The organism is Alkalinema sp. FACHB-956 (assembly GCF_014697025.1).
GTDB lineage: Bacteria > Cyanobacteriota > Cyanobacteriia > Leptolyngbyales > Leptolyngbyaceae > Alkalinema.
Genome location: NZ_JACJRC010000025.1, coordinates 1 through 57,671, shown reverse-complemented (window position 1 = coordinate 57,671; position 57,671 = coordinate 1). Strand labels below are relative to the sequence as shown.

General features: G+C 47.9%; 37 protein-coding genes and 1 pseudogene (1 of these 38 running past the window's edge). 26 read left to right on the top strand and 12 right to left on the bottom strand.

Going from position 1 to position 57,671, the window contains the following annotated elements; genetic code table 11:
• Positions 1-1,085, top strand: the 3' end of a protein-coding gene (locus tag H6G21_RS20330) for a cation-transporting P-type ATPase (protein ID WP_190575327.1). Its footprint begins 1,735 nt before the window's first position; 1,085 of the gene's 2,820 nt are visible here — the last part of the coding sequence; the start codon falls outside the window, past its left edge; the stop codon is at positions 1,083-1,085.
• Position 1,086: 1 nt separating this feature from the next.
• On the opposite strand, the gene H6G21_RS20325 is transcribed toward H6G21_RS20330, so the two are convergent.
• Both H6G21_RS20325 and H6G21_RS20320 read right to left on the bottom strand, forming a co-directional pair.
• Positions 1,087-2,631: an ATP-binding protein gene (locus tag H6G21_RS20325; RefSeq protein ID WP_190575325.1), complete on the bottom strand. Its 1,545-nt coding sequence runs from the start codon at positions 2,629-2,631 to the stop codon at positions 1,087-1,089.
• Positions 2,628-3,347 (bottom strand): winged helix-turn-helix domain-containing protein, encoded by a 720-nt coding sequence (locus tag H6G21_RS20320; RefSeq protein ID WP_190575323.1) that lies wholly within the window; start codon positions 3,345-3,347, stop codon positions 2,628-2,630. The genes H6G21_RS20325 and H6G21_RS20320 overlap by 4 nt, the downstream gene beginning before the upstream one ends.
• A gap of 217 nt (positions 3,348-3,564) precedes the next feature.
• Here H6G21_RS20320 and H6G21_RS20315 point away from each other — a divergent pair, with 217 nt between their 5' ends.
• Both H6G21_RS20315 and H6G21_RS20310 read left to right on the top strand, forming a co-directional pair.
• Positions 3,565-4,317, top strand: a complete 753-nt coding sequence (locus tag H6G21_RS20315) for a hypothetical protein (protein WP_190575321.1) — start codon at positions 3,565-3,567, stop codon at positions 4,315-4,317.
• A gap of 288 nt (positions 4,318-4,605) precedes the next feature.
• On the top strand, positions 4,606-5,382 hold the full coding sequence (locus H6G21_RS20310) for an intradiol ring-cleavage dioxygenase (protein WP_190575319.1): 777 nt from the start codon (positions 4,606-4,608) through the stop codon (positions 5,380-5,382).
• A 19-nt stretch (positions 5,383-5,401) separates the two neighbouring features.
• Here H6G21_RS20310 and H6G21_RS20305 read toward each other — a convergent pair whose 3' ends face one another.
• Positions 5,402-6,628: a PQQ-dependent sugar dehydrogenase gene (locus H6G21_RS20305; protein ID WP_242041962.1), complete on the bottom strand. Its 1,227-nt coding sequence runs from the start codon at positions 6,626-6,628 to the stop codon at positions 5,402-5,404.
• A 114-nt stretch (positions 6,629-6,742) separates the two neighbouring features.
• A complete protein-coding gene (locus H6G21_RS20300) occupies positions 6,743-9,403 on the bottom strand; it encodes a CBS domain-containing protein (RefSeq protein ID WP_190575317.1) in 2,661 nt (886 codons plus the stop codon).
• Positions 9,404-9,736: 333 nt separating this feature from the next.
• Between H6G21_RS20300 and H6G21_RS20295 the strand changes: the two genes are divergently transcribed.
• The 4 genes from H6G21_RS20295 (at position 9,737) to H6G21_RS20280 (ending at position 13,996) form a co-directional block, all read left to right on the top strand.
• Entirely contained in the window at positions 9,737-10,702 is a 966-nt protein-coding gene (locus H6G21_RS20295; RefSeq protein WP_190575308.1) for an endonuclease/exonuclease/phosphatase family protein, read from the top strand.
• Positions 10,696-12,204 carry a cardiolipin synthase gene (gene cls / locus H6G21_RS20290; RefSeq protein WP_347278048.1) on the top strand — a complete coding sequence of 503 codons (1,509 nt, stop codon included), beginning with the start codon at positions 10,696-10,698 and terminating at the stop codon, positions 12,202-12,204. Before H6G21_RS20295 ends, cls begins: the two co-directional genes overlap by 7 nt.
• A 270-nt stretch (positions 12,205-12,474) precedes the next feature.
• Positions 12,475-13,134: an ABC transporter ATP-binding protein gene (locus H6G21_RS20285; RefSeq protein ID WP_347278049.1), complete on the top strand. Its 660-nt coding sequence runs from the start codon at positions 12,475-12,477 to the stop codon at positions 13,132-13,134.
• A gap of 163 nt (positions 13,135-13,297) precedes the next feature.
• Positions 13,298-13,996, top strand: coding sequence for a sterol desaturase family protein (locus H6G21_RS20280; RefSeq protein WP_242041961.1), 699 nt, complete (start codon positions 13,298-13,300; stop codon positions 13,994-13,996).
• Here H6G21_RS20280 and H6G21_RS20275 read toward each other — a convergent pair.
• Both H6G21_RS20275 and H6G21_RS20270 read right to left on the bottom strand, forming a co-directional pair.
• On the bottom strand, positions 13,980-14,495 hold the full coding sequence (locus H6G21_RS20275; RefSeq protein WP_190575302.1) for a pentapeptide repeat-containing protein: 516 nt from the start codon (positions 14,493-14,495) through the stop codon (positions 13,980-13,982). The two genes, H6G21_RS20280 and H6G21_RS20275, sit on opposite strands and share 17 nt — an antisense overlap.
• Positions 14,496-14,750: 255 nt before the next feature.
• Complete coding sequence (locus H6G21_RS20270) at positions 14,751-17,114, bottom strand: FtsX-like permease family protein (protein ID WP_190575300.1); 2,364 nt, start codon at positions 17,112-17,114, stop codon at positions 14,751-14,753.
• A gap of 206 nt (positions 17,115-17,320) precedes the next feature.
• On the opposite strand from H6G21_RS20270, the gene H6G21_RS20265 reads away from it, so the two are divergent.
• Positions 17,321-18,778: an HlyD family efflux transporter periplasmic adaptor subunit gene (locus H6G21_RS20265; protein WP_190575298.1), complete on the top strand. Its 1,458-nt coding sequence runs from the start codon at positions 17,321-17,323 to the stop codon at positions 18,776-18,778.
• A 407-nt stretch (positions 18,779-19,185) separates the two neighbouring features.
• Here H6G21_RS20265 and H6G21_RS20260 read toward each other — a convergent pair whose 3' ends face one another.
• The gene (locus H6G21_RS20260; protein ID WP_190575296.1) at positions 19,186-20,715 is read right to left on the bottom strand and encodes a bifunctional metallophosphatase/5'-nucleotidase; all 1,530 of its coding nucleotides are present in this window, start codon (positions 20,713-20,715) and stop codon (positions 19,186-19,188) included.
• Positions 20,716-21,049: 334 nt separating this feature from the next.
• Positions 21,050-22,069, bottom strand: a complete 1,020-nt coding sequence (locus H6G21_RS20255; protein WP_190575294.1) for a hypothetical protein — start codon at positions 22,067-22,069, stop codon at positions 21,050-21,052.
• Positions 22,070-22,955: 886 nt separating this feature from the next.
• On the opposite strand from H6G21_RS20255, the gene H6G21_RS20250 reads away from it, so the two are divergent.
• The 7 genes from H6G21_RS20250 (at position 22,956) to H6G21_RS20220 (ending at position 35,481) form a co-directional block, all read left to right on the top strand.
• Positions 22,956-23,720 carry a class I SAM-dependent methyltransferase gene (locus H6G21_RS20250; RefSeq protein WP_190575291.1) on the top strand — a complete coding sequence of 255 codons (765 nt, stop codon included), beginning with the start codon at positions 22,956-22,958 and terminating at the stop codon, positions 23,718-23,720.
• Positions 23,717-24,496, top strand: coding sequence for an iron-containing redox enzyme family protein (locus tag H6G21_RS20245; protein WP_190575288.1), 780 nt, complete (start codon positions 23,717-23,719; stop codon positions 24,494-24,496). Before H6G21_RS20250 ends, H6G21_RS20245 begins: the two co-directional genes overlap by 4 nt.
• A 259-nt stretch (positions 24,497-24,755) precedes the next feature.
• Positions 24,756-25,310 carry a heme NO-binding domain-containing protein gene (locus H6G21_RS20240; protein WP_190575286.1) on the top strand — a complete coding sequence of 185 codons (555 nt, stop codon included), beginning with the start codon at positions 24,756-24,758 and terminating at the stop codon, positions 25,308-25,310.
• Between the two features lie 14 nt (positions 25,311-25,324).
• Entirely contained in the window at positions 25,325-26,911 is a 1,587-nt protein-coding gene (locus H6G21_RS20235) for an ATP-binding protein (protein ID WP_190575284.1), read from the top strand.
• A gap of 218 nt (positions 26,912-27,129) precedes the next feature.
• The gene (locus tag H6G21_RS20230) at positions 27,130-30,054 is read left to right on the top strand and encodes a filamentous hemagglutinin N-terminal domain-containing protein (protein WP_190575282.1); all 2,925 of its coding nucleotides are present in this window, start codon (positions 27,130-27,132) and stop codon (positions 30,052-30,054) included.
• Positions 30,055-30,134: 80 nt separating this feature from the next.
• On the top strand, positions 30,135-32,657 hold the full coding sequence (locus H6G21_RS20225) for an S-layer family protein (protein ID WP_190575280.1): 2,523 nt from the start codon (positions 30,135-30,137) through the stop codon (positions 32,655-32,657).
• Positions 32,658-32,820: 163 nt separating this feature from the next.
• Positions 32,821-35,481 (top strand): S-layer family protein, encoded by a 2,661-nt coding sequence (locus H6G21_RS20220; protein WP_190575278.1) that lies wholly within the window; start codon positions 32,821-32,823, stop codon positions 35,479-35,481.
• Positions 35,482-35,546: 65 nt separating this feature from the next.
• Here H6G21_RS20220 and H6G21_RS26350 read toward each other — a convergent pair.
• Positions 35,547-35,642 (bottom strand): annotated as a pseudogene (locus H6G21_RS26350) (ISH3 family transposase); the annotation flags it as partial.
• 24 nt (positions 35,643-35,666) lie between these two features.
• Here H6G21_RS26350 and H6G21_RS26345 point away from each other — a divergent pair.
• From H6G21_RS26345 to H6G21_RS20165, 11 genes are all read left to right on the top strand, one after another.
• Positions 35,667-35,855 (top strand): hypothetical protein, encoded by a 189-nt coding sequence (locus tag H6G21_RS26345; protein WP_347278047.1) that lies wholly within the window; start codon positions 35,667-35,669, stop codon positions 35,853-35,855.
• Positions 35,856-36,027: 172 nt separating this feature from the next.
• Positions 36,028-36,345: a hypothetical protein gene (locus H6G21_RS20210; RefSeq protein ID WP_190575274.1), complete on the top strand. Its 318-nt coding sequence runs from the start codon at positions 36,028-36,030 to the stop codon at positions 36,343-36,345.
• A 272-nt stretch (positions 36,346-36,617) separates the two neighbouring features.
• Positions 36,618-37,592: a ricin-type beta-trefoil lectin domain protein gene (locus H6G21_RS20205; RefSeq protein WP_190575272.1), complete on the top strand. Its 975-nt coding sequence runs from the start codon at positions 36,618-36,620 to the stop codon at positions 37,590-37,592.
• Between the two features lie 270 nt (positions 37,593-37,862).
• Complete coding sequence (locus tag H6G21_RS20200) at positions 37,863-38,864, top strand: RICIN domain-containing protein (RefSeq protein ID WP_190575270.1); 1,002 nt, start codon at positions 37,863-37,865, stop codon at positions 38,862-38,864.
• A 124-nt stretch (positions 38,865-38,988) separates the two neighbouring features.
• Entirely contained in the window at positions 38,989-40,683 is a 1,695-nt protein-coding gene (locus H6G21_RS20195) for a GspE/PulE family protein (protein ID WP_190575268.1), read from the top strand.
• A 58-nt stretch (positions 40,684-40,741) separates the two neighbouring features.
• Entirely contained in the window at positions 40,742-41,422 is a 681-nt protein-coding gene (locus H6G21_RS20190; protein ID WP_190575266.1) for a sigma-70 family RNA polymerase sigma factor, read from the top strand.
• A gap of 20 nt (positions 41,423-41,442) precedes the next feature.
• On the top strand, positions 41,443-42,408 hold the full coding sequence (locus H6G21_RS20185) for a DUF1822 family protein (protein WP_190575264.1): 966 nt from the start codon (positions 41,443-41,445) through the stop codon (positions 42,406-42,408).
• A gap of 14 nt (positions 42,409-42,422) precedes the next feature.
• Positions 42,423-44,735, top strand: coding sequence for a CHASE2 domain-containing protein (locus tag H6G21_RS20180; protein WP_190575262.1), 2,313 nt, complete (start codon positions 42,423-42,425; stop codon positions 44,733-44,735).
• Between the two features lie 79 nt (positions 44,736-44,814).
• Positions 44,815-45,576, top strand: coding sequence for a DUF928 domain-containing protein (locus H6G21_RS20175; RefSeq protein ID WP_190575260.1), 762 nt, complete (start codon positions 44,815-44,817; stop codon positions 45,574-45,576).
• A gap of 112 nt (positions 45,577-45,688) precedes the next feature.
• Positions 45,689-52,057 carry a CHAT domain-containing protein gene (locus tag H6G21_RS20170; protein WP_190575258.1) on the top strand — a complete coding sequence of 2,123 codons (6,369 nt, stop codon included), beginning with the start codon at positions 45,689-45,691 and terminating at the stop codon, positions 52,055-52,057.
• Positions 52,058-52,121: 64 nt separating this feature from the next.
• Entirely contained in the window at positions 52,122-53,876 is a 1,755-nt protein-coding gene (locus H6G21_RS20165; RefSeq protein ID WP_190575256.1) for a ShlB/FhaC/HecB family hemolysin secretion/activation protein, read from the top strand.
• 645 nt (positions 53,877-54,521) lie between these two features.
• Here H6G21_RS20165 and H6G21_RS20160 read toward each other — a convergent pair.
• The 3 genes from H6G21_RS20160 to ssuE all read right to left on the bottom strand — a co-directional run bounded on the left by H6G21_RS20160 (position 54,522) and on the right by ssuE (position 57,449).
• Positions 54,522-55,481, bottom strand: coding sequence for a D-2-hydroxyacid dehydrogenase (locus H6G21_RS20160; protein ID WP_190575254.1), 960 nt, complete (start codon positions 55,479-55,481; stop codon positions 54,522-54,524).
• A gap of 12 nt (positions 55,482-55,493) precedes the next feature.
• Positions 55,494-56,603 (bottom strand): aliphatic sulfonate ABC transporter substrate-binding protein, encoded by a 1,110-nt coding sequence (locus H6G21_RS20155; protein WP_190575252.1) that lies wholly within the window; start codon positions 56,601-56,603, stop codon positions 55,494-55,496.
• Positions 56,604-57,011: 408 nt separating this feature from the next.
• Positions 57,012-57,449 carry an NADPH-dependent FMN reductase gene (ssuE, locus tag H6G21_RS20150; protein ID WP_347278046.1) on the bottom strand — a complete coding sequence of 146 codons (438 nt, stop codon included), beginning with the start codon at positions 57,447-57,449 and terminating at the stop codon, positions 57,012-57,014.
• Between the last annotated feature and the right edge of the window lie 222 nt (positions 57,450-57,671).

Below are 57,671 nucleotides of genomic sequence, written 5' to 3'. Positions count from 1 at the left end.
GCCTGACTGCCGAAGCGATCGCCCGTCGGATTGGTTTGATGGATGGTAAACGACGGGTCATTACGGGAGAGCAGCTCAATCATCTATCCAATGCACAACTGAAACAGATTCTCCATCGCTGGACAGAAGGATTAGTCTTCGCTCGCATGGCACCGGAACAAAAGCTACGGTTAGTGCAAACCTATAAAGAATTGGGACACATTGTAGCAGTCACGGGAGATGGGGTGAATGATGCTCCGGCTTTACGATCGGCCCACATTGGGATTGCCATGGGCTTAAATGGAACCGATGTCGCAAGGGAAGCCGCAGATATTGTCCTCATCGATGATAACTTTGCCACGATCGTGAGTGCGATCGAACAAGGTCGATCGGTTTATCAGAATATTCGTAAATTTATGACCTATATTCTGTCCTCCAACGTGGCGGAGTTCTTACCTTTTTTAGGGATGGTGCTCTTTAAGATTCCTCCAGCTTTGGTGATTTTACAAATTCTAGCCATTGATTTAGGAACGGATATGGTACCCGCCCTCGCCCTCGGCGCAGAAAAGCCAGAAGTGGGCACCATGCAACAGCCTCCCCGCAGGCAATCTAAACCGCTGCTGGATAAGGCTCTGATGCTACGCGCCTATTGTTTCCTAGGATTGATTGAAGGCTTGTTAGGTATGACAGGCTTCTTTCTCGTTTGGTTGGCCCACGGCTATGGATTAAGCGACCTACAGGCCGCAACCCCTAGCATTCTAGCCCGATCGGCGGATGCATCGGTTCTCGCAATCTATCACCAAGCCACAACCTTGATGTTAGCCGCGATCGTCGCAGGACAGGATGGGAACGTTTTCGCCTGTCGATCGGAACGGATTTCCATTTTCCGGTTGGGCTTTTTCAGTAATCCATTAATTTGGATCGGTATTCTAGTGGAGTGGATAATTATTTTATCCGTCATCTACTTCACCCCCTTTCAAACCATTTTTTCAACGGCTCCCTTTCCATCCCATTACTGGTGGTTACTCTTGCTCTGTCCGATTATCATTCTCCTAGCAGATGAGATACGGAAGGTAATGCGTCGTCATCGCGTTAAGTCGGCTTGATTCAATTCCGTTGACGAATAGGCAGGCTCAGCACAAAGGCGGTTTGACCCGGTACCACTGCATCCATCTGCAAATCCCCACCATGGGCACGGGCAATTTCCCGCGCGAGGCTCAGCCCCAACCCCGTTCCTTCAATTTTTCGGGTACGGGCTGGGTCACCCCGATGGAAGCGATCGAAAATATGTTGGCGATCGTAGGTGGGTAGATCCCTGGAGGCGTTGCGAACAATGACGCTAATCTGGTTTACCTTTGACTGCGCTTGAATTTCGATCCAACCATTGGGCAGATTGTACTTCATCGCGTTACTAAAGAGATTTTGTAACACCTGGATGAGTAAATCCCGATCGCCCCAGACGATTAAAGCTGCTGCAATATCGGTTTTAATTGTCAATTCTGGCGCTAATAAATCAAAGTCCTCTAGCATTTCCAGCAGCATTGCCGATAGATTCACCTCAGTATTAAACAGGCGCATCTGTCCTGCATCTGCCAGCGATAACAACAGCAGTTTCCGCACAATGCTACTGAGGCGACGCACTTCATCCAGCAAGTTTCCTAACTGTTGTTGCAGAGGAGATTCTGTTTCCGCCTGTTGAAGCGCTTGTTCTAATTCACCTTGCAAAATTGTCAGCGGTGTTTTTAACTCATGGGCCGCATCCGCACTGAACCGGGACGCTTGCTTAAAGCTCTGCTCCAACCGTTCCAGCATTTGGTTAAACACCTGAATCAGTTCGACAAATTCCCGATCGATGCCCCGATCGGACACCCGTTGATCCAATCCCTTGCTGGATACCTTTTGAATCACATGGGTGAGTTGCTGAATGGGTTGTAGGGCTTGGGCGGAGAGCAACCAGGCTCCCCCAGCAACCAATAGCAAAACAGCGGGAATGGCAATCACAAAAATATTACGAATCACCGCCATTTCCTGATCAATGCTTTGCAGGCTCACCGCGATCGCGATTTGCGTTTGGGGAAAACTGGCGGCACCAATGCGCCAAGCCCCTTGGGTTGTGTAGAGAATGGCGATCGGAGGTGGTTCTGGGGGCGGACGATCGGGCCGAAAATCCGGGCGCGTATCTAGGCGCGCATCTGGACGCACATCCGGGCGTATATCTGGGCGCAAATTAGACCGAGCATTACTCGGAGGCAACCCATTCCCATTGGGTGGAGACAACGGCAACCGAGGCAGATTGGCGTTATTGCGGTTAGGCGCAGGCCGAGGCGGAAAGGCAGTGAATTGCCCTAGCTGCGGTACCCAATCCGGAGATTGATGTATCACCGTTCCCGCACCATCCCGCACCAACAAGCCAACTTGGGTATTGGTACTCACGCCCAATTCCCGATGGAGAAAGGCTTCTACGCTTTGCCAACGGTCTTCCGATCGCGGCATTCCGGCTCGTTTCAGGGCATTGGCTAAACTGCTATCTAAACGACTCACTTTTGCGTCGTAAATGAGCTTCCAGGATAATCCCGCAAACCCCACCAACGTTAGCCCCGCCAACAACGTTGAAAACAACGTCAGACGCAGTTGAAAGGAATGCATTTTCATAGCGAGCCGTGGGATTGGCCTGAGGATTGGCCTGAGGATAGTCCGTCGGGTTGCCGAAACCGATAGCCCACGCCCCGTACACTTTCTAGCCAGCCTGTCCCCCCGATCGGATCAAGTTTTTTACGAATACGTTGAATGCAAACATCGACAACATTGGTATTGGGATTGAAGTCGTATCCCCACACATGTTCTAAAATCTGGGTTCGCGTCAGGACCCGTCCCGGCGATCGCATGAGATATTCCAACAAATTAAACTCGCGGCTGGTCAGTTCCACCATGTGTTGGTTGCAAGTGACTTCGCGGGTGATGCGATCGAGCTTGAGCGGCCCCACGGACAGGAGATTTTGGCGATCGCCATGACTACGGCGTACAACGGCATGGATGCGGGCCACTAACTCCTCAACAAAAAACGGTTTCGCAAGGTAATCATCTGCGCCCAAATTCAACCCTTCCAAGCGATCGTCCAACTCATTGCGAGCCGTTAACAAAATCACTGGAACGTTGCGCCCCGCCCGCCGCAGAGTTTTCAGAACCGCTAATCCATCCTTTCCCGGCACCATGATATCCAGCAAAATTACATCGTATTCATTTTCTAATGCTCGGAAATTTCCATCATCGCCGTTATCGCAATAGTCCACCACAAAGCCCTGTTCCTTCAGGCCCGCCTGCACAAAATCAGCAATTCTCGCTTCGTCTTCGATAAAAAGAATATTCACGGTGGTTGGGCGATCGAGCAGTTTTAACAAATGAAAAATAGTTAGTTTCCATTGTACGCAGTTTCCCAGGTTGAAAAATTACAAAACTGTAATTTACAGCCCGTAGGAATTGTTATTTTGATGGGGCTTAATCAGAGTAGAGCAACGGAAGCGAGGCCAATCCTTGCAGTTCCCACGCCCTTTTACTGAACTTTCTCAATCTTGTAGGACATTGGATATGCGTCAACCTCAACGTTTAGCTTTGGTAGTGATTCCTGTGCTGTTAGGGGCCGTGGGCTGTGTGAGTTTGGCCTCCAGCAGTTTGGCTCGGCCTGCTAACGGTCATTCCGCCAACGGCAACGCGATCGCCCAAAATCAAAATTCTGGCCAACCCGGCAATCCCGCCAACGGCCAACGGCGACAGCCCCCCCGCATTGACTTTGCCGCCGCCGCCGCCAAGCTGGGCATTACCGAAGCGCAATTGAAAGCAGCCCTCGGCGTTCCGGCTAATCCTCCTGGCGCAAACGGTCAACCGAATGGTCAACCGAATGGTCAACCGAATGGTCAAACAAACGGTCAACTCAACGGCCAGAATGGGCCTATGGCACAGAATGGACAAGGCCAAAAACGTCCCCCGAAACTGGATATCAAGGGTGCCGCTGCCAAATTGGGGATTTCGGAACAGAAGCTCGTCAACGCCCTGGGATTGCCGCCCCACCCACCCAAGCCCGACCTGAAGGCCGCCGCCGCCAAATTAGGCGTCACGGAAGCGCAACTGAAAGCAGCCCTCGGCATTCCCGCCAATCCCCCCAGCGAACCGCCCAACGGCCAATCCGGACAACGTCCCCCTCGCCCTAACCTGAAGGCCGCCGCCGCTAAATTAGGCGTTACGGAACAGCAGTTAATTGATGCATTAGGGATTCCGCCCCGTCCCCCCGAAGGCCAAGGCCCCAACCAGGGACTGCCTCCTGCGCCTGGTCAATCCTCCTAACCAGGGGCAGTTCATCAGGGTGCCCGTTGTTTGACTGACAAACTTTGGGGATTGGTAAAACGACCATCCCCTTGTCATCTCGGGATCCCACGATCGCCTCAACTTTCCATCATCCCCCAGCACACCACACTCAATCCAGCGCTGAGCACTGAGCCCTCAATCCCCATCGCCAGTCGTTGTTCCCCTCAGTTCTTCTAAAATTAATTGGGAATTCATCCTGTGCTATCCCTGGATGCCCCTTAGCCAGTTACACAAGTATCCGTAATCTCAATAATTAGACGATCGAACATGCAACAAAACCACTGGATTGTTAAAAAACGATTCAACCGTCGCCAAGCCCTCGCGATCGGACGAGCAGCCAGTGCGATGTTCCTCATGGGTTGTGTTAGCAAGCGTGCCGAGTCTCGCCCTTCCCAACCCAAAGCCTCTTCCCTAGCTGCTAGTAATTTCACTCGGGGATTACCGGGCTGTATCGCACGCCCCACCCAGACCGAAGGCCCCTACTTTGTTGATGAAAAACTCAAGCGATCGGATATTCGCAGCAATACGAGTGATCAAACCATTCGTTCAGGAATTCCTTTAGCGTTGCAGTTTAGAGTTTCTCAAATCACCTCCGATCGCTGCCAACCGATTGCGGGAGCGATGGTCGATATTTGGCATTGTGATGCCGCTGGTGTATATTCTGATGTGCAGGATCGAAGTTTTACTACGATCGGTCAAAACTTCCTCCGGGGTTATCAACTGACCAACGATGAGGGTGTGGCACAATTTATCACGATCTATCCCGGCTGGTATCCCGGTAGAACGGTCCATATCCATTTCAAAATTCGTTTGACTGAGCGTTCCGGTCAAAATTATGAATTTACCTCCCAACTCTATTTTAATGATGCGGTGACCGATCGTGTCCACAGCCAATCGCCCTACCGCAGCAAGGGCCAACGATCGACCCGCAATGCAGACGACGGCATTTACCAAGAGGGGGGCGAGCAACTGTTATTGACCCTCAACCCCGCCGGACAAGGATACACTGCCACCTTTGAGATTGGCTTGCAACTGGATCGCTAACTGCAACCCAATCCAGCATCTAATTCGCGATCGGTTCCAGCCGAATTAATCGCCCATTGGCTGCATCCGTTAGAACATAGAGCCATCCATCCGGCCCTTGGCGCACATCCCGCACCCGCTGACTAATGGGAATCTGTTGTTGGTTCACCACCGCACCCTGATCATCCAATTGAATCTGTCGAATATCCTGGGATACTAAACCTCCAGCAAACAAATGCCCCTGCCAAGCGGGAACACGATCGCCGCGATAGACCGTCAGTCCAGACGGTGCGATCGCTGGAGTCCACACTAATTTCGGATCAACCATACCCGGTTGCGATCGCACCTGCGAAATTTCTCCCCCAGCATATTCACGACTGTAGGTGACTCGGGGCCAACCATAATTCTGTCCTGACTCAATCCGGTTCAGTTCATCGCCGCCGCGCGCTCCATGCTCCGTCGCCCACACTTGGCCGGTCTTGGCATCGATCGCTAACCCTTGAATATTGCGGTGCCCGTAGCTCCAGATTGCAGGATCAACCGTCTTTTGTCCAACAAAGGGATTATCCGGTGCGGGAGAACCATCCTCCTTCAGACGCACAATTTTGCCTAATCGACTTTGCAAATTTTGGGCTTGTTCACGGATCAACGCGCCATTCAGGGAAACCGGGGGATTCCCCCCATCCCCGATCGCGAGCAGAAAGGTATTATCCGGCAGCCAGACCAAACGGGAGCCAAAATGCTGCCCCTCGGATTTCGTCTGCGAGACTTCAAAAATAACGCGCAAATCCCGTAAAGCTTTGCCATCAAAAGTTGCTCTGGCTAAGCGAGTGCGATTGGCCTCCGGCGTCCCATGGGAATAGGTTAGGTACACCCAACGATTCTGCGCAAACTGTGGATGGAGCGAAATATCCAACAGTCCCGCTTGGCCTACCGTTAAGACTTCTGGTACCCCGGCGATCGGGGTCGGGTCCAGTTGGCCGTTTTTCACCAAGCGCAGTCGTCCCGCTTTTTCCGTAATCAGCATCCCGCCATCCGGTAGCCAAGCCAGACTCCAAGGCCGTTCTAGCCCTTCTACGATCGTGGTTTGCCGAATGTTTTGGGTTACGCTGGTCGGCGCATTGGATCTAGGATTGAGGCTGGGGTCGGGTAGCGATCGCGCCTGCTCCCCAGGCAGCCCCCTACAACTCGTCATCAAGAGACCAAAACTGGCACTGATTAGCCCCTTGGCTAGCCCATTCGCTAATCGTTTGCTCCAAATCACCATGGGAATCCACCTTACTTCCTAGGGGCTCCTTCGCTATTATAAAAGGTCAATCATTTCTCTGCGGTAAAGAGAATCGCAACCGTAGCCCTGTGAAGCAATACTCTCCAGAACAGATTAGCGCAATTGATGCAACGCACTCAGCAAATCATGGGCCGTAAAAGGTTTTGCCAGGAACGATCGCACATTGGCAGTCCGAGCATGGGCGATCGCTTCGTTGGCTGCGAGTCCACTCATCGTAATAATTTGCACATTGGGATTCATTTTCACCAGTGTTCTGATCACCGTTGGCGCATCTAGTAGCGGCATCATAATATCTAATAAAACCGCAAACACCTCAGCCTTATTTTCTGCATACAGCGCGATCGCATCCACACCATCATTGGCAAGCATGACGCGATAGTTATACGCCTCCAAGGATGCCTTCGTAATTTCTCGAATTGCCGCTTCATCATCAGCCACCAAAATCCATTCGCCATTCCCCATTAAAGGCTGTAAATCCGGGATGGTAACCGTCTCACTGCCATCGGTGGCCGCAGGTAAATAAACCGTAAAGCGCGTGCCATGCCCTACATCACTATAGACGTTCACAAATCCACCATGGCCTTTAATAATGCCGATCGCGGTAGATAGACCCAGCCCTGTCCCTTTACCCATTTCTTTGGTGGTGAAAAAGGGTTCAAAAATGCGATCGAGCAGTTCCGGTGCAATGCCCAACCCCGTATCCATCACGGTAATCGCAATGTAGGAACCCACAGCAGCATCGAAATGCATTCGCGCGTAACTTTCATCCACAATCACATTTTCTGCACTGAGGGTTAAGATTCCACCTTCCGGCATGGCATCCCGAGCGTTGACGATTAAATTCATCAGCACCTGATGCAACTGAGTACTGTCCGCCAACACAGCCCACAGATCCGCCTTGGCCCCTGTCAAGCGGATTTCGATCGACTTCGGAAACGTCTGCTTCGCAATACGAGCCACTTCATTCAGGACGGTTGCTATTTGCAGGCGCGATCGTTGACTTTCCCCACCCCGCGCAAAGGAGAGAATTTGCGCCACCAGGTCACTGCCGCGCTGGGCACTCTCCCGCAAAATCGTCAGCAATCGCTGGCTAGGTTCATCCAGATTCGGCAACCGTAAGGGCAACAACTGACTCACCGCCAACACCGGCGTCAGAATATTATTCAAATCATGGGCAATCCCGCTGGCCAGCGTTCCCAAACTTTCCAACCGTTGAGCCCGCAAAAACTGCGCTTCCAACAACTTACGCTCAGTAATATCCGTATCCACCGTTAAGATAAACCGAGGGGCTCCCGCTTCGGTGCGCACCAATGTCCACCGACTTTCCACCACTAAATCTTCGCCTAATTTATTACACTTATGCAGATCCCCTTGCCACGCCCCCTGTTGCAGCGTGATGTCCAGAGCATTTTGCAACGGCATCGGATCGCGATATAACAAATGATTGACATTTTGCCCGATCGCTTCTGCCTGCGACCAGCCATACATCCGCTCCGCACCCTTATTCCAGTAGAGAATTTTGGCCTCTAAGTCCCGGACAAAAATGGCATCATTGGCAATATCCAACAGCGCAGCCTGTTCTCGAATTTTTTGTTCTGCTTGCTGTCGATCGATCATTTCCTGCTGCAATCGCAGGTTCATTTCCGTTAAAGCTGCGGTACGTTCGGCCACCCGTTGTTCTAAATCTGACTGCATTTGTAGTAACACCGCTTCCGTTGCGCGCCGCTGGGCCACTTCCACCTCTAGCTGCTGGTTCGTTTGTTGCAACTGTTGGGTTTTTAGATCAACTTCCTGCTGCAAGACATGAATCATCACCCCCATTTCCGCCGCATTAAACATCGCCAGCAGACTACTCTGGGTCACCAAGCCAACCAACGCCCCCCGATCGTCCTTCACCACCACCCGCCGCACCCGCCGACCCTGCATGGCCTGCTGCACCTGCCACAGGGAGTCCTCAGGCCGCAAGCAGACCACGGGCGTACTCATGACCGCCCTAGCCGGAGTTGTGGCGAAATCCAGTTCGAGTCGATGGAACTGCACCATATCCCGCTCAGTCAAAATCCCTACAGGGCGGAGACCCCCACCTGCGTTTTGGCTGGGAGCTGAATCACGGGCTGAATCACGGGCAAGCTCTTCTTCCGTTGCAATCACAATGCAACTAATGCCATGGCGCGCCATTTGTTGTGCCACTTGCAGCAGGGAGGCGTCGGGCAGCGCATAGATGACCGATTGCGTCATGATTTCCGACACCTGACGCACCCGCAGCATATTTTCCGGACGCAGGGATTGGCGCACGTTGTCCAGGGTCACCAGCCCCACCGGAACGCCCCCCCCATCGACGATCGGCAAGTACCGCACCCGGTGCTCCCGCATATAATTCAGCACCCCAAACGTATCGGTCAACGTGGCTTGGGGCAAGGTAATGCAATCTGGAGCCACCACATCCGCTAGGGTCAACTGCGCGATCGCCCGTTCAGAGGCCAGCAGTTTGACCACGTCCTGCTCCGTAAACACGCCCACCAGACGATCGTCCTTTACGACCAAAGCACAGCCCTGCGATCGCGCCACTGGGGTTGTCCCTGAATCGCTTGCCTGAGAGTCGATCTCGTCCTCAACTTCACAGCGAGTGGCTTGGCTTTGCAGCATTAGCGCGATCGCGTCAGGCACCGTCGTGGACGGGCTGAGCCGCAGGGGATCGGGATCTACGATTTGCTGGAGAGCCGGGGAAGAAGGCAAAGGAGAAGAAAAAACCATACCAAGTCAGGGTGAGGGAATACCGGTTTGGCGAAATACCTCGTCGAATGGCACACCGAACACACAGTCCCTATCTTACACAGTTCTCCCAAACGGTCTGATGGCTAAATCATTCCCATCCCCGAGATCGCAGCACAGGCCACCAGATTTTTCTTCAAAATCACAAATTTTCTCAAGTGTTAACCTAGCAGTACTGGAGCCTCATTACGCTCTCGGCCAATGGAAGGTTTCCCCATTGCGTCAATCTCGCCTCTCACGTCCGCACGCACTGCCGATTCCGGGGATACCCGCACCCTCATCTATCGTTGTTTTAGGGGATCAAGTTCTTTGCGAATGCCTTTAACCCAACTCTTCAATGTCCCGACCTGGCTGCCGTCCCAACGGTTTTGTCGGCAATCCACTGCCATTATCGATCAACCTGCGCTGTTACAGCCTCGGTCTAGGAAATTGCAGTCTAATCCTTCTGCGGCCAGTGTCAGCACTTCTATGGACACTGCTTCTACGGACACTGCTTCTAACACTGCTTCTCTGGACGAGGTGTCCTGGGTGGAACCGCCAGCCCTCGTGGGATCTTCCCTACGGATCCTCAATTGGAATATTGCCAAAAACAACCACGACCTCGCTTGGTATCGCGACTTTACGACCCTGTTGCGCACCCACCGCCCCCATTTGGTGTTTTTACAGGAGGTTCGCCTTTGCGCCCAACGCCGCCATCTACCCGCCTTAACGGAGTTAGCCTGGAGCTTTGCCCCCAATTTTCTCGATACCTATCACCAAACCTACTCGGGCGTCCTGACGGCAGGGGTCGTCCAGTGCACCCGACGGCAGTCCATTCTGACCGATCACCATGAACCGATCGCGAAAACGCCAAAAGTTGCCTTGTGTACAGAATACGCGATCGCACCTAGCGGGGATCAACCGACCCATTCTCGCCCCGATCGCTTACTGACCGTCAATGCCCATCTCATTAATTTCGTCGAACTGAAAAAATTTCAGGCGCAGCTGGACACCCTAGAACAGCGGATGGCTGACCATGATGGCCTGATCGTCTTTTCCGGCGATTTCAACACCTGGTCGCGATCGCGCTGGCATTGTCTACAGCGTATGACCCAACGCTTGGGCCTGACCCAAGCAGTTTTCCCGAGCTGGGATACTGGGCAAATTAAGCGTTTTCTTTTATCTCCCCCCTTAGACTACGTGTTTTATCGTGGCTTTCACCAAACCACCACCACAGCTAAGGTCATTGGCAGTATCACGTCCTCTGACCATAAACCCCTATTGCTAGAGCTAACGTGCTAGAGACTCTCTTGCTACACCTATTACAGTCTCTGCCGTTTCTGTCCTCTGCTCAAGCTGTTTTAGTTTTTAGCTTACTTCTGGGGACTGTGCAAACTCTGGGCGTATTTTATGCAGCCCATGCGGTGATGTCAGTTCGATCGTCCCGAGGTGCGATCGCTTGGAGCCTTTCGCTAATTTTGCTCCCCTGGGCAGCCATTCCCCTCTATTGGATTTTTGGTCGTCGTCGCTTCCACGGCTATGCGGAACTTTTATACAGTGCCTACTCAGACCATCGTCAACATATTGAAGCGGCTTTCCAACCCCTTATCCAATACCGGATAGCCCTTGATCCGGCACTAGAACCCGTCCAGCACCTTGCCGAAACCCTTTGCCCTCTGCCTTTTACAACGGATAACCAAACGGAACTGTTAATTGACGGCATACAGACCTATGAAGCGATGTTGCAGGCGATCGCGGAGGCCCAGGACTATATTTTATTGCAAATGTATATCCTACAAGATGATGGCATTGGCAATCAGTTCCGCGAAACCTTAATCGCTAAAGCGCAAGCCGGTGTCCGCATTTACATCCTGTACGATGGCATCGGTTCCCATGGTCTATCCAAACGCTATGTGCAATCATTGCAGAGATCGGGGATTACGATCGGCGTGTTTAAAAGCACACGAGGCCGGGGCAATCGCTTCCAAATCAATTTCCGCAACCATCGCAAAATTCTAGTGGCGGATGGCAGAGTCGCGATCGTGGGAGGGTTAAACATTGGGGATGAATATCTCGGCAAACATCCGCCCCTCTCTCCCTGGCGCGATACGGCCCTCCGACTACAAGGCCCTGCGGTGCAATGTGTGCAATGTGTTTTTCTGGGGGATTGGTACTGGGCCACGCGCAAGATTCCCAGCGTTTCCTGGCGGATTACCCCAGCCCCCACGACAACAGCACTAGAAGCCCTAGCAACGCCAGAATCCGTGCTAATTTTTCCCACCGGGCCTGCCGATCGCCTACCGGCCTGTCTGCTATTTTTCGTTAATATCATCAATCAAGCCCAAACCCGTCTTTGGATTGCTAGCCCGTATTTTGTCCCCGATGGGGCAACCCTGACTGCGCTCAAGTTAGCAGCCTTGCGGGGGGTGGATGTGCGCATTTTGCTGCCCGATCGGCCCGATCATTTGCTCGTCTACCTCTGTGCCTTTTCCTACTACAACGAAATGCAATCGGCGGGGGTCAAGCTCTATCGCTATCAAGCGGGTTTCATGCACCAGAAGGTCATTTTAATCGACGATCGCTTAGGGGGGGTTGGTAGCGTTAATTTGGACAATCGATCGTTTTTTCTCAATTTTGAAATGACAGTGATGATGGCCACGCCGCACAGCATTCAGCACATTGAAAGCATGTTAGTACAGGATTTCCAACGGGCGGCTCCTGTTAAATTAACCACCTACGATCATCGATCGTGGGGATTCAAGTTAGCAGCCCGCATTTCTCGGCTATTAGCCCCTATTCTGTAGCCCACAGTCTTGATTGACCTCTAGTTTGAACTCGCTACAAGTGGGAGCTAGCTAGAGCCAGCCATGGCAGGGCTGTCATCCTCACAAAGCACTCAAGATGTTCACGTATAAATTAGGAATCCATCTCCCAGCATTGCTGGAGGCTAATTTATGCAAGCGCAGCCCCCCCTGGATTGTTCGCGGGCTTCTCATGGTTATTATCCCCCGTCTGAACCGGAAGCGATCGGTGAGGTGATTTTTCACATTGAGCAGTTGAGCAAAACCTATCGGATGGGCGAAGTGGAAGTCCAAGCCCTCCAATCCGTCGATTTAGATCTCTATGCAGGAGAGTTTGTCGTCTTGCTGGGGCCATCGGGAAGCGGCAAATCGACCTTGTTAAATATTTTAGGAGGGTTAGACATTCCTTCAACTGGATCGGTCTGGTTTCACAATTGGGAGTTGACCCATGCTAACGATCGGGAACTGACCAAATTCCGGCGCGATTGTGTGGGCTTTATTTTCCAGTTTTATAATCTGATCCCCAGCTTAACGGCCCGTGAAAATGTGGCTTTGGTGACGGAATTAGTGCGGCATCCGATGAAGCCAGCGGAAGCCCTAGCCATGGTGGGATTGGCCGATCGGTTGGATCATTTTCCTTCCCAAATGTCCGGAGGGGAACAGCAGCGCGTCGCCATTGCCAGAGCGATCGCTAAACGGCCTGAAGTACTCCTATGTGATGAACCCACGGGAGCCTTGGATTTCCGTACAGGGCAATTGGTCTTAGAAGCCCTAGCGCAGGTCAATCAAGACCTGGGAACCACGACGGCAGTGATTACCCATAACGCTGGGATTGCCGCCATGGCCGATCGAGTCATCACCCTGCGCAGCGGTGAAGTTGCGCAGATCCAGTGTAATCGTCATAAACTCTCTCCCAATCAATTAACATGGTAGGCAGGATGAGGAATTATTGTGAATATCAATTTTTAGCAACAAAGACAACACATAAAGCAACAAACACGCGATACTAAAATAGTATGGCTTATAGATGAAGTACATAATGGAAATAATAGTCAGTTCATTTGGGTTGTATAGTATAGCCTTCTTAGGAATTATCTTGTTACGGTATTTTCTAGTGGCTGGTGGAGTATTTTGCTTTTTTTATATCCGTGAAGGGCCGATCGCCTCAACATCGGATCGCGCTTTCCGGAGGCGCGCTTGGCACTTAATTTGGCATGATATTAAACTATCAGTTTTATCTACGGGAATATTTGCGATCGCGGCTGCATTAATGATGTCAGCCTATACATTAGGACTTACACGTTTATATTATCTACTACAACAGTATGACCTTTGGTATATTCCCTTTAGTTACCTTCTTGTCTTACTCCTTCAGGATACCTATTTTTACTTTACCCATCGTTTATTTCATCATCCAGCGCTCTTTCGCTGGATGCACCAAGGACATCATCGATCACGTTATCCTACACCTTGGACTTCCTTTGCCTTTGATCCCCTAGAAGCTATAGTTCATGCCCTATTTCTAGTTGTGATTATCTTTGTGATACCTCTCCATTTCATCACGTTGATTGCGATCTCGATAACCATGACAATTTGGGCGGTTATTAATCACTTAGAGATCGATCAACTGTCTCCTGCTTTTCCACACCATTGGTTGGAAATGTATATGATTGGTCCAGCCCACCACTCCTGTCATCATCGCCAATATACAGTGAATTATGGATTATATTTTACCTTTTGGGATCGCCTGCTCAATACGCAAGCTCCCACGCTTCCCTCTAAGAACTCATCATAGAAATCGTTCCATCAAGATTAGCACCCGTTAGATCAGCATCCTCTAGATAGACGCCTGTGAGATTTGCCCCTCGCAAGTCTGCCTGCCGTAAGGATGCACCGCGTAAATCTGCACCGCGCAAATCCGCACCTTGCAGATTTGCGTCATCTAGATTGGCCTGATTGAGTTCCGTTCCCCCGAGTTTAGCATCACTCAAATTGGCTCCATGTAAGTCGGCATAACGTAAATCTGCTCCACTGAGATCTGCGCCGCTCAAATCTGCATGTTCTAAACAAGCTTCAACCATTGTTGAATCACTTAAATTAGCCTGATTCAGCCGAGCTTGTGCTAAATGCGCGTCAGTCAACTCAGCCCCCTGTAAATTTGCACCAATCAAATCGGCTCCCGTCAGCTTTGCACCAACTAACTTTGCCTTGACTAGACAAATCTGAATGAGTTTTACCTGACTAAAATCTCGATGACCTGCGGCGTAACGTCGCATAATCTCTTGGGCATCCATTTTTATATTCCTCGATGTATTGAAGGGCTGATCTCAAGAAAAACTCAATAGTTAGTCTTGTTGATTTCTATCGTTACTCAAGACTGCTCGCAAAACTGCTTGAAAAGATTGAGATTGCTGTATTGATTATTGTAATCCTATACTAGCTTATGATATGGATTTATAGTTGTAAACTTTATATGGATTTATAGTTGTAAACTTTAGGCAACCTAGCAACAAGTAGCTATGCATATGGCTTCGGGGATTGCGATCAACTTATTCCCGAGTCTTCAAAACCGCTATCAAATCTAAATGCTCCAAATTTCGCCATACCATCCAACCAGAGAACATGGCTGCGATCGCCACTACCGTCAGCGCAAAGACATAACTGGCAGGCTGAATAATTAATGGGAAACGGTATAAATCATTACTCAGGGATAGACTCAATAATCCAGCTAGTCCATAGCCCAATCCACAGCCGATCGGAATAGCCAGTAAGGTTAACATCGCCTGCTCACCCAGCAAAATCACTGCAATTTGGGCACGGGAAAAGCCGATAATGCGCAGTGTGGCTAGTTCCCGACTTCGTTCAGAAAGCGCAATGCGAGCCGTGTTATAAATCACCCCCGCAGCAATAATGCAGGAAAACGTAATTTGAATTGTATTCATGATGGCTTGGTTTTGTGCGATCGTTTCTTGAAAGCGTTGCAAGGTCGCTTGTCGCAAATTCACGCTGGCGATCATGGGGGTTCGCTTGAGGGCTTGATAGAGCGGATCGAGTTGGCCTGCATCCACAGCGAGCATCGCCCCTGAAATCACGTTTCCCTCCTGCATCAACCGATTCAGTGCCCCCAAATCCATATAGGCAGATAACCCTAACATTTCATCCACCAGTCCCACGATCGGCACCGTCCGAATGGCACGATTCCCCTCCAGCATTTCGGCCACTACCATATCCCCCGGTTGAACGGCCAAGATTTTGCTTAATTCCTGGGTCAGGAGTAGGCCATCGAGGGGGAGTGCGACGGTCTTTAATTGCCGATCGACCAGTTGCCGCAATTCTGTTTCTGGGGTTAATCCGGTCAGGGCCAATTGATAACTGCGGTGGTTGGCGCGGAGCTTGACGGGCACATTGCGAAAGCCTTCCGTTTGCAAAACTCCTGGCAAATGCAATAAATCATAGGCCACACTGGTGGGACGGAGTTGGTTAAACATAACGGTTATATCATCGCGTTGGATTAGGCCAAACTGTACGTCCATCATATAGTTCACCGCATCCATGGAAAATCGCCCGACCACCAGTAGCATAATCGCTGCGGCAATACCTAACGTAGATAAACTGGATTGGATCGGTTTACGCTCCAGGTTCCGAATAATAATTTGCCAAACGGGCGATAAATAGCGCTGTAGCCCCAATCGCTCCATCAAGGTGCGATGGAACTGGGCTGGGGGTTCTGGGCGCATTGCTTCCGCCGGAGCCATGGCAAATACATGGCGGACAGCACTTAAAGCGCCGATCGTGGCTGCCCCAGCGCTAATTAATGCACCTTGCACCTGTCGTAGTGGACTCAATTGATACTGGAGTTCGGGAAAGCGATAGAACTCGGTATAGAGTTTAATTAACCCCCCGCCCAGCCAGATGCCGACTCCCGTTCCCAGCGCCACTCCCAGCGCCACAATCACCAAAACAAATTTGAGAAAATGCCACCCGATCGCCCCATGGCTATAGCCAAAGGCCTTGAGAATGGCAATTTGTTCCCGTTGGGTGCTGATGAGTCGCGTCAACACCATATGCAACAAAAAAGCGCCAATCCCCAAGAAAATGGTCGGTAACGTGACTGCATGGGTCCAAAGCTGGCGGATTTCTTCAGTAATAAAGCGATTGGAAAGCTGATCCTTGCGGGCGATCGCCGTAATCCCGCCATACTGCGCCAACACCTGATCTAATTGAAACATCACATCTTCTAGAACCGCCTGGGGCAGTAGACTCACTGCCACGTCGTTAAATGCACCCTTCATATCAAAGGCTTGGGCGATCGCGTCGCGCTCCATCCACATCACGCCAAAATAGCGATTATCGGAAAATACAGCACCTGGTTTAATCTCATAGATATATTCTGGCGACAGCGCCAAGCCGACAATCTGTAAGGTCTGCCAACGCCCATTGATCACAGCACCTAAATCATCCCCCAAGGAGAGATGATTGGCGAGGGCAAAGGCTTCACTGATAATCACCTCATCGCGATGACTGGGATCGATATACCGCCCTTGCCGTAAATATAAATCATTCAAAATCGGTTGCTGTTCAGCGGGAATTGAAATCAAGCGGGCGGAACTGGGTTCCCGTCGATCGGGCAAATCCAGATTCACCTCCGCCACGACGCGAGTTTGCACCTGGGCCACGCCTGGAATGGCTGCAATGGTTGAGACCAAAGACTCTGGTGCGCGTTTAACCGACGCAAACACATCGGCTAGCCGATATTGTTCGTAATAATTGGCTTGTGTGAGTTGTAATGCCTCATAGGTGCCCGTCATCGCCACAAAACTGGCCAAACCGCAGGCGACAATCAGCGCGATCGCAATCACCTGTCCCCGCAATCGCCAAAGATCGCGCATGAGTTTTCGATCGAGGCTCTTCATACCACCCTACCCATCTGATCCAACCGTGCTAACCGTGCGCTGCCCTTACCCTACAGAGAAATCTTGAGCATCTTGTGAAGCCACCACCAGAGGCCACCAGGCACGCCCCTTCACATTTCCCTCAAGTTTTTTCGGTATCTAGTAAAGCAAGGTCACAACCGCCGATCGCCTGATTCATCGCTTTCACTCTAGGGAGACTGCCAGCTATGATCCGTTTACCCAAACCCCAGCCGCCCCTCCCAGATCAACAAGCCACGCCACCCGCCGCCCAGCCCTTGGGCAAGGCCCCCAAGCACCAGCCTCCCCCTTGGCCTTGGCCACCGCCTAAACATTGGCTCAAAGGGCTGCTCTGGGGGACAGTCGGTACGATCGGGGTAGGTATCATCGCCAATGCCCTCAAACCGGTGCCTGTGGTTGTGCAGGTGGCCACTGTTCAGCGCGGCGATTTACAGGTCACGGTGAATGCGGAGGGTAAAACGCGAATTCACGATCGCTTTGTTGTCGCCGCCCCTGTCAGCGGTAGATTGCAAAGAGTGGCCTTGGACGTGGGCGATCGGGTGGCAGCCGGGGCCGTCATTGCCAAACTTGATCCCCTTTCGTTAGCAACCTCGGTACAGCAGATCCAAAGCCAATTGCAGGAGTGGAAGGCCCAACGGGATGGCGTAAAAACGCAACGCCCCAAAGCCGCCGCGATCGCCCAAGCCCAAGCCCAAATTCAAGCCGCCCAAGCCAAGCAGCAGCAAGCGCAAGCCCGAGTTAATCAGGCCCAAGCCCAACTCGATCAGATGACCCGCGATTGGCAACGCGATCGAGCGCTAGCCGCCATAGGCGCAATTCCTCAGAAATCGCTGGAATCTTCTCAATTAGCCATGATTACGCAGCAGAGAGAATTAGAAGCGGCCCAATTAGCCGTTGCAGCGGCAAGTTCGGAGATCAAAATGACCCAAGCGGCCTTGGGAATCTTGCAGCAAGAGCAAAGCGACCCTGACTATTTACTGCAAGTCTATGATGCCAAAATTGCCAGTGCGGAGGCAGAGCTCTATCGACTGCAAGAGGATGCAGCCCAAACCATCGTTCGATCGCCGATTACGGGCCAAGTTTTATCGATCGATCGCAAGAGCGCACAGTTTGTCGCAGAAGGCACTCCCATTGTGTCTCTGGGGGACATTAGCAAGCTGGAGTTAGTGATTGATACCCTATCGAGTGATGCCGAAAAGGTCAAGCCCGGTCATGTCATTTTAGTCACCCAGGGAAATCAGCCACCGATTCGAGCCTCCGTGCAACAAGTGGAGCCCATGGCCTTTACCAAAGTATCCGCCTTGGGAATCGAAGAACAACGGGTCAATGTGATTGGTCAATTCAGCAACCCACCCAAAACCCTGGGAGATGGCTATCGAGTTGATGTCAAAATTGTGATTTGGGAAGGCCGCGATCGGCTACAAGTGCCCTTAAGTGCCCTCTTTCGCTGTCAGAAAAATCTGGCAGATTGGTGTCTGTTTAAGGTTGACGGCGGTAAAGCCCAACAGCAACCCGTTCAAATTGGGCAACGCAACCACCTGATGGCCGAGGTCAAGCAGGGGCTACAACTGGGGGATACAGTGATTCTCCATCCAACAGATAGTGTTAAACATGGAGTCCTTGTTCAGGCAGACATGGCCAAGTAACGATCGAGCAAGACAGGCCCAGAGATCCCCAACAACAGTTCCCCATACAGAATTACCCATAACAAAGCGGGAGACAGCTTAGATAACTGACTCCCGCTTTAGGTCTCATTTTCAGTCTGCTGCAAGGTTGCCTCCTTAACCAACCGGACTATGGGTTGAGTAGCAACTGTCCTCCGTTGTTGTGTCCTTCGGGACTTCCGTTCAGCTTCTCTTATCTATCCGCGCTATAGTTCAGAGACTGGCTGCTTTTTGGAGGGGAGGGCTGACTACCTAGCCCACTTATATAGTAGCGAATTTATTGGACTGTGGTTAGGGAGATCCCACGATCGTTACAGATCGAAAAATATCTAATAGCAATAAAACGACTCATGGGAACTCCACAACATTCACAATCAAAATAGAAATTTTTAGGGAGATAATAACTTCAACGCTTGAATCAACGCAAAGCGAACATCTTCACCACTTGTCACGAGTTGAATCCCAGGTTCTCCCAGCTTCAGAAACCCTAAGTTCTGTTCTCGACCACTGACTAAAAAGTCATTGATCGCAACGCGGTAAACCCGTTGAGGTTCCAACGGTTTGCCCTGAATTAACCAGACTGGCTTTGTGGCATCCCGCTGCACATTTGCTGTTTGCAAATACCCACCATTGCCGCGATTGGTTTGGCCAATTTCTAGCACTTTCTGCAAAATATCACCGCGTAGGTTGACCGTCAGCACTTTGCCCCCAAAGGGTAAAATCCGAATCACATCGTACTGGGTAATCGGCCCCGCTGGAATGACATCATCAATGCGAATGCCACCACTGTTGAAAATGGCTAATTCCGTGCCCTGTCGCGATCGCAGCATCGATTGAGCAATCAGATCGGTTAAGGGCGTGGCTTGGTTACGAACCACACTTTCTCGCCCATCTAGGGCCATTCGGATCGTGGCAATCACCTGTTGCGGTTCAAACCCATCGGTGCGAAACCCCGCAAACCCCTTGTTAACCCACTCCTGGACGACTTGTGCTGTCCGACGATCGTCCGGTAGATCGGCAGTAATATCCCGCAATTCTGAAGCGATCGTCAAACAGCGGGTCGTCGTGTCGTAACTTAAGCGATGGATATAGGCTGTTACCGCATTAGCATCTGCTTTAAAAATGGGCGTTTTGGACAGGGGACATTGGGGCGATCGGGCTGGGCGCTGGGTCAGCCGCCACTGCTGAATATTTTCATGCTCATGGCCACCCAAAATCAAATCGAGTTCTGGCACCGCTTCGGCCAACTGGCGATCCTGATCAATACTCAAATGGGTTACAGCCACAAGCACATCTACACGATCGCGTAACGCCTTGACCTGTTGACGTGCCGAGACCAGAACATCCTGATACTGCACATAATCCACCGGATTGGAAGCAATTGTTAAGCCCATTAAACCCACCCGGACAATTGTACCTTGTGTCCCTTTCAAATTGAAGACCACAGACTTTGGCACATTGGGGAACGCAGCACCTTTTTTATCCAGTACATTACTGGAAAACCATTGAAATTTAGATTCTTGTAAGCGTTGATTAAATTGCTGCTCTGAAATATCGAATTCATGGTTGCCAAAGGTGGCATAGTCAAGTCCTAACGCATTCAAGGTAGCCACCATCTGGCGACCCGCCAACCGATCGCCATCTACCTTTGCAGTTCCCAGCGCAGAGGGACTCAGGAAATCTCCAGCCAAAATCGTATACGTGCGCGGGTTCTCTCGCAACAATTGTTGCCGTAGGGTCGCTAGGCGTGCTAATCCACCACGTTGGCCCCCTTGCACAGGTGTAATTTCATAGACATCATTGAAGTGCAATAAATTCAGCTTCACCACCTCAGCCCAAGCGGGTAAAGCAACGCTCCACACTGCTAGTGCGATCGTCACCCGTTGTCCAACTCGCCAGCCCTTCGTTAATCGATCCATTGATTTATCCATTGATCAACGTTTACATCATAGAATTCCTAGGGCGGTTAGGAGCAGGGCAAGGGAAATTTGCTAGAAAAAGCCTGTACTTTGAGGCATCAAGCAGGGGAGTCATCAAGCAGGGCGAATCAAGCAGGAAGTAACAGGGATGAGGCAGCAGCAGAAACCTCTAAGGCCACTATGAAAATTGATGAAAATTGCGGATGAAGCAATAGAAAACGTTACCCCATAGGGGATCCCGGTCTGCTAGCGTTCATCCGCAATGGGATATCTGCAACATTTAATGCAAGATTTAATGCAACAGTGAATGCAGCTGCAATGACTGTTGTGCTGACTAGGCGTTGTTCAAGGACAAGAGACGATAATCCCGAATATAGAGCGGCACATCCCCCACCTGACGACGTAATCTCGATTCTTCCATCGTTTCATCAAAAATTAACATCGTCTCACGACCAACCTTGAGCCAATCTTCGTAGGGCACACACATATCTTGCTCAAAATTCCCCGTACTAGGACGCTTCATTGCCTCCGGTAAAATCATCGATCGGTAAGGTTCATTAAATTTCCGACGGAACCGGAAGTCGATCGAAATCCGTAATCCATGGGAAACTCGCCGCACCGTTTGATGCAAGCCACGTGCATCATTGAAATACATGGTGCCATGCTGCATTTTGGCTTCATCATAGGAGACCACCATGGGAATGTCGCGTCCATCATTGAAATCGGACATGAGACGCATGGCCGGTAATTCCATGTCTCGGGGCATTTCTCCCGCTTCGATCGTGATATTGTCAATGTCACCAAATAAGGGCAGAACAACCACCGTTGCATCCGGGTGAACCCCATTCCAGACATCACTATGACGTTTCATACTGGTAAATGGCAACTTCAAGACCTCAGCACTGGTTTTGCCATAGACCATGCGAAGATTGACTGGAAGATCAACCGCGTCAATCAGATCATTCGCACCTAGTTGGAAAAAAGCATCGGCCACACTTTTCTGAAGCAGGTTGAAGGCTAGGATGTGCTCTTTCTTAGGAACTAGTAGACCTGTCCCTAAGTAGTTGGGTAGTAAGTTTTGCTCCCGCGCTTCGAGCAGCCGCTCAATCATTTCTTGTTCAGAGAGAATGATTGGACTATTCAAACAGGCAGAGATGTATCCAGCTGCAGCGATCCGAATTTGCTGGAATAGTTCTGGCTGGAGCGTATGTTCAAACAGTAAACGGTACTGATGACGGGTTGCCATCCGGCTCGCTAATTCGTTGAATAAGCGATCGCCTAGCTCAGAAAACACCATTGCCTGTTCTTGGCTAATTTTCTGAGTCCAATCCTGAGTCATTACACTTTGCGACATAACACTCCAACGATCGTTAAAAATGACAACAATGAATTTCAGCCCTTGATCCAGATAATTCTTATGCAGAATATTTCAACCAATTCTTTAGATTGGCGACATTCAAATGAGATCACACCGCTGACTTGATACAGGATTTGAGTCGAGTAAAATAGTTCGCAGGCAAACAAAGCTGCTACTCTACGATCTTGCCTCAACCCCTCCATCTAGCTTCAAGTATGCAGTTGAGAATGCTAACCAACCCATTATTGGTAAATTAACAAAGGGCTATTATCGGGTCTAAGTTATATCTATTAAAAAATAAACTGTATTTCTAACGAATTTTCATACGTGTAACCACAGAAATCCGTATCTAACCCTAAAAAAGATACAATCTCCAATGACATTGGATGTTATGTTGACCAAACTTTAGAAAATATTTAACATTGCATGACTTACTAAGTTCCTAGATTCATGACATTTAGGCTCCCAGTTTCTCGGTTCATCCAGCAAACATTTGGCTAATTCAGCAGACATTGATAGATTAACCTGCTGATTCAACAGTGACCTTCACTTAGAGCAAGTTATATCCAATTTCCGAGAAATTACTGAGAATTTATAACTCAGCACTTTAGGTTTTGGAGAACTACTGAGACGAGTTAGTTAAATCATTGCAATCGGTTAACCTAGGGAAGTTGAAACTTCAAAAATCAGTAAAAAGTGAATCTGGGGTTCTACCCATTCAAGTTTGATCTGAAAAATGTCATACTCATGAAATCAGTATTATCTCCAGTATTTTCCAGCTAACTAGAATATAGGGCTAAGTGTTCTGTAGTATTTTGACTCACCGCATCACTCCAGATTCTAGTTGTTAGCTCGATACATTGATCCAGACTTTCCTACACCTATGTCAGCACCATCGTCCTCCACTCAGAACTTATACGATCAGTCAGCTTCCCGCTGGATTCGAGGGGAACCCATTTCGCTTTCAGATTTCACTGCCAGACCTATTGTTCTAGGCATGTGTGAGCCGGTTTTGGGCCAACGAATTCTTGATCTAGGGTGCGGAGAGGGTTACTGTAGCCGAGAATTGATGCGGCGGGGAGCCCAGGAAGTCTATGGCATTGATCTTTCTGAGGGCATGATTGCAGCTGCGGTAGAACAGGAAAAAGTTGATTCTTTCGGAATCCATTACGAAGCAGGGTGCGCTACTAATTTAGCCCATATCGCAGATGCCAGCTTTGACAAAGTGCTGGCTGTGTTTTTGTTCAACTATCTAACCGTTGAACAAATGCAGCAATGCATGACAGAAGTCATCAGGGTGTTACGACCACAAGGTCAATTTATTTTTAGTGTTCCCCATCCAGCATTTCCTTACATGCGTAAGGCTGACTATCCCTTCTATTTTCAAGTTGAAGAAACTAAGTATTTTAGTCAACGTAACCACATTTTTCCGGGTCGAATTTGGAAGCGTGATGGAACTTGGCTGGATGTTCAACTCGTTCATAAAACGCTAGAAGACTATTTTGAGGCACTTCGTAGGGCTGGTTTTCAAACGTTGCCGATCGTGCAGGAACTCAGGGTAACGCCTGAACATGTTCAGTTAGATGAAGCCTTCTTTCAGCCCCTCGTTGATTTTCCACTTCACTTGGCCATACAGGTTGTACGATGAAAATTGAGACTTCCCCCTTCATTCAAACTTTTCGCGATCTGGCTCACAGCCATGAGCTTTGGCAACATCCCTTTTTAAAACGATGCCGTGAGGGGCAACTGACGTTACCTGAAGTGCAGATTTTAGCAGTTCAGATGTACAAGTTCTCCAAGGAATTCAATCGAATTCTAGCCAGCATTTTATCTTGCTGCCCCGATGAAGAAGCTCAGTGGATCATTCTAGACAACTTATTTGACGAGATGGGTCAGGGAGATCTTAGTGCCACCCATCCAGAGCTCTTTCGACGATTTACTAGAGCGATCGGAATTCCCGACGCTAACTTACTAGAATTTCCAGCAACTGTAGAAACCCAAGCCATGATTCAAACGTATTTGAGTCTGGCCCATCAATACAACTATCTGGCAGCGTTAGGAGCCATTTGTTTCGCCTCAGAAGGAATCGTCCATTCTCTGTATTCCCAACTCTATCAAGGGATCCAAGGTGCAGCTCCGTTGACTCGAGAGGATTTAATCTTCTTTGAGCTGCACATTGATGTGGACGATAGTCATGCCGCTAAGTTATTAGCATTGTTGGAACCCCGGATTCAAAATGAGAACCAGGCGATCGACATTCATCGTGCCATTTTAGAAGCTCTGGATGCACGGGTTCAGTTTTTTGATGGAATACAACGGCGGATTGAGCAAATGCAGACTTTCACGTCTTTAGCATGCCGACCAGCCATCCCATCCAACCGACTGGCATTCCAGCCCCTAGTTTATAGTCACTCAGCCAGTTAATCTCGTAAAGGAGGCTGAATCACTCAGGCAATTGTATGGATTGATTGCCTGATGGCCTCCAGTTATGGTGACTAGTGGCCCCATTCGTTTGGCCCCATTCGTTAACAATCTTTTATTCTGCACAGTAGCGATTTTGCGAGGTTAGCAGGGCACAATAACCCATATCCAAGACTTGTACTAGCTACATTTCTCCAAAGCTCTGTACAGTCATCTCCAGTTGTCCCAACTAGCTAATTCTCTATATCCTAGGAGGCTCCGAATGTACGGACTCGTGAATAAGGCGATCGCGGATATGGTGAAAAGTCATTTTGGTGAACCAGTCTGGCAGGAGATTCGTGACAAAGCGAATGTAGAAACTGACACGTTTATTCGGATGGAGGGCTATCCAGACGATGTAACCCATCGGTTAGTCAAAGCAGCAAGTGAAGTCTTAGAACTTTCCCCCGCCCAAATCATGGAGGCTTTTGGTGAATTTTGGGTACAGTTCACTGCTAGTGAAGGCTATGGGGAACTCATGGATATGAGTGGAGATGATTTGCCTGAGTTTCTCCAGAATTTGGACAATTTACATGCTAGGGTGGGCGTCAGTTTTCCAAAGTTACGGCCTCCTTCCTTTGATTGTAGTGAAATCGATGATCAAGTCTTAAGTCTTGAATATCGATCAGAGCGCGAAGGTTTGGCACCAATGGTTGTAGGTTTAGTGAAGGGATTAGGAGCACGGTTCGAGACAGAAGTAGACATCTCCCAAGTCGAGAGCAAAGAGTCAGGATCCGACCACGATGAGTTTCTAATTCACTACAAGCCACAAGCCTAATTCTGTTGATTAAGATGACTTCTTCAATCACTCTTCCACCTCATATCTTTGCAGAAGCTTTTCCATTCCACTTTATTCTTGACTCTGAGTTGAATATTGTTCAGGCTGGCTCAGTTCTTCAACGGGTTTGTCTCAATTCTCTAGTCGGCAATTCATTGGAACAATTTTTTGAAATTACTCGCCCCAAAATTACCCTGACCTTTGAGGCCATCAAGAAACAACGCAAATCTCTCTTTCTTTTGAATTCCATCCATAGTGAGATGCAGCTTAAGGGGCAAATGATTTACCTGGAAGAAGGTAATTTACTTTGCTTTTTAGGATCTCCTTGGATTACGGATACGTCTGGCTTGGAGCCATTAGGACTGAAGCTGAAGGATTTTGCAATTCATGATCCGATCGTAGACTTTATATTTCTTTTGCAGGCTAAAAATACATCTCTTAATGATGCTAAGCGTCTCACTGAAGAACTACAGCAACAACAACTTCAGCTCAAAAATGCTCTGCGGATTAAAGAGAATCTTGCTAAAATTGCTGAATCACAGGCAAAACGCTTAGAAGAAACTCTACGAGATTTACAAGATACTCAGGCACAACTCATTCAGACTGAAAAAATGTCAGGATTGGGTCAAATGGTAGCTGGAATTGCCCATGAAGTCAATAATCCTGTCAATTTTATTCATGGCAATTTGTCCTATGTTCTAACTTATTCAAATCAACTATTAGATTTAATCGCCCTCTATCAGAAAGTTTATTCGAAAGAACACCCAGAAATTGCGGAGTTGATTGAGGCGATTGATTTAGACTTTTTAATTGAAGATTTTCCACAAACCATTCGCTCCATGCAAATGGGAACTGAACGAATTCGAGAGATCGTCAATTCTTTACGAACCTTCTCGCGATTAGATGAAGCAGAACGAAAAGCAGTTAACTTACATGATGGATTAGAAAGTACACTATTAATTTTAAAACACCGATTAAAGCCCCATGGACAACGCCCTGCCATTGAAATCATTAAAGATTATGGAGCACTTCCCTTAGTAGAATGTTTTTCGGGGCAGTTGAACCAGGTTTTCATGAACATTATCGCTAATGCGATCGATGCCCTGGAAGAACACTATTTTCAGGTATTGAATACGACTGGTATCAAGGTACCCTTAAGAATCTACGTTTCAACTGTTGTCAATACAGATAACAAAATTATTATTAGGCTTGCTGATAACGGATCGGGAATTCCTGAATCCGTTCGTGGCAAAATTTTTGATCCCTTTTTCACGACGAAGCCGATTGGGAAGGGAACCGGATTAGGGTTATCCATTTGTTACAAAATCATCGTTGATACCCATGGAGGGAGTTTAACGTGTAAATCAGCTCCTAACCAAGGGACAGAGTTCACAATAGAATTATTTACCACCTTACCGATTCAAAATACAGATCAAAAGTTAATTGAACTGACAGAGATTGTTGGAGAGAGTAGTGTTAAAGAGAGTAGTATTGAGAGATGTTTGCCAATCCAACCCTCTGAGACACTCTCTGACAAGTTGATTAGAACACTCAATGAAGTGGCCTCTAACGAGCCCTGGAAATATAACTCAACGGCATAATCTCTTCATCGATCAATTGCTTTTCTGATAAAACTTTGATTGTTATAGATTACTGAAAAAACAATCTTATCTAGAGTTTGATAAAGCCATCATGATTGGTAAATTATAAGAATTTTGGCCATTCTCAAGTTTATGAGAGATCCAGTTCCGTCATCTTACGGATTTAGAAAGATTGTCCGTAGTGCAGTCTAAGAGAGTAGAATTCGTAAAGTGCTCCGATGAAGTTTCAATCGGTCTTGGGTGTCTTGGTAGGCATGGTAGGAAGCATGGCAGGGGGCCTAGTAGGAGCCTCTGCCCAAGTGATTCCCGATGGCACATTACCGACGACCGTCACCCATTCCAATGCCGTAGATTTTACGATCGACAACGGAGCACGATCGGGAAGCAACTTATTTCATAGCTTCAACCAATTTTCAGTCCCCACCGGCGGGTCTGCTGTTTTCAACAATGCGTTGGATGTGCAGAACATTTTTGCGCGGGTGACCGGGGGGACTGCATCGACCATTGATGGAGTCATTAAAACCAATGGTTCTGCCAGCTTGTTTCTGCTCAATCCCAGTGGCATTTTGTTTGGCCCCAATGCCGCACTGAATCTTGGTGGTTCGTTTGTGGGTACGACTGCCAATAGCATTAAATTTGCGGACGGGGTGGAGTTTAGTGCAACCCATCCTGGGAATCCACCGCTCTTAATGATGAGTGCACCGATCGGGCTACAAATGGGACGTTCTCCCACCACGATCGCGGTACAAGGCAAAGGCAATGATGCGATGTTTCCCACGGCTAATCTAGGTCTAGTGAGCAGTCCTGGAACAACCCTAGCTTTAGTCGGTGGGAATATCACGTTTGCTGGAGGTGTGGTCACTGCACCATCTGGAAGAATTGAACTGGGTGCGGTAACTAATGGGACTGTCGGCTTGGCGAAGACTCCTGTGGGTTGGCAATTGAGATATGCCCAGGCTCAAGAATTTGGGACTGTGAATTTAACCCAGCGATCGTCCCTGTGGGCTCCAGCAGCTGTGACCAATCCCTTTGGTGGGATTCAAGTTGTAGGACGGGATGTGGTCCTAAACCAATCTCAAATTGCCGCCACCGCGATCGGGAGTGTGACCAGTGGCAATATCCAGATTCACGCCCAGCGATCGCTGAGTCTCGGTGGTCTCCATGTCAATGCCCAAGCTCCCAGCGCTTGGATTGTTAATTTAGTGGGCCAGGGAGCCGCTGGCAATAGCGGGGCGGTTAGCGTTCAAACGGGAAACTTAGTGTTGCAGGATGGTGCTGCGATCGAAACCCTTAGCCTGGGTTCTGGTAAAGCAGGGGACATTCAGGTTCAGGCAGAGACGATCTCCGCAAATGGCACCGTTGCCGTCAAATCTCCCTTCTCTCCGATCGGGAGCAGTAGCAGTCGTATTGGCAGCAGTGTTTATGCTTCTGGATCAGGGGGCAATTTGAATATTGCTGCGCGGCAAATCCGACTCACCGATAGTGGTTTTATCGGAACATTAGGCTTACCTAGTGCAACAGGAACGACAGGCAATGTCACAGTCACGGCAACGGAAGATATTACTGCCAGTGGAATCAGCGCTCTAAGTTTGATTTCCAGTGGTATTGCCAGTGATACATTTGGGCGAGGACATGGGGGAACTGTTCAACTTTCTACGGGAACACTGCACCTCACGGATGGGGCTCAAGTGGGAACCATAACCGCAAGGCTAGCGGGCGTTCCAGGTTCGGGACTGGGCAATGCAGGCGATGTAACCGTGACCGCTCGAGAGTCCATTACCCTCAGTGGCACCAGCCCGGATCGTCCCAATCAAATCAGCTACTTGGGCAGTGGAACCATTGGGGCCGGTCATGGGGGAACAGTGAGGGTGATTGCGCCCAGACTGCTCCTGAAGGGGGGAGCCGGATTAGGTACTTCAACATTACCCGTAGTCGGAAACTTAGGCGATCGCGCCCAAGCAAATCATTTAGGCAATGCGGGCGATGTGCTGTTGCAGATTGCCGATTCGATCGAAGTCAGTGGGTATCATCCGTTTCCCATTCTCCCCAGCTCACTGGGCAGTTTCACCTTTGGGAGTGGTCATGCTGGTAATGTGATTTTGCAAACCACCCATCTAGCAGCACGGGATGGAGGCAGTATCCTGAGTGCGACTTCTGCAACGGGAAATGCAGGAAATTTAACCATTGAAGCCAAAGATATTTTGATTGATCATTACGCTTCGATCGCGACGAGCGCTTTTCTTGCAGATTCCGTTGGGCAGCAATTTTATAACCTGCCCGATCGTCCCACTGGAAATACAGGGGAACTCACTTTAAATACAGAAAAACTAATCATTCGTAATCAGGGAATGGTGAATGTATACCATCGTGGCATTGGCAATGCAGGGCAATTAAATATTCAAGCTAATCAAATCATTTTAGATAGTGGAAATATTCGGGCCTCCACCTTTTCAGGGCAAGGGGGAGATATCCAACTCCAAGTCCGTGATTTGATTTTGCTGCGTCACGGTAGTCAAATTACAGCGACTTCTGGGGGCAGTGGGAATGGCGGCAACATCAAGATTCAAAACCAATTTCTGGTAGGAACTGAGAATAGTGATATTGTTGCCAATGCTTTTCAAGGACAGGGGGGCAATATTCAAATTACGACTCAAGGCATGTTTGGCCTTGCCTACCGGCTACAGCAAACTTCTGAGAGTGACATCACTGCAAGTTCTGAGTTTGGGATTAATGGAACTGTAAAAGTAAATACAATTGAAAACAGTCCCAATGCTGTCTTTCCGGAGTTACCTGTCAATGTAGCTGATACGAATCAAAAAATTGCAACTGGGTGCTCTAGCAAACAAACAGGTCAATTTATCCTGACAGGTCGAGGGGGCCTACCACTCAACCCAAATCAGGAAATGATGGTAGCGCTTGTGTGGAATGACCTCCGCGATATATCGACCTATCAAGGACATCGAGGCATTGTTGTTGCAAGTCCTGTAAATCAGCCCACTTTAGTTCAAGCCTCTGGTTTTCAACGGAATACGGACGGCTCGATCGAACTTGTCGCCAGTCCTACTTCCGTTCCCGCAGCTACGATCGCCACCTGCGCCGGATCAACAATCATGACTGCGACTGCAAAGACAAGATCGAGCTAAAACCCTGAATTCCGTTAGTTGGCTGAACTGCAAGACAAAATTACTGGGCACTCTAAAGCAGAAGTGAATGGAGTGATCCCATGAACGTTCGGTCGATCGTGAGTGTATTGACATTATTGGTAGGCTTAGGGGCAGGGATAGACTTTGCCAAGGCTCAAGTCATTCCAGATGGGAGCTTACCTACAACAGTAACCAGTCCTAATGCACTCGATTTTACGATCGACAACGGCGCACGATCGGGGGGCAACTTATTTCACAGCTTCCGCCAATTTTCAGTCCCCACCGGCGGATCTGCTTTTTTCAACAATGCGTTGGATGTGCAGAACATTTTTGCGCGGGTGACCGGGGGGACTGCATCCAACCTTGATGGACTGCTCAAAACCAATGGCACTGCCAATTTATTCCTACTTAACCCCAGTGGCATTTTATTTGGCCCCAATGCCTCACTGAACCTAGGGGGCTCATTCATTGGAACGACTGCCAGTAGTATCCAGTTTGCGGATGGCGTAGAATTTAGTGCGACCCATCCTGGAAATCCCCCCCTCTTAACGCTGAGTGCACCTGTTGGACTACAAATGGGGGCAAGCGCTGGGAGCCTGCAAGTCCAAGGTCAGGGACATAATTTGCTACATTCCCGCAACTTGGCCGACCCTGTAATCCGCAACCCGCAGCAAAAGGGACTCAGAGTGCTACCGGGTCAACAACTCGCCCTAATCGGCAATGGGATTCAATTGAGTGAAGGGGCAATCATTGCAGAAAGTGGACGGGCAGAATTGGGCAGTATTGAAGCGGGCATGGTGGAGTTGACACCCCTTCCAGGCAATAACCAAACTACCTCACAATGGCAGTTTAGTTACCTAAGAGCCTCAAAATTGTCGGATATTCGGCTGTCCCGTGCTGCGCTCGTTGATGTGAGCGGCGATCCGGGGGGTTCAGTTTCACTCAATGGAAATGGCATCTATCTTCAAGACAGTTCCATTGTTCTCAGCCAGCATCGAGGTCGCAAATTAGCCGGAACTATCCAGGTCAACGCTGATCTCTTGGCATTGAGTGGAGCCTTACCGAATAAAGATCAAAGCCTAATTTTGACGGAGAACTTAGGAACCAGTACAGGTGCTAACATCACTGTTTCAGCACGACAAATCATTGCTCAGGATGGAGGAGAGATTCTTTCGACCACCTACCAAAACGGAGGACGAGGGGGGAATATTACGGTTAATGCCAGCGAATCCCTGCAATTTTTTGGAGTGTCGCCCTTTGATGGCACCCGCTTTAGTGGAATTGGGGCACCTTCTTTTTTTGGGGGAGGAAAGGGGGGCGATATTACGATCGCCACGCGAGACTTTTGGGCTCAGAATGGCGCAGGGGTAATTTCTCGGGTTTTGGGTGGCCAAGGGGGTGGCAATATTCGGATTACCTCTGAAACCATTGCATTAATTGGCGAGAACCCAGTTATTTCGGGCAATGCCAGTATTATTTCATCCACCTTTTCAGGAGGAGATGCCGGTTCCATTGAAATTGATACAGGTCGAATTTTCTTACAAGCATCCGGTGCCATTTCTGCCAGTACTTCTGGTAAAGGCAATGCTGGTAGTGTCACGATTCATGCTCGGGACTCCATTGAAATTGATGGTTCAGGGGTAACCTTAGCATTGCCCAGTCGAATATCCACCTCGGGTCAGCTCCTGCCCGCGCGATTTCGACAAGTTTTTGGCTTACCGGCTGTGCCGACGGGGAATGGAGGCAATTTATTCATTACAGCCCCTAGCATTAAAGTGAGTAATCAAGGATTCATTGCAGCGGAAAATGTCGGACGTGGCAATGCTGGATCGTTAAACATTCAGGCTAATGAAATCATCCTTAATCATAAAGGCCAAATTAGAACTTCTACAGAAGTGGGACAAGGGGGGATTTTACAGCTGAATGTTCGGGATTTACTGCTATTACGCAATAATAGCTTAATCAGCGCGAGGGCAGGAGCATTGGGCAGTGGAGGGAACATTACCATTGATTCACCAATCATGGTTGGATTAGAAAATAGCGATATTATTGCTAACGCTGTGAGAGGACGTGGCGGAAACATTAATGTCACTACGCAAGGTCTGATTGGATTAAGTTTTAGCAATACATTAACCCCACGGATTGATCCTAGAAATGACATTACTGCAAGCTCGGAATTCAGTGTGAGTGGCAATGTACAAGTAAATAGTATTGGAACAGATTTGAACGTAGGTACTACAGAGTTACCCATCAATTTAGCCGATGCTAGCCAAAAAATTGCAACGGGATGTTCCACCCAGCAAGGCAGTCAATTTATTGCCACAGGCCGAGGGGGATTACCGCAGAATCCCAACGAGGACATCGCATCTTATTTCCTGTGGGATGATCTGCGGGATCTCTCAGCCTATCGCAAAAGTCAAGGCCGTTTGGCTCCAGTTCCTGCCACACAACCGCCCTTGATTCAAGCTTCTGGGTTCCAGCGTCATGCTGATGGCTCGATCGAATTAATTGCCCAATCCACCCCCCTTCCGGCAACTTCGATCGCCACCTGTAGTTACGAAAGGACCTCCATGGCTTCTGCAAGCGGGGCATCGTCCCATTGAAGCTTCCTGAAACTTTTATGAATATACGAATACAAATAGTGCTAGGTTAACCAATGCTGGGGTAACCTAAGATTAATTTTGTGTCGAGGTCGCCATGAGGACTCTACTCATAATCAGGAGTGTACTCCTGTTAGGGGGAATTGCCTTAGGAATACCAGGTGTCATGCTACTTCATGCACCGAGGGCGATCGCGCAAGTGACTCCCGATGGAACTTTGCCAACTCACATTACCAGTCCCAATGCCCTCGATTTTACGATCGATGGAGGTGGGCGATCGGGTAGTAATTTATTTCACAGCTTCAGTCAATTCTCAGTCCCCACCGGCGGATCGGCCTTTTTCAACAATGCGCTAGATGTACAGAACATTTTTGCACGCATCACAGGGGGAACTGTATCCACCATTGATGGACTCATTAAAGCCAAGGGTTCTGCCAGTTTATTCCTACTCAATCCCAGTGGCATTTTATTTGGCCCCAATGCCGCCTTAAATTTGGGGGGGTCTTTTATGGGCACTACTGCCGATCACTTCAGATTTGCTGATGGCACCCAGTTTAGTGCAGTGAACCCATCTCCCCCCTTACTGACAATGAGTGTTCCCGTGGGATTGCAGATGGGAGCCAATCCCGGTGCCATTACCAACCAATCCATTGATTTCGGCGTTCCCGTTGGCAAAACGCTGGCCTTGGTTGGGGGCGATATCTTCCTTCAAGGCTCTGGCCCAGCAGGCTATGCCCAACTCTATGCGCCGGACGGTCGTCTGGAATTGGGCAGTGTAGGAGCCCATAGCGAAGTTGCGATCGTACCCAGTCCCTCCGATTGGGCCTTAAATTATTCCGGAGTGCAGAACTTTCGTGACATTCACCTCACTCAAACGGCATACGTTGGGACAAATGGTAAGAGCGGCGGCAGTACTCAAGTCCAAGGTCGTCGGGTGAGTCTGTCCGAAGGTTCCTGGATTTACTCTGACACGACGGGTTCGGGGCATGGGGGCAACCTACAGGTCTTTGCCTCAGAAGCCCTTTCGCTTGACCGGGGATTCATCAGCACCTACGTGTATGACACCGCCTCGGGACATGGCGGGAGCGTTAAGGTTACCACACCTAACCTGGTTCTCAATCACTCCAGTGGCATTTATGCTGAAACGGGTGGAATGGGGCATGGAGGGAATCTCACAATTGATAGCGACACCGTTAAAGTCTTTGGGAACCCCGATGGTAATGGGAAACCCAGTTTTCTATCTACGCAAACCTTGGGTGATGGTCAAGGAGGAAACCTGACCATCAATGCCCAGCACTTCTATGCAGAAAATTGGTCTAACATTGGAACAGACAATGCTGGGGGAACGGGCAATGCTGGCAATCTGACAATGAATGTTCAACAGTTAACCTTAGTCAATGGGCCACAAATCGCGTCCAGCACCTTTGGTCAGGGGAATGGTGGCAACGTAATCATTAACGCTACAGATTCCATGGAGGTGCGAGGATTTAACACTGGGGCTAAAGGTCCTTTTTCCAGTGGGATTTTTGCCTCAGCGGAACCCGGTTCAACGGGCAATGCGGGGAACCTCTTTATCCAGACCCATCGCCTCAGTGTGACCCAGGGAGGAAAAATTGCCACTAATCTAGTTGGTTCTGGCAATGCGGGAAATATGGTCATCCGGGCTCAGGAGATTGAAGTGGCCGATCCTCTTGTAGACTTCACAGGGGCTATCAGCGGCATTGTGGCTTCGGTGGTGGAAGGAGCCCGTGGCAATGGAGGCAATCTGGATATCCAAGCGGCTCAACTGCGCGTAGTGAATGGCGGACAAATCACGTCCTCTACCGATGGACAAGGCAATGCTGGGCACATTAAGATTCAGGCAAATCTCATTGATCTCAGTGGCACTTCACCGGATGGGCAATACCGCAGTAGCATTGCGGCCAAAGCCAGTAGACCGTTTAGCGCAGGATCAATTACGTTGAACAGCGATCGCTTAAATATTCAAGATGGAGCCGAAATCACCGTCAGTAATTCCAGCACAGGCGATAGCGGACAACTCACGATTCAGACCCATTCTCTAGTGCTCGATCGCGGTGGCACGTTACGCGCTGAAGTGAATGGAGGAAGCCAAGGGAATATTCAAATTCAGGCCCGTGATCTGGTGTTACTCAAGCAGGGGAGTAGCATTGTGACTAGTGCCACAGGGCAATCTAAGGGCGGCAACATTTCCATCAATGCTCCGATTATTATTGGATTAGGGAACAGTGACATTATTGCTAATGCTACCCAAGGTAGTGGTGGAAACGTTAATATTACCACTCAAGGGATTTTTGGATTAAAGGATCGCGATCGCTTAACGTCCGAAAATGATATTACTGCTAGTTCTGAGTTTGGAATTAAGGGCACGGTGCAAGTTAATACGATCGGAATTGATCCCAACGTAGGGTTAACGGAATTATCCGTAAGCGTCGTCGATGCGAGTCAAAAAATTGCTACAAGCTGTTTTGGTGCAAAAGGCAGTCAATTTATTATCACCGGGAGAGGCGGATTGCCAGACAACCCCACGCAAGAGAGTATGTACAATCTCACTTGGTCTGATCTCCGTGATTTCTCAGCTTCCCAAAATACCGCTTCCCAAAATACCACTTCCCAAAATACTGCTTCCCAAAATACTGCTTCCCAAAATACCTTAGTGAGCATTGCAGTCCCCATCCCGATCCCCCAATCCCCTTTAGTGCAAGCGGCTAGGTTTCAACGTAATGCCGATGGCTCGATCGAACTGGTTGCCAATTCAAATCCTCTCACCGCCTCCTGGGGAGCGACTTGTAGCAGCTATTTTCAGTAGATCGAAAATTGTGCTAGCAGATAACTGAGCGTCGCGACTAACGTTTCCTGGCAATGCACTGTATGGATAGCCAAGGTGACTCGTTTATTGCGGCAAATGACATAGGCAGTGGCGTAGGCAAAAAAGGTCGTCCTCCCAGCCTTGGCTTGCGAGCGATACAAATAAGGCGCGGCAGCAGGCGTGACTTGACCGTAGCAGGGAATCAGATTCAGGTCAATGGCAGTGAGTTGTTTGTGTTACTGGTGTCGGGTAATCCGAGGGGATATGCGACTGGACAAGGCTCCATACAGCAGCTCCCGTTGACTTATCCCCAGTCCTGCCGGGGGCAAACCGATCGACTTCAGAAACTCGCGACGCTGCATCATTATTTGTAAGGAAACTGGCTAGTCTTTGGTGATTACCAGCCTGATTATAGCCCGCCATTCCCTCTCGCTTCTTGTGCATAAAAGGCCCCACAAAGTTTTGAGTAATTTGAATAATTTCCTGACTGGCTCCTGATACAAAATTGAACACCTCATTACCGTCAATTTCACGAGGGGGCTGTCTATGGCTCAAAAATTTCGACCTTGGTTCATTACACTCTCAGCAAGCGTTGCAGTCACTAGCTTTTATCATCGACCTCCATTGGCCCATGCTGGTGGATTTGATGCCCCCTCCAGCCAATATCCTGCATCTTTCACCTCATCTGGGGATTCATCAGGTTTAAATTCTATCCAAGCGAAAGCTCCCAAACCGTTAAATTTCAATTGGAAGCAGTGGGGTGAACCGTTTCACCAGGGCGATCGAATCTGTCGGGAACAACAGGGGAATCTTGTTTGTTTAAGTCCACAGACCGCGCAGCAAATGGGTTGGCAAGTGCGATAGGGATTTCAAAATATTAGACAGGGCAAGCGCGATCGTATTTTTTAGGAAATGCGATCGCTTTTTCATTGGGGCACAGCTCGATCGTGGATCGTAGAAGCGTAGCAGTTCTGCGCCTGCAACTCCACTGCACCAAGCGCTTCAAAAAATATCCCAAAAAGTTTCCCAAATTTGAATAACGGAGCTGAGTTTTGCAGATACCTAAATGAAGGGGGGAACGAACAGATAACTAAGCCTCTTCAATCCACATACTCTATTCAATTAGTTCACTCACCATGTTGAAGTCCCGTACCAAAACCTTTGCCTTTGCAATCATCCCTGCACTACTTTCTGCCACTGCTGTAGCGGGTCAGGCTCAAGCTGAAACCTTATCGATCGGCGGCAAAGCACTGAATACCAATCGAGCCTTTAGTCGGATTGACGGTCAACCCCGCGTCACAATTTGGGATAGAGTATCTGGTGATCCTGACCAAGACTTCCAGCGTCTCCAGGGCAATCGGGGTGGGGTTCTGCTGAAAAACCGAACGACGGGGAACTGTATCAATGCTTACCGTAAGTTCAATGGTGCAGAATTCAACACCTGGCCTTGCAACCCCAACGATCCCGATCAAAACTGGCAGATCAACAGCTTAGGTAGTAATCTCGTACAACTCAAACTAGTGGGAACCAATCTCTGCATTGATACTCCTACCCGGACAAATGGCGGCAAGGTGCACTTATGGGGATGCGACGCTAATAATCCCAACCAGCGTTGGTTAAGTTCTAACGGCACCATTAACTCACCATCTACGCAAAAAGCAGAGGAGTTCTTCCGTTGGGCAAACGGCCAGTATGCGATTTCACGTCTTGATAATCTAGGTTGGGACTCGCGAGGGCAATGTGTGACTCTGGTTGTACGCTACTTGCAGGAAGTTTTCTTTAACAGAAGCACAGCTACAAGGGCTTATGGTCATGGCAGAGATGTTGCTGGAGGAGTAGCAAGGCAACACTCTAATTTGTTTGAGCCCTTAACGAATCAAGGGCTACCCAAGCGCGGTGCAATCATTTCTTTCACTAGTACAGGAGATTTTACACAGTATGGTCATGTTGGCATTGTTATGGAATCTCGTTCTTTCAATGGACAACGTCAAATCAAGTTGATGGACTCTAATGCCAATGGAGGCGCGCCCAATACTTCTGTTCGCACAACTGATTGGATCAATATGGATAGCTATTCAGGTAGAGTTGTTGGTTGGACTAATCCACGTTAATTCGTATCTGATGTTTAGTTAAAAAAGCGATCGCGCCTGTAGGGAAGGGCGATCGCTTTTTCATTGAGGCAAACCTCGATCGTGGATCGTAGAAGCGTAGCAGTTCTGCGCCTGAAATTCCACTGCACCAAGCGCTTCAAAAAATATCCCAAAAAGTTTCCCAAATTTGAATAATGGAGCTGAGTTTTGCAGATACCTAAATGAAGGGGGGAACGAAAAGACAACCAAACCTCTTCAATCCACATACTCTATTCAATTAGTTCACTCACCATGTTGAAATCCCGTACCAAAACCTTTGCCTTTGCAATCATCTCTGCACTACTTTCTACCACTGCTGTAGCGGGTCAGGCTCAAGCCGAAACCTTCTCGATCGGCGGCAAAGCACTGAACACAAATAGCCAATTTCGTCGAATTGATGGTGAACCTCGGATGTCAATTTGGGATCTTGTGCGCAATGACCCTGATCAGGATTTCCAGCGATTACAAGGAAATCGAGGAGGTGTTTTACTTCGTCATCGGACTACTGGTAAATGCCTCAATGCCTATCGTCGCTGGAATGGTGCTGAATTTAATGTTTGGACTTGTAATCCCAACGATTCTGATCAAAACTGGCAAATTAACAGTTTAGGCGGTCAAGCAGTTCAGCTTCGATTAGCTGGGACTAATTTCTGTATTGACACACCAACGAGAACAAATGGAGGCAAAGTTCATCTATGGAGTTGTGATAGTAACAACCCTAATCAGCGTTGGACTGTCTCAACTACACAACTTCCGCAGATCCCTCCATCAGCTCAGCGAATTCTGGATGCAGTAAAGCGTGTTAATCCAGAAGTAAACTATCGCTTTGACGGAAGCTACACTTACTGTAATTGGTTTGCAGGAGATGTTCTGCAATTATTAGGTGTACCTGTGCCTCGAGTCAATTCTACGGCATCTTGGAATTATTACAATTCTGTAGTTTTCGACAGACAGCAAAAACCTTTCCTTGCTGAACATTTTCACAGATTTTTCCAGGCCGGTGGAAATGGTCAATGGAAATTAGTGGATGCTGCAACCGCAGTCAATCGAGCGAATCAAGGAAGAATTGTGGTTGCTACGGCAGATGTTCCTCCAGGTGGAAGAGATGGGCATATCGCAATTGTTATTCCAGGTGGATCAGGGACTAATGTCAGAATAGCTCAAGCAGGTCTCAGAAATGGCAGTAATCTCAGTGTAAAAGAAGGGTTTGGAGATCGGACACCATCCTATTTTGAGTATATTGGGCCACGTTAACTGAACTCATCATCAGTATCAGTGAACAAGTTTGACTAGATGCTTTGATGACGCGATCGCCCCTCTCCTCCTTCCGCAAATTTAGGGGCGATCGCATTTCTCTTCACCACCTGCCACCACTGCCATGACCACCTTATCCCTACAACAACAACTCAAAAACCGATCGATCACCCTAGAAGCAGCCCTACAAGCGATCGTCAGTCCCACCGGCACCGTCGCCTTAGACCTCGTAGACACCCCCCTCTCTAACCACTGCTTCAAACAACTGCGGCAGACCCCACTGCCCGTCCTGCCCCTCCTCCTCTGGCAAAACCGCTACTACCTCGGTTCTCCCAAAGCCTTAGATCACACCGAACTACAAACCCTCAAACAGCGACTTAACACAGACATCGAAATCATCAGAATCGATGAGATCAGTTATCGCAAATGGTATCGCCAACACACGATCGACCACAAAACGATCGCCACTGCAAAACTGATCAACCCCCTCACCGGCGAAGCAGATACCGAAGACATCACCGAACTCACTGAACTATCCCTCGCCCAAACCGACAATCAAATCGAGCGCGTCAAAACCATCATCGCCTCAGCCCTACGCCACCGAGCCAGCGATATCCACCTAGAACCCTCCGCAGAAGGCTTAAAAGTTCGCTATCGCATTGACGGCATCCTACGCACCGTCACCACCCTGCCCTCCGACATCAGCCGCAAAGTCATCGTCTCCATCAAAGTCATGAGCGAGATGGACATTGCCGACAGCCGCCGCCCCCAGGACGGTCGTATGGCCGAACAATACATGTCCCCTGACCAACAGGAGCAAGGACTCGATCTGCGTGTCAGCACCCTTCCCTGCGTCAGTGGTGTAAAAGGCGAAGCAGGCGAAAAAATCGTCATGCGTCTCCTCCGACAACAAAACTCCTTCCAAACGATCGCCGACCTCGGCTTCAGCGATCGGGCACTCTCCATCTACCACTACTGGCTCAGCCAACCCCAAGGCTTAATCATCTACACAGGCCCCACTGGTTCCGGCAAAACCAGCACCCTCTACACCAGCATACAAGCGATCGCCCAGGACTCCAAAAACATCACCACCGTTGAAGATCCCGTCGAATACATCCTTCCCGACATTACCCAAACTCAAGTCAACGAAACCGCAGGCATGACCTTCGCCGCAGGGTTACGCGCCATTCTGCGCCAGGATCCCGACATCATCATGTTGGGCGAAATCCGCGACCATGAAACCGCAGAAACCGCAGTCCGCGCCGCCCTCACCGGACACCTCGTTCTTACTACCCTACATACGAATGACGCCGCTGGCGCAATCCCCCGTTTAAGGGATATTGGCCCAGAACCCGGATTAATTAGTGATGCTTTATTAGGCGTCGTCGCCCAGCGTCTTGTCCGTCGCGTCTGTCCCCACTGTGCAACCCCTTACACCCCCACCGATGCCGATCTCAAGGTCTTAGGATTGCAACCCGAAGACGCCAATCCCAAAGCTTGGCGCAAAGGCAAAGGCTGTGCCCACTGCTTTCATTCCGGTTATCTAGGTCGAGAAGCCTTGATCGAACTCCTGCACGTTGATGAAACCATCCGACAAATCATCTACGACGGCTCCATGGTGCAACTCAACCGCTACCTCCAGGAAAGCGAGTTCCAGTCCTTCCGCCTCGCCGCGATCGACAAAGTCACCCAAGGCATTACCACAATCGAAGAAATCAAGCGCGTCCTGCCCTTTAGCGCCCTGCATTCTAAATTCAGTCATCCTGTAGCTACCCACCCAACCGGACAAAGAGTCGCGAATTTAACCAGGGTCAGTTAAATTTTTCACTTTTGAGGGAAAACTAGTATAGTTTTTTAAACCCCCTCGATCGTTGCCTATGCTCCCCCTCGATCAAGAACTCAATGCCCTGATTGAAGAGGCTCGCCAGCACCCACGCGATAGCATTGCCCGGAAACGGATTCTCAACCGAGTCGCCGCAAAAATTCAACAATCCGGAAAACTGCTCAAGAAAGATAGCAACCAGCGCTATTACGAAGATGCAGTCATGGATATGTGGGTCTACTTTATGAATAATGTTTGCGAAGCAACTACCGCAAACTCGGCCTATGACCCCGCCAAGAGTCCGGATGGTAGTGTTATTACTTGGCTCAACGTCTATTTAAATTTTCGACTGAAGGACAGCAGTAACCGACAACGAAAAGAAGATAGCCAAAGAATTTGGAAAAAGTTTGACCCCGAAACTAATGACTCCATTGATCCGATCGATAACCTAGCCGATCCTAATCTTTACGACGCTGACGAATCAGAACTGATTCAAATTCTTCGTCAATGGTTGACCACGGATCCTGACCAAAAGCTCAGTCAATGTTATCCGAAGAATCAACCCCTAGCGTCCTGTAAAACATTAATTCAGGCCAGATTATTACCCCCAGAAATCGATTGGAAAGATCTCGCTCAAGAATTGAACTTACCCCTGCAAACCTTACACAGTCACTTTCGACGCCACTGCCTCAAGCTACTTCAAGCCTTTTGCCACTCTCAAGGTTTTTATGACTAACCCTTCATCACAAAACGACTATGAACTCCGAACTTTACCTGACTTTTCCCATTACCGCTGACATCCGCGATCGCGCAGCCCAGTTTGCAGAACCCGTCCGCCACGATCGCAAGAAGTACGATCGGATTTATCGCAATACGATCGCGGTTGGTTTAATGCATTATTACGTCTCACAATTTTTGGGCATTGCAACCGATCTCGCTCAAAGTGAGAGTTGGGATCTTGCCAGTCGATTAGTTCTCGATGTGGCCGATCTGTGGATTCCTAACATCGGTTCGATCGAATGCCGCACGGTAGAACCAGGGGAATCCGTTTGCTTAATTCCCACAGAAGCTTGGGAAAACCGCAGGGGCTACGCTGTGCTTGAACTCAATTCAGACTATACCGCTGGGAAAGTGCTCGGTTTTACGCCAGCCCTGAATCCTCAACAACCTGGAGTTCTTCCATTAAACACATTACAATCGATCGATGCCTTACTAGACATCCTCGAAGCCTCTGAGACGCCCTCTCTGCAAGCAACCATTCAAACGTCCATCACCAAGCTCGGCAACTGGTTGCAGGGTGAGTTCAATGGCGCATGGCAATCCCTCTCAGAAGGGTTTCAGCAACTCGCAGCCCCCCAACCGGAAGTGGCATTTAATTTCCGGCGTAGCCCATCGAGTGAAGCTTCCCCCTATCGTTCTGCGGTACAGGGCCAGAGAACATTGATCCTCAAGCAGCTGCCCTTGGCATTAATCGTTCACTACAGTCCTGAGGCAGAGGGCGATCGCATTCAGTTAAGTATTAAAGTTTGTCCAACGGACGATCGGATTTCCATTCCGCCCGATTTACAACTGATTGTGAGTTCAGGAGAGACGGTTCTCAAAGCCGCCCAGCGGGATATTGGCAATTACGTTGAAAAACAACTCAGGGGAACCTCAGGCGAACAGTTCAAAGTTCAAGTCCGGTGGCGGGACGCTGAATTTACAGAAGAATTCGAGATTTAAATGTAAGAAGTACTATGGTCATTTCCAGCCAGCAGATCTTGCTCAAGCTCACAGGCACTCCCGCCACTGGATTCAATGGCGAAGTTGACTGGGATCACCAGGAAAAGGAAGCCAAGCCAGCATTCGGGCAATTACCGGCAAATCTACCGCTCCTGGCGTCTTATCACCACTGGAGATCAAACTATCGCGGCTATGGCGGTATTGCAGACTATCGTATTGAGGAAATTGAAAGTACAAGTCAGGTTACATTATTCACGCTTAAACAAGAGGGAAAATCTGTTTTAAAAACCTTTGAACATTGGTTGGCTGCTGAATCTTTCCAACCGATCGTGCAATGGCTGAAGTTAGAACTGGAAATCGCTAGACGGGAAGGCAGAGAGGCCCGAATCCTACTGCAAACCGATAACGCCGAAATTCGATTACTCCCCTGGCAGGTCTGGTCATTCCTCCAAGCCTATACCCATCTTGAAATTGCCTTTGCACCCATCACCTATACCGAAATTCCTCAACCCCCTTCCCAGGAGGAACTTCGTATTTTAGTGATTTTAGGGTGTTCCGATGGCATTGATACCAATCGCGATCGTCACCAATGGATGAGTCTGCCTAATGTAATTGTAGAATTGTTGGAAGAACCCACTCGTGAGGCATTCGCTCAAGCACTCCAGCAATCTTCCTGGGATATTCTGTTTTTCGCAGGCCATAGTCAGACTGAGCAACTGGAAGGATTTATTGACCTCAATCCGAGCGATCGCTTATCCCTAGAAGAACTGAAACGAACTTTAAAAACAGCTATTACACGAGGTTTAAAACTCGCAATTTTTAATTCCTGTGATGGCCTGGGGGTATTGAATACATTTTCAGGCTTGCATATTCCCCAAATGATTGTCATGCGGGAACCCATTCCTGATAAAGTTGCCCACAAGTTCCTAGAGTACTTTCTCACAGCATTCTCCTCGGGGAAATCCTTCTATGCCGCCGTGGCCCAAGCTCGGGAACAGTTAGAGGGGCTACAAGATCAATATCCCTGTGCCACGTGGCTGCCCGTCAGTTACCAGAATCCGGCGATCGAGCCTTTACGATGGCCTTCCCCAGAAAGTCCAGCCAAAAGACAATGGTGGCAAAAGCTGGGAATTCTGCTAATCATGAATCTGACATTAGTCGGAATTACGTATTCAATGCACAGTTTTGGCTGGCTCAAAGCCCCGGAATTAGCGGCCTATGACTGGATGATGCGTCATCGTCCTAATCGTGATATGCCATCCAGTCCGATCGTCATTTTAACGATCGATGACCCACAACTCCAACGGCAACAAACATCTGGAGGCAATCCATCCCTTCCAGATCACATTTTTGATCCCCTTTTAAAAAAGTTGAAATCATTGGAACCCGCCGTAATTGGGAATCTAGTCGTCCGTGACTATCGAAGTTCAAAGCAGTATTCTCAGTTAGATACCCAAATTCGTAAAACAGATAACTTATTGTTTATATGTTCAGAAAAATCAGGAATCCCACCAGCTTTATCAGCCTTGTCTCAGGCTGACCTAGAAAATCGTATCGGGTTTTCTGATTATCTAGATGAACCTGATACTATCGTGCGAAGGCACCTGATCAGTCAAGATGAAAGTCTCAATTGCCCGACTACAATAGCTTTCAGTGCTCTAACTGCATTACGGTATTTAGCAGCAACGCAAAAACTCCCAGCCCATTGGCTCAATGAAGAGGGCGAATTTGACCCCGATCGACTCACCCATTCCTATCTCCATCAACGCCCAGGCATCTATCAAGGTTCCAGTACAGCAGGACATCAACTGCTGCTACACTACCGTCATCAAGATGGTAAAATCCGGGGCGTTTTTCAGGAAATTCCCTTACAGGATTTTCTCGATCGCGCAAATAAGCTTTCATTAAAGGGCAAAATTGTCCTCATTGGGGTCACTGCAACCACCGCATCTGATTCTGCATGGCAAAGTACTCCCTATGGAAGTGACGCCGCTAGACAGCTACCCGAAGTCCTCATTGAAGCCCATAAAATTCAGCAAATCCTCGATCATGCAGAGGGTTTACCAGTAATCTTGACATTTGGGTCGAGTTTGGAAGAACTCATCTGGCTCATTCTTTGGGCTGGATTGGGATGTGGTTTAGTGCTGGGAGTGAAACCTTTATCCTGGAAAATTCTAGGAGTTACTGCTGGAATTATTGTGCTCACTGGCAGTAGCCTGTATATACTAAATCAAGGAATTGTAGCATCTTACATTCCAGCGCTAATGATCTTTGCACTTGGAGCAAGTGCCACTGCAATGATTGATCGATCAATGTTAAGGGCATGATATTGGTAGAAATGAGGAGAATATCATGAGGTATTTTCAAATAATTAGTCTTGTATTGCTTAGTAGTTTTCTCACTAATATGGGTGAGTTCACTAAAGTTGATGCCGCATCTCAACCGCAGAAAACGGGTAATCAAACACAATTAAAAAGACCCGTTATTCGATTTATATCAGGTAAATCTCGCGGTAATCCCCCTAAAAGTAACAATCCCGGTGGCAGCCGCAACAGTTGTCCCAATGTCCAGCCCCAAGCACTGGTCTATACGCCTCAACCAGATGGGTTCACCCTAAGCGATCGTCCCACTTTCTGGCTCTATTTCCCCTATCAATTAGTGTCTAATTTAACGCCTGACACTAAAGTCACGAATCAGGTCTTGCAAAGTGATATGCGGGTCCGTCTGATTGTGCGTGAACTATCCGATAACCAAGCTATCTATGACAGTGGTAAAAAGCAAGTCAAGATTGCTGCTCCTGGTTTTGTAGCGTTACGCTTGCCAGCGGAGAAGACGCTGGCAGTGGGTAAAAAATATCGTTGGATGGTGGAACTCTATTGTGGAGGTCCCAAGCGAGTTCCTAACGCTATCGAAGGAATTGTAGAACGGGTGGGAGTTCCTTCGCAGACAATTGAGACTCAACTCAAACAGGCTAAAACAGATCTCGATCGCTTACAGATCTATGCACAAAATGGTTTTTGGTATGAAACCGTTGATGGACTGATTCGCCTACGTGAAAAAATGCCTGAGGATCTACAGATCCAGGAGAACTGGCAACGCTTATTAGAAGAAGCCCAAATTAAAGATCTGAAGGATCAAAAGATTCAGGAGCTAGAAATACAGCCTTAGTGGCGGTAGCCAATTCCAGTAGAAGTGGCTAATTCCATAGGTTTTTCTGTATTTTTCTAGTTCGTATACGCTCATTAGAATAGTTTTCTGGGATCTACCTCAACCTAAGACCATGGCGACTCTCTCACCTGTGCTCCGCATTGTTCAGTCTACTGGACAAAAAATCTTTGCTGTTCATGCTGGAATCAGTTGTGCATTAATTGCCCTGGGACGTCTCTATTCATTCCCTGGAATGGCTCAATCGATCGTTCCTAGCAATGATGGTACAGCGACGATCGTGACTCCCACTGGCAATCAGTTCAACATTACAGGGGGCCAGATTTCTGGAGATAGTCATAATCTCTTTCATAGCTTTCAACAGTTTGATCTCCTCTCTGGACAGTCTGCTAATTTTTCCATTAATCCAAATATTCAAAATATTTTGGGTCGCATTATAGGGGGTAATCCCTCAGTCATTAATGGCTTACTGCAAGTAACTGGCGGAAATGCTAATTTGGTCTTGATGAATCCGTCCGGGATTCTCTTTGGACAGGCCGCGCAATTAAATGTCCCCGGTTCATTCTGGGCCACGACTGCTAACGGGATTTTATTCGGCGATCGTTGGTTTAGTGCAAGTGGTCAGAATGATTATGCCAATTTACTGGGCAATCCATCGGGGTTTGCTTGGACGACGGTCAATCCTGGGGCGATCGTCAATGCTGGAAATTTAACCGTGGGGGTAGGGCAGTCCCTTGGATTGCTGGGGGGAACCGTTGTCAATACGGGGCAATTGAACGCGCCGGGGGGAGAAATTTTAGTTCAATCTGTTCCTGGCAGTAGTTTGGTCAAGCTTCAGCGGCCTGGTAGTTTGATTAGTTTGGAAGTACAACCTACCAATCAGGCTAGTAATCCCAACCGTTGGGAATTTCCGATCGCTTCTCTGCCCCAATTGCTTGCCAACCATGCAGGACAGAATGCAACTGGACTGACCGTGAATGCTCAAGGGGTTGTCGAAATAACTGGTTCTGGGGTCAAGGTTGTATCTGCATCCGGTAGCACAACCCTTTCTGGTCAAGTAGCAACCACGGGCGAAACAGGTGGGACTATTAATATTTTGGGTCAGCAAGTTGATTTAGTGAATGCTAAAGTTAATGCTTCTGGCAATCAAAATGGTGGAACGATCCAAGTCGGAGGTGCTTACCAGGGGAATTCTCAACTGCCTAGTGCAACACGAACCACAATAGATCAGTCTAGTACGCTGAATGCTGACAGTATCGATCGGGGGAACGGGGGATCAATTATTGTATGGTCGCAAGATCAAACAGCATTTTTAGGGCAAATTAGTGCTCGGGGTGGAAGCACGATCGGAAATGGTGGCTTTGTTGAAGTATCTGGTAAGAAATATCTGACTTTTCAAGGACAAATAGATACTGGAGCCAACTTCGGTAAGAACGGTACTGTACTCCTAGACCCTCAGAATATTTTAATTGCTAATAGTCCAGCTAATTTACAACCGGGAGAATCCTTCATTGATGCGGCTAGCCTTCTAGGGGCAGGGAGTACGACATCCTTTACCTTGACAGCAGATGATAATATCCGGATTGCACCTAATACCCAACTTGATTTTGGCTCTGGCTCTGGTTCTTTGATCTTTCAGGCGGATGCTAATGGCGATCGGGTGGGTTCATTTATCATGGACCCCTCGAGTACAATCATTGCTCCCACAACCATTGGGCAACCGGGTAGAAGCATTGAGATTTCGGGTGAATCCATTAGTTTAGGGAATATTACAACCCGGAGTGGGGTCGATCCGCTGGGTGCTTCCGCCGGATCGGTTACGTTAAGGGCGAATGGCAATATTACAACAGGGTATATTGCAGCCTTTGCAGACCACAATCCCAATATTCGTAATCCTGGTCGTGGCGGAGATATTTTCATCGAAAGCAAAGAAGGTAGTATTGACACACGCTATGGCGGCTTATCTAGCTCAGCTTCTAATGGATCAGCAGGAAACATCACTCTAATTGCGAGGGGAGACATTCTCACTTCACCCATCACAACGAACTCGGTCTCAGGAGACAGCCCAAGATCGGGGGATTTAACAATTATTAGTCGTGAAGGGAAGGTTGATTTAAGCGCTACCGGTGTTTCCAGTCTAAATGGAACAGATCCAAACCAGTTTGTGGTTATTGGGAGTACGGGGATGCAAGGTGGTACGCTCAAAATTGAAGCTAAGGGAGATGTCATTCTTTCAAATGTTGTCGGGAACTCGTCTACTGGAACTGGCAGCAGTATTGATGTGCAAAGTAGTAATGGCAATATTGAAGTTAAAGCAGGTGGACGAGGCATTAGTATTAGTTCTGAGAATGGTTCAAGTGGATCGCTGAGTCTAAAAGCACCGAACGGTAAGGTAATCATCCAAGACAATATCTTAGCAGGTGCACCTCAAGGGGATGGCGGCAATGTTAATGTTCTAGCTGGCCAAGGTATTGAGATTCAAGGAACAGTTGACACATCCGCTAAAAACACCAGTGGATCAGTCACGTTCAATGGCACTACTACATTACTGGCAGATACAGCAATCAACTCCGGTAACAACAACATTACATTTACTCAGCAAGTCACAGGAGACCACGCACTCAATGTTTCTCGTGCCAATCAACTGAAGTTTCAAAAAGATGTTGCAGTTAAAACATTAACGGTTAACGCTGATAGTACAGAAATCAGTGGAAACGTTAGTACTAATAACCAGCCCATCACCTTTACGAAAGACGTTACTCTTACTGCACCGGTTACCTTTGACGCTGGAACTTCGAGCATTGATACAGGCACCAACCTAAATTCTGGCAATAATCCCTTGATCCTCAAGGCCGATACTTTAAATATTAATGGTACTGTTACCGGAACCAACTCTTTAAAAATCTTAGCTTCTAGTGCTGGAAGGAACTTGGAGCTAGGTAACGAAAATACAAATGCGTTAAGCTTGACAGCTGATGAAATTTCTAAAATTAATGGATTTTCCTCTGCGACCTATCTTCCGGGGGATGGTGGTAATCTCACTTTTTCCGCACCCATAACTTTCCAGACACCTACAATTCTTGATCCAGGTAAGGGATCCGTTTTCCTAAATGCTCCTATCAATTCCAACAATCAAGAATTAATTTTTGGCAATACAGTTTTGGGTGCAGATATTCGTATCAGTACTGGGATTGGCAATATTACCTTTACTGGAACGATCGATAGTCAATTAGATGGGCTGCATCAACTCACTCTCAATAGTGGTAGTGGCTCTATTCGTTTTGCGAATGCTGTCGGTGGCAACAAACGCCTCAAAGGACTGGTATTTGAACAAACTAGTGAGATTTCTTTGAACAGTGATATTAACCTAACCACTGGTGATCTCAACCTAATTCAACCAGTCACATTGACGGGAGACAGTACACTTAGCACAAATAGTGGCAACCTAACAGTACAGCAAGTCACAACCCAACCTGGTTCTACAGGTAATTTAACACTGCAAGCTACAAGCGGCATTCTCAATGTTGGTAATCTGCAAACGAATGGCGGAACTATCAACCTTACAGGAGGTGCAGGCATCACAGCAGGAGGAACCTTAGCTAGCAATGGTGGTGCTATCAGCTTTAATAACCCTCTGACTCTCTCTCAAGACGTAACTTTAAATCCAACAACAGGCCCAATCCTGTTTAACGGAACTATCACTGGGAATTATGCACTGAATATTCTCAATAGTTCACAAGTTAACTTCCGCAACAACATTTCTGTCGGAGCGATTAACTTTGGCCAAGCTCAAAGTATCGTTCTAAATGGAAATCTGAGTACTCTAAATACTCCAATTACCTTCAACCAACCGACAAACATTACTACTGCTGCAACAATTAATGCAGGAACTAGCACAATTACTATTAACGCACCTGTTAATGCAGCTAGCAATCCACTGAACTTAAAGTCAAATAATCTTGACATTACAGACTTACTCAGTGGTAGTAGTACATTGAATATTACTACAGCAGACTTAGATCGCACGATCGAACTTGGGGGAGCCTCTACTCCTCAGGCACTACAACTATCTGCACGCGAGATAGACCAGATTACTGGCTTTAGCTTAACGACGATTGGCTCAGTAACCAGCACAAACCAAATTTTAGCTTCTAGTCCAGTTAGCTTTAATACCCCGGCTGTACTAGAACCAGGGAGCAACACGGTATTTCTCCAAGCTGATGTCAATAGTGCAGGGAAGAACTTAACCCTAGGGCGCACAGTTTTAGGCCGAGACGTGCAAATTAATACAGGCAACAGTAATGGAAATCTAACCTTTAATAGCACTTTGAACAGTCAAGTTGATGGAGGTTATCAATTAACCACTAGCACAGGACAAGGCAATCTTCAATTTAACGGAATGGTAGGTGGCAGTGGCCAGCGGCTCCGAAGCCTGAACATTTCGAGTGCAAATCAAGTACTGACTAACGGTGGTGTCAATATTACCGATGGTAATCTTACGATCGCGCAACAGATCGTGTTGCTGGGTAACAGTACATTCAGGACTGAAACTGGCAATCTCACCGTAGGGAATGTGACGGCTAACACCCCAGCTGACCTCTCCCTCCAGGCTCCCACAGGTATTGTTCAAGCGGGTAATCTAGATACCTCCTCAACCACAGGGAATGCAGGGTCAGTCAGCATCATTGCCCGTGAAAGTGTCACCACTGGCAAAATCAATACTAGCTCTACCATTGGCAATGCAGGTAATGTCTTTATCGATCCGCTCAATGATGTTGTGATTGATTCCATTAATGCCCAAGCCTTAGGGGGCGGTACAGGTGGGAATGTGCAGATCTTCACGCAGCGGTACTTGCGGGCAGCCGGAACCTTTACTGATCGCTTTGGCAGAACCGCTAGCATCTCTACGGCAGATGGTGGTGCTGGTGGAAGTATTTTAATTGTCCACGATGGCGGTGCCAGATTCACCACCTTTGATGTCGGCTTTAGCGATACGAATGGACTGGCTGGGGCGATTACCACGGGTGCTAGTAACTCCATCCTGCCCACCCAATTCTTCCCAGGGCCTTATCAACAAGGCAATATTCAGATTGTTACTTCCCCCCGACTGGCCAATCTCCTATCCACGATCGTTCCAGAAGGCAAAATTCCTGAACTCTTAGAGCTACGACGTAAAGAGGAAGGCTTTGGCATCGATCGCTATTTCACAAATCAACTAGAAGAATTTTTCAAAAACCAACGGAATAGCGTCACAGTCATTAAATCTCTGGATGAGATACAAGACGAACTACGAAAAATTGAAAAAGCGATCGGCATTCGTCCTGCAATTATCTATGCTGTCTTTCTTCCAAATGGAATTAGCGAACAATCGATTCTCTATGATTTTCCACAGAAATTTAATAGACGAGGCGATAATATTCTTCATCTCGTCCTAGTAACGGGTCAAAGTAAGCCAAAAGTCTATGCAGTCCCATCTGTTACGCGTGATCTGAGTAAACAAACTATCGATCTATTGCAGGATAAATTAGCTTCATCCAATGACCGTGAACAACTTGTGACAGCTCATGATTCTCCAGGGCAAACATTTTATCAATGGTTGATAGCTCCCTTAGTAGAAGATTTGAAACTATGGAAAATTCAAAATCTAACTTTTATTCTTGATGAACACTTGAGATCAACGCCGATCTCCATTATGAAGAAAAGCGATCGATTTCTTCTGGAAGACTATAGCCTAGGTTTAATGCCTAGTTTTAGCTTGACGGATACTAGATTTAATCCTGATTTTAAAAAGTCTAAAATTATGGCAATGGGAACTGGTACTTTCACTAATTTAGGTTTAGAGAATTTGCCAGCAGTACCAGTTGAATTAGAACTGATTCGTCGTTATTTAGGTGGCAGTGATATTCAAGGCACTGAGAACCTATTCAAGGATGCACAATTTACTCCTGATAATCTTCTAAATCATCGTAAGGATGCTCAAATTATTCACATTGCTTCTCATGCTCAGTTTCAAGAAAATAAAGCAGATCAATCTTTTATTGCCTTTGCAACTGGTCGCGAAAAGCTAAGGCGAATGGGACAATTTAAACTCTATGATCCTACTGTAGAATTGATCGTTTTAAGTGCTTGCGAAACCGCATTAGGCGATACGCAGGCGGAACTTGGGTTCGTTGGTTTCGCTGCAGAAGCTGGTGTCAAAACGTCTATCGGTAGTTTGTGGACAGCAGATGACCGTGGCACTCTAGCACTCATGGCTGAATTCTATGATCAGATGCAAAAATCTCAACTGCCCATTAAGGCTCAAGCCCTGCAAAAGGCGCAACTTGCCCTTCTCAAGGGCAGAACCAAGATTGAAAATGGCCATCTTGTTTTTGGCGATCGTAAATATCTCTTACCTGAAACAGTAATTCGTTCAGGAGCTACCCAGGAATTTACAAATCCATATTTTTGGGCAGCCTTTACCTTAGTAGGTAGCCCTTGGTAAGCCTTTTTTAGTGGGCTTGCTCATGATTTCGTCTACATTTCACCTGGCTTCTTTCCATACACCAATGACCTACTCAATCTACACAAATTTCCTAGCAACTCTTCTAATAGGGAGCTCCTTTCTACCCTTAATTGCTCGTGCCCAAAACACTCCCCATTCTGTCGTAGAGAATCTTCCGGTAAAAACGCAGCAACAGGAAGGAGAACCCACTAAAGTCCCAATCCAAAAAATTCAACTTTTAGGACAATCATTAGTCAATCAATCTGAAATTGATCAAGTTTTTGCTCGATTTGAAAATCGTAGTCTTTCTCTTCAAGACCTGCAAGACGTGGCAAATCAGGTCACTCAACTATACCAAAAACGGGGCTATATTACTTCAAGGGTGATTGTTCCGGATCAGGTTCTTCAAGATGGCACAGCAAAGCTGCTGTCTCAAGTTGGCACGATCGAAGCGATTGAAATTGCTTCCGCATCGGATATTGATCAAGAAGCAGGTACATTTTTTAAAAGTAAGCCTATTTTAGAAAAAGTTGATGTCCTCAAAGTTGATCCTCAACGTAGACAAGTTCATCAAGAGGATATTCCTGATTCGCGTTTAAGGCAGTATATTTCCAATCGGCTTCATCAGCGAATCGGGGATCCTGTCAACACAGAGCAGCTAGAAAATGACTTGAAACTTTTGAAATCTGATAATACTTTATTTCAACATATAGAAGCGAGTTTACGAGAGGGTAGCAACGGCAAAAGTATTCTAGTCATCCGTGCAGCAAAGAGAAACTCATTCAACCTATCTTTCACATCAGACAATAATTCTCCACCCAGTGTGGGAGGAGAACGCTTTGGTAGCATGGTGACTCAACGTAACTTACTAACTTTTGGAGATCGCTTAAGTGCTTCCTATTTTCGATCGCTGTCTGGTGGCTCTAATAGCCTAGACTTTAACTATCAGATTCCTGTTAATTCCAAAAATGGAACTTTAGAACTAAGATATGCACCTAGCCGTAGCCGCATTACTGATCCACAATTTGAAAAATTTGGAATTCGTGCAAAGAGTTCAACCTATGAGCTAACCTATCGTCAACCCATACATCGTCGATTTGAAAGTGAATTCGCGTTTTCCCTAGGACTTGCATTCCAAGACGGCCAGACCTTCCTGTACGATCGCTATCCTTTTCCATTCGGTATTGGCCCTGATGACAATGGTAACAGCCGGACTCGGGTTTTACAATTTGGGCAGGATTATGTGTACCGGAGTGAAAGAGCTGCTTGGGCTTTGCGATCTCAGTTCAATCTTGGACTTGGGATTTTCGGCGCAACTCAAAACGCAGAACCCATCCCAGATGGCCAATTTATTAGTTGGCAAGGTCAAGTTCAGCACGTCAAACAATTGGGCAATCATCATTTATTATTGGCACAATTGGATGTTCAGCTGACTCCAAATAGCCTTTTACCTTCCCAACAATTTGTTTTGGGGGGCGGGCGATCGTTGCGAGGCTATCGGCAGAGTCTTAGAACGGGTGATAACGGAATTCGATTTTCCTTAGAAGATCGAATCTCTGTTCAACGAACTGCCTCTGGACAAACGACATTGTATCTTGTTCCATTTTTCGATATGGGAACAACCTGGAATCATGCAAATAATCCAAATCAACTCGAAGGAAAAAGATTTTTAACTTCTATGGGTCTTGGACTAATTTGGCAACCTAATTCTAAGATGTTAATGCGTTTGGATTATGCACTGCCTTTGGTTAAGATTGCCGATCGCTCGAACAACTTACAGGATCAGGCACTATACTTCAGCTTTCAGTACACGCCCTAATCATGATTCAAGGCGTATCATTCATCGCTGAGCGACGCATTCAGCATCCCGGATTTTCCATGCATAATCCACACTGTCTGGTCATCATAAAATGCCCCCCGTTGTACCAATGGGTACCCCCCCAGCAATAACCCAAGCCACATCTCCACGATTGGTATTGCGAGATCTTTCTGTAACTCAACTAATTGAATTCTGGTCCAAGTAGATCCGAGGTATCGATCGCCCTCGACCAATCTTCAACATTATCCCCATGGGCCAATTATGGAGCTGACCAGTAATCGCCAAAGGGCTTCATCGCATTACTATTTTTCCCCAGCCTGTAGCTATTACCGATTGCCAGACTAGTGTTACCTTGGCTCTGTGACAATCTTGTTGCAGGTAAGCCCTGGTACACGTTTTTTTATTTCGCAAACGGAATGATATCTATGAACGTCAAGGATTAGTATCAATGATAGAAATACTTACACAACAAGAGAGAATGCTGTTTGATACCGTGCTGAAGCAATTCGCTGGGGCTGATGTGAATATTTTTAAAATACCAACGAGGAAGCCACTAACCGAACTTGCAATTCTGACACTGAATAACCCCATCTAGCCGTTCTGACCTACCTTATCATTACATCTTGGGCACTACCACATTTTTATCTAGTAACCTGCTTGTCGATCGACGACATTCCTTAGAGGCTGTCCCTGCCGATACCGCTCTAAATTAGCTAAAAAGAAATCAACAACCCTGCGGCGCGATCGGGGTGAACTCCAGGAAATATGCGGGGTGACAAAGAGATTAGGGGCTGACCACAGCGGATTGTCTGGTGGGAGGGGTTCTGTCGCAAAAGCATCGATCGCAGCTCCACTAATCCAACCTTGCTGGAGGGCTTTTAATAAGGCAGTTTCATCCACAAGCCCTCCCCTGGCAATATTAATCAGGTAAGCCGAGGGCTGGAATAATTTCAACACATCAGCGTTGATAATATGTTGAGTCTCCGGTGTTAACGGTAGAGCCAACACAACAAAGTCAGCTTCAGGGAGGAGTTCCTGCCACTGATTGGCTCCCACCACTTTCTCAAAATGGGGATGGGGTGCGGGATTTTTTCGGCTACCCCAGACCCGCATACCAAAACCACTGGCCCGCTGCGCGATCGCTTGCCCGATCCCCCCTGCACCCAGAATTAAGACGGTAGCTTCAGATAATTCCTGTAGAAAAATGCTGTTTTGCCAATGCTCATCCCATTGGTGTTGGGCTTGGAAGCTATGGAGTTGGCGTAGCCGTTTCACCCGATCGAGAATTAATGCTAGGACAAATTCCGCAATGGGGATAGCATGAACCCCTGCACTATTGGTCAAAATCAAATCTCGCGCCAAAGCTGTGGGAGTTAACAAGTGATTGACGCCAGAGCTGGGTGTATGTTGCCACCGCACCGCTGGAGCCGCATTGAGCACCCGATCGAGAATGACTGGTTTCAGTAAGCCAGCACTAAAATAAACTTCAGCATCACTGGGATCCCCATCAAAAGACCCTTCTCGATCGACTTGAACCACTTCAAGATCGTTGGGTAATCGTAATTCTAGGAAGGGAAGGAACTCGATCGAGATCAGGGCTTTCATGGATCTAATGACTTAGTTTTTAGTATTGAGGACCTCTGGGGGCAGAATCTTGGCGTATTCCTCTGGTTTCAAAAAGCCTTCTCGCACCTTGGGAACATTGGGAATCTGCTTGAGATCAAACCAGAGTTGAGCCAGTTCTTCCTGCTTTTTGATGATATCCTCATCAATCCCACGAATCCCAAAGGTTAGCTTAGCGTGCATTTTCTCTAAGATATTGGGCTCTAGCTTAGTGACAGGGGCAAGAATTTGTGCGGCTTCCTTAGGATTGGTTTTCAGCCATTCTTCAGATTTTTGTAGCTCAGTAAAAAAGATCCGAATCAGTTCAGGATTATCTTCGTAAAATTTCCGGCTAGTGCTGTAGAAGTTGCGAGTGTCAGCGTATTTTTCACCACTCTCTAAGACCCGACCTGCGCCACTTACCTCTGCTCTCGTCACAAACGGTTCCCAAATGTACCAACCATCGACCTTCGCTTGGGCAAAGGCTGTCGCTGCATCCGGTGGTGGCAAAAAGACACTTTCTACATCATCCAGTTTCAGCCCAACCTGCTGTAGCCCTTTGTATACTAAATAGTGACCGATCGAAGCTTTCTGGAAGGCAATTTTCTTACCTTTCAGTTCAGAAAAATTTTGAGCTGTTGATCCCTTGGGAACCAAAAGGGAAATGCTTCCTCCATTGATGGGAGTTGTTGCGAGATAAACTAATTGATTACCCGCCGCTTGAGAAAAGACGGGTGGATGAGCCGCAGTCGAAGCAATGTCTAACCCATTGGCATTAATGGCCTCCAACTGTTGAGGGCCAGCCGCAAATTCAGCCCATTTGACCGTCACTCCCAAGGGTTGCAGCGCTTTCTCAAGATTACCTTGGGCCTCTAAAATAGCTAAGGCAGTTAATTGCTTCGATCGAACAATTCGAATTTCTTTCGCCTTAAACCCGTTGTTTTGTCCACTCGCACCAGCAGTTGGAGAGCTAGTTGCAGAATTGTTGTTAGTCGTTTGAGATTTATCTCCGCAACTCACTAGGCCCGTGGATAAGCACACTAAGGCACCAATGGAAAACAACGCTGCTCTACGAGTAATCTTGGAACCGTATCTATGAAGATACTTAAACTGAAACCGTTTCATGTACTTTGTTTTTTTCAATACGATGATTAGTGTACATGGTCAATATTTCATCTCTTAGTTCATCTATATACAATTTCGATTCTCTACATATATTTTTCTAAGTTTTTTGAATTGATTATTTATTAGAATCTCTGTTGGAATAAAGTAACAAATCCAACAAAAATTAGGTCATATTAACTACGAAAATCGATTAAATACTCAACAAAAAAGAGTCAAGTTATCTCCCTAATACCAGGAGTGATCCTTGACTCAAGAATTGCAATGAGGATTTTAAAATCAACTTTCTAAATATAGACGCAATGGTCTTCTATTGACTAGTAGATCCTCAAAAGTAGACAATCTTCTAAGACAGCGTAGCGGTTTTACCCGCTACGCTGTCTTAGAATGGATGCATTAGAATGGATGCAACTAATTCACCTGTACAAGTTCCTTAGATGATACTTCTATTGACTGGAGAATATCAATTAACTCCTGTAAAGAAGCGTCGAAGCGTTGCTTAATTTCCTCGTCCAGGATCACACTGCCATCTTCCTGACGTTGTAATTGTTGGTCCACTGCATAAACGGTGCTAGCAAATCTCCGTGCACCCAATTCCCCCAAAACGGGCTTGAGCGAATATTCGATCGCCAGTAGATGGGCGATCGTGCCTGCGGTCACCAACGGTAACACTGTTTTATTGACCAGTGCTTTTTGGGGGAGTAAATCTAAAAAGGATTTGAGCAGGCCCGTGTAGGAGGCTTTATAAACCGGGGTTGCAAGCAGGATCGCATCAGCCTTCTCCAATTTTTCCTTAATTGGAACTAAAGCTGGACTATCGTAGCGACCAAAGACCAATACTCCGGACACATTTTCCAGAGAAAAAGGGGTTAAAAATCGACAAAAAGCGATTCATCGGATAAGGTGCCAGTATCAACTCAAGCACGAGATGAATCGCATTATGAATATTGTACACAGCCTACTGAATCAAGTGGGTGGTTTCGCAAACCGCAAGGCCAATTTCTAGCGAGTCTGTTTGTGACGTTATGGGTTGTGTGTGGCAAGGCGAATTTCACCAATTTGAGTCGATAT

Excerpts from the sequence above, each read along its gene's own strand:
- H6G21_RS20325 (WP_190575325.1), bottom strand. The coding sequence starts at position 2,631 with ATGAAAATGCATTCCTTTCAACTGCGTCTGACGTTGTTTTCAACGTTG.
- H6G21_RS20315 (WP_190575321.1), top strand. The coding sequence starts at position 3,565 with ATGCGTCAACCTCAACGTTTAGCTTTGGTAGTGATTCCTGTGCTGTTA.
- H6G21_RS20310 (WP_190575319.1), top strand. The coding sequence starts at position 4,606 with ATGCAACAAAACCACTGGATTGTTAAAAAACGATTCAACCGTCGCCAA.
- H6G21_RS20305 (WP_242041962.1), bottom strand. The coding sequence starts at position 6,628 with ATGGTGATTTGGAGCAAACGATTAGCGAATGGGCTAGCCAAGGGGCTA.
- H6G21_RS20300 (WP_190575317.1), bottom strand. The coding sequence starts at position 9,403 with ATGGTTTTTTCTTCTCCTTTGCCTTCTTCCCCGGCTCTCCAGCAAATC.
- H6G21_RS20295 (WP_190575308.1), top strand. The coding sequence starts at position 9,737 with ATGCCTTTAACCCAACTCTTCAATGTCCCGACCTGGCTGCCGTCCCAA.
- H6G21_RS20285 (WP_347278049.1), top strand. The coding sequence starts at position 12,475 with ATGGGCGAAGTGGAAGTCCAAGCCCTCCAATCCGTCGATTTAGATCTC.
- H6G21_RS20275 (WP_190575302.1), bottom strand. The coding sequence starts at position 14,495 with ATGGATGCCCAAGAGATTATGCGACGTTACGCCGCAGGTCATCGAGAT.
- H6G21_RS20270 (WP_190575300.1), bottom strand. The coding sequence starts at position 17,114 with ATGAAGAGCCTCGATCGAAAACTCATGCGCGATCTTTGGCGATTGCGG.
- H6G21_RS20265 (WP_190575298.1), top strand. The coding sequence starts at position 17,321 with ATGATCCGTTTACCCAAACCCCAGCCGCCCCTCCCAGATCAACAAGCC.
- H6G21_RS20260 (WP_190575296.1), bottom strand. The coding sequence starts at position 20,715 with ATGGATCGATTAACGAAGGGCTGGCGAGTTGGACAACGGGTGACGATC.
- H6G21_RS20255 (WP_190575294.1), bottom strand. The coding sequence starts at position 22,069 with ATGTCGCAAAGTGTAATGACTCAGGATTGGACTCAGAAAATTAGCCAA.
- H6G21_RS20250 (WP_190575291.1), top strand. The coding sequence starts at position 22,956 with ATGTCAGCACCATCGTCCTCCACTCAGAACTTATACGATCAGTCAGCT.
- H6G21_RS20245 (WP_190575288.1), top strand. The coding sequence starts at position 23,717 with ATGAAAATTGAGACTTCCCCCTTCATTCAAACTTTTCGCGATCTGGCT.
- H6G21_RS20240 (WP_190575286.1), top strand. The coding sequence starts at position 24,756 with ATGTACGGACTCGTGAATAAGGCGATCGCGGATATGGTGAAAAGTCAT.
- H6G21_RS20235 (WP_190575284.1), top strand. The coding sequence starts at position 25,325 with ATGACTTCTTCAATCACTCTTCCACCTCATATCTTTGCAGAAGCTTTT.
- H6G21_RS20230 (WP_190575282.1), top strand. The coding sequence starts at position 27,130 with ATGAAGTTTCAATCGGTCTTGGGTGTCTTGGTAGGCATGGTAGGAAGC.
- H6G21_RS20225 (WP_190575280.1), top strand. The coding sequence starts at position 30,135 with ATGAACGTTCGGTCGATCGTGAGTGTATTGACATTATTGGTAGGCTTA.
- H6G21_RS20220 (WP_190575278.1), top strand. The coding sequence starts at position 32,821 with ATGCTACTTCATGCACCGAGGGCGATCGCGCAAGTGACTCCCGATGGA.
- H6G21_RS20210 (WP_190575274.1), top strand. The coding sequence starts at position 36,028 with ATGGCTCAAAAATTTCGACCTTGGTTCATTACACTCTCAGCAAGCGTT.
- H6G21_RS20205 (WP_190575272.1), top strand. The coding sequence starts at position 36,618 with ATGTTGAAGTCCCGTACCAAAACCTTTGCCTTTGCAATCATCCCTGCA.
- H6G21_RS20200 (WP_190575270.1), top strand. The coding sequence starts at position 37,863 with ATGTTGAAATCCCGTACCAAAACCTTTGCCTTTGCAATCATCTCTGCA.
- H6G21_RS20195 (WP_190575268.1), top strand. The coding sequence starts at position 38,989 with ATGACCACCTTATCCCTACAACAACAACTCAAAAACCGATCGATCACC.
- H6G21_RS20190 (WP_190575266.1), top strand. The coding sequence starts at position 40,742 with ATGCTCCCCCTCGATCAAGAACTCAATGCCCTGATTGAAGAGGCTCGC.
- H6G21_RS20185 (WP_190575264.1), top strand. The coding sequence starts at position 41,443 with ATGAACTCCGAACTTTACCTGACTTTTCCCATTACCGCTGACATCCGC.
- H6G21_RS20180 (WP_190575262.1), top strand. The coding sequence starts at position 42,423 with ATGGTCATTTCCAGCCAGCAGATCTTGCTCAAGCTCACAGGCACTCCC.
- H6G21_RS20175 (WP_190575260.1), top strand. The coding sequence starts at position 44,815 with ATGGGTGAGTTCACTAAAGTTGATGCCGCATCTCAACCGCAGAAAACG.
- H6G21_RS20170 (WP_190575258.1), top strand. The coding sequence starts at position 45,689 with ATGGCGACTCTCTCACCTGTGCTCCGCATTGTTCAGTCTACTGGACAA.
- H6G21_RS20165 (WP_190575256.1), top strand. The coding sequence starts at position 52,122 with ATGACCTACTCAATCTACACAAATTTCCTAGCAACTCTTCTAATAGGG.
- H6G21_RS20160 (WP_190575254.1), bottom strand. The coding sequence starts at position 55,481 with ATGAAAGCCCTGATCTCGATCGAGTTCCTTCCCTTCCTAGAATTACGA.
- H6G21_RS20155 (WP_190575252.1), bottom strand. The coding sequence starts at position 56,603 with ATGAAACGGTTTCAGTTTAAGTATCTTCATAGATACGGTTCCAAGATT.